Genomic DNA, 57671 nt, shown 5'->3' on the forward strand with positions numbered 1-57671 from the left:
CGTGGCGGCGCTGGCGCACGTGCTGGCCCGCCGCGTGACGAACGTCGATGCCGATACGGCGCTGTTCGCCGGCATCGTGCATGAGGTGGGCGGTTTTTACCTGTTGTCGCGTGCCGATGAATTTCCCGGCCTGCTCGACGACGATGCCGATCACTGGATGGAGTCCGCCGAAGAAATTATTTCCCGCGAAGTCATGAAGAAGCTGCTGATTCCGCGGGCCGTGAGCGAAGCCATCGAAGGCTTGCGCGATGGCTTGCTGTCCATTCCGCCCGACTCCCTGCTCGACACCTTGTTGTTGGCCAAGCAACTGTCGCCCGTGCCCTCGCCCTTGCAGGTGACGTACGTGGAAATGCTCACGCCCTCCGATTCCGTCATCGATTTCATTATCGACAACGAGACCCTGCAAAGCATCCTGGCCGAATCGGACGAGGAAGTACGCTCGATGAGTGCCGCGCTGCTCGTCTGAGGTCAGCGCATTGCTTGTCTGACCCGCCCACGCCGTCTGCCAGCATGCCTGCCGGGACCGGTCAGGGGCCGGGATGCAATACGACCTTGATGCATTGCTCCTGCTTCTTCTGGAAGATCTCGTAGCCGTGCGGTGCTTCGTCCAGGCTCAAGTGATGGGAAATGATGGCACCGGGATCGAGCTCGCCCCGTTGTATCCGTTCCAGCAGCGGCTGCATGTAGCGCTGCACGTGGGTTTGCCCCGTCTTGATGGTCAATGAACGGTTCATGATGGAGCCAAACGGGATCTTGTCGCTGAAGCCGCCATACGCGCCCGGCACCGAGACGACGCCGCCGTTGCGGCACGCCATCAGTGCTTCGCGCAGGGCTGTGGGGCGGTCCGATTCCAGTTTCATCGTCTGCTTGAGGCGGTCGTAGATATAGCTGACGCCGGAACCGTGCGCTTCCATGCCGACGGCATCGATGCAGGCATCGGGTCCCCGTCCTCCCGTCATTTCCCGCAGGGCGTCGGGCACGTCCACCGCATCGAAATGCAGGGTTTCGGCGCCGGACAGTTCGCGTGCCATGCGCAGGCGTTCCGGGTAATGGTCGATGGCGATGACGCGCTCGGCGCCGAGCAGGAAGGCGCTCTGGATGGCGAACTGCCCCACGGGGCCGCAACCCCACACGGCCACCACTTGGCCCGGCGTGATGGCGCAGGCTTCGGCCGCCATGTAGCCGGTCGGCAGTATGTCCGAGAGGAACAGTACCTGTTCATCCTTGAGCTCGTCCGGCACCTGGATGGGGCCGACGTCGGCAAACGGCACGCGCACGTATTCCGCCTGGCCGCCCGCGTAACCGCCCGTCAGGTGGGAATAGCCAAAGATGCCCGCCCCCGAGTGGCCCCACATCTTTTCCGCCATGTAGGCGTTGGGATTGGAGTTCTCGCACACCGAGTACAGCTGTTGTTCGCAAAAGAAGCAGCGTCCGCAGGCGATGGGAAACGGCACGACCACCCGTTCTCCTTCCTTGAGTTTGCGCACCGCGGAGCCCACCTCCACCACCTCGCCCATGAATTCATGGCCGAGGATGTCGCCTTGTTCCATGGTGGGCACGACGCCATTGTAGAGGTGCAAATCGGAACCGCAGATGGCCGTGGAACTGACCTTGATGATGGCGTCTCCGGGATTGAGGATGACGGGATCGGGTACTTGTTCGATCCGCACGTCGCGCTTGCCGTGCCAGCAATTGGCTTTCATGACACACCTCCGTTTGCTTGCGGTCGAGGGGCAGCGGCCGTGGCACCAGCCTTGTGCAGCAAGCGCGTCTTGAAGCTGCGCTTGCCCGACGGCTGGCCCTCGGTGGTGCTGACCTCGCCCGTTTCCATCCACTGCTTGAAGCGGCGCAAGGTGGTTTCGATCTGGTAGGCGGGCGCCTGGCTGAACAGGCCCGCCACGGCCGCGCCCACCTTGCCGGCCGGCGGCTGCATGTGCAGTTGCATGGTGACCACGGTGCCGCGCCCGCCGGGAGCGGGCGACAGTTCCAGCGCTCCCGTTTCGGCATGGTTCTGTGCCGCGCGCCAGCGCAAGCCCTGACCCGGACGCTCTTGCGTCAGTTCGCCTATCCACTCGCCCTCGACGCTGTGCCAGCGCGAGCGGCGCGCATCGATCACCTGCACCGACTGCAGGCCCGGCATGAAGCGGGGCAGGTTTTCCAGGTCGCGCCAGGCGCGGTAGCAATCGTCGGCGGAACGGTTGACGATGACGCTCTTTTGCAGCGCCAATCCCTCTTCGCCGGGCGCGGGTAATTCGCTCAGCTTGCGCGGCGCCAGTTGGGCGCTGGCGATGTAGTCGATGGCCGTCACGCCTGCCACCACGGCCGCCGTCGCCGCCAGGCGCGTGCGTGCATGGCGCCGGCTGGCCATGGCCACGCCCAGCAGCGACAGGTCCATGGCGTCGCCGGCGATGCGCGACCAGCGCCATGCCGGAGCGGTTTCGCCGCGCAGCAAGGCCACGCCGCACGCCATTTCGCGCAGGCCGATGGCGCGTATCCAGAAAGACGAGACGCCGCGCAAGCCGCTGGCCCGCGCCAGGCCGCGCGGCGCCACCAGCTGGGCCAGGCCCAGGCCGATGCTGAGCCAGCCAAGCGCCGTGATCATGGCAGGCTTGCCGCGTGCGGTATCGTCGGGAATGTGCCGCTGCGGCCGTCCATCGGCCTGGCCGCGTGCACTGGTGTAGTGAAGAATGGCGTCATGCCCGTGATAGGGCATCTCCGCTGATGTTTGCCATGCGGGCGGGCCAGCCGTGGCGGCGTCGTTCCTGTCTTCGCTTTGCATGCTGCCTCCCTTCTGTGTATGGGAATTAGGCAGCATTGTCTGGTACGCGTTCCGGCGGGCGTGCGCGACATACGCTGGATCTGTGCCAGATCAAATATCGGCACGAAAAAAAAACGGCAGCCCCAACTGGCGCTGCCGTTCTCGCAGGAGTGGGCTAGCTTACTTTTGCTGCGCGATCCACCGGTCGACCTTGGCTTCCAGCAGTTTCAGGGGCAGGGTGCCGTCGCCGAGCACCACTTCGTGGAACTTCGGCAGGCTGAACTTGTCGCCCAACGCCTGCTGGGCACGCTGGCGCAGTTCGACGATTTTCAGCGAACCGATCTTGTAGCCCAGCGCCTGGCCAGGCCAGGCCATGTAGCGTTCCGTTTCGCTCCTCGCCACGGCGTCGTAGCCGAGGGTGTCGCGCATGTACTTGATCGTCTGCTCGCGTGTCCAGCCCTTGGTGTGCAAGCCCGTGTCGACCACCAGGCGCACGGCGCGCAGCATCTCGTCGTTCAAATGGCCGAAGTACTGGGCAGGATCGTCGAACAGGCCCATTTCCTTGCCCAGGGTTTCCGCATACAGGGCCCAGCCTTCCGTGAAGGCATTGTTGCCGCCGAAGCGGCGGAAGTTCGGCAAGTCCATCTCTTGCACCAGCGCCAGGTGGAAATGGTGGCCAGGTTTGCCTTCGTGCAGGAACAGGGTGGTCATGCCCGTGTCGCCATACAGTTTCGGATCCGTGACGACGGACCAGAACACGCCCGGGCGCGAACCGTCGGCGGCCGGGGCCGTGTAGTGATCGGCGGCCGTATCGCGGCTCAGTTCAGGTTCCAGGCGCAAGTCCAGCGGCGCTTTCGGCACCAGGGTGAACAGGGCGGGCAATTTGCTGTCGAGCAGCACGTTCAGCTTGCGGTAGACGTCGAGCACTTCCTGCTCCGTCTTGAACGGGCGGTATTTCGCCTGTTCCGACACCCACACGGGCAAGCCGGCGGCCGGGCCGTTGTAGCCCATCTTCGGACCGACGATCGCGTATTGTTCCTGGATGCGCGCCACTTCCTTCAAGCCGATGGCGTGGATCTGCTCCGGTTTCAAATCCGTCGTGGTGCTGCTGGCCACGCGCGCCTGGTACCAGGCCGCGCCATCGGGCAGGGCGCTCCAGCCGCTGCTCGTGCGGCCGGCCGGCAGGTAATCGCGTTCCATGAAGGTGGCCAGGCGCTGCAGCGCAGGCATCAGCTTGGCCTCGATGATGACGGTGTAGGTTTGCGTCAGGCGTTCCCTGTCGGCGGCGGAAAAGCTGGCCGGCAAGTTCTTGATGGGCGTGTAATACACGCTGTCCTGCGGCGTGGCGCTGACGAGCTTCTTGAATTGCGGCAGGGTCGATTCCGTCAGCGCCTTCGGCAGCACGATGCCCATTTGCATGCCGACTTTCATGTTGGCGATGGCCTGGTCTATCCAGCCCGGCAACTGGCCGATACGGCTCAGGTAAGCATCGTATTCCTTGACCGCGGTCAGCGGTTGCGATGCCTCGCCGCCCGCATAATTGGCCAGGGTGACGGGCATGCTGTCCATCTGGTTCAAAGGCAGCAGGTATTCGGGGAAGCGCTCGAAGCTCAGCGCCGTGGCCAGTTCATAGTCGAGGATATCGTAGTTGATCTGGTCTTGGTGCGAAAGCTGCGCGCGGGCAATACCGCGCAGGGTCTTCTGATACTGGCGGTACAGGGCGAACTGCTTTGCGCGCGCGGCGGGCACGATGGCTGAACCGAGCTGGTCGTCAAAACGGTTGTCGCCGCTCTCTGTGGCATTGATCGGCTCGAAACGGGCCAACGCATCGTAGTACTGGTCGGCCAGCACTTGCAGCTGCTGCTTGGCTTTTGGCGCGCTGACGGCCGGCGCGACGGCCGCTTTGGCCGCGGGCTGGGCCGCTTGCGCCATGGGCGCGTAGGCGAGCAACAGGGAGATGGCCAGGGTGCCGAGGGTGCCGGCGGCAAAACGATGCTTCATGCGCGAAATCCTTTGTAAGGAGGGAATGAACGGAGGCGTAGCGAGGTCGGGGGTGGCCGTTCAAGAAGGAACAGCCGGGGCGTAAGCATACGCCATTGCCCAGTGCGTTTGGATAAATTGTGCGGAAGAAATGTTGCTATTTTTCTGTAGGCGGCAGGGCCGCTTTCATCGCTGGCCAGTGACGGCTGGTCAAGGGCAGGCAGGCCGGGCAGGGCGTGGCGTCGATCAGGCTTTGGATCTGCTGCGCGCGCGCCGCCGTTTGCGGGTGCGAGGAAATCCATCCCGGCACCTTGGCCTGATCCTTGCCATCGAGCCTCTGGAAAAAACGCAGCATGCCGTCGGGGCGGATCTGCGCGCGCTGCAAGGCCAGCAAACCGAGCCGGTCCGCTTCTTCCTCCATGTCGCGGCTGAAATACAGGGTGCCGGCCTGGTGCGCCAGCATGGCGGCCACGGCGCTGATGTCGCCGATGGTCAGGCCCACCAGGGCGCCCCAGCCCAGGCTGCTGATCATCTGCCGCAACGAATGGCGCTGTTCCACGTGCTGCACTTCATGCGCGAGCACGCCGGCCAGTTCGCCCGGGTCCCCCGCCTGGCGCAGCAAGCCCGTATGCACGACGATGATGCCGCCTGGCATGGCAAACGCGTTGACCGTGTCATCCTGCTTGACCAGCCAGCGGTACGGGTAGCGCGAACCGGCCGTCAGCGTGCGGCCGATGTCCTGCACCGTCTGCTGCGCCACGCCGCTCTCGACGATGCCGCCCTGCGCGCGCACTTGCGCCAGGGCCAGTTCGCCCAGCTGCTTTTCTGTCGACAGGGGAATCCATCCCGCCAGCACGCCGATGGCGTTGCTTCCTTGCCACCACAACAGGGCAGTGGCGACGACGGCCGCGCCCGTCAAACCGGCCAGCCAGCCCGACACCTGCCGCCGGTTGCGCTGGCGCTCGCCCCACAGGCGCTGCAGTTGCGGCTGCAGCGCGGCCGGCGCTTCTTTTAGCACGATGGCGATGTCGTCCGCTGTCAGCGGCTTGAGCGAGGCTTGCCGTCCTTGTTCTTCGAGCCAGTTCAGGAACAGTTCCGGTCCGTCGACACCGCCCACGCTGACGACCAGCTGCGCCACGTCGACATCATGGCCGGGCGCATCGATGGTCAGCTGGCTGCCGAAGAAATGCGCGCTGACGGCTGTGCCCGCCGGGCCGCCGTCGGGGCCGCTCAGCAGTGCCCGGAATGGCGTCATGCGGCGGCCTCGGCAAAGCGGCTTTCGTACAGGGCGGCCATCAGGTCGGACTGGCTGATGATGCCGGCCAGGCGTTCTTCCTCGTCGAGGATGGGAATATGGTGATAGCCGGCGTCGGCCATCAGGGGCACGAGATCGATGATGGGCGTGCCGAGGCGGGCCGTGTGCGGCGACGCCGTCATCAGCTGTCCCACCGCTTCCGGCTTGTCGCCGTGGGACAGGCCGCTGCGCTGCAGCAAGCCGCGCAGGCGCTGGCGCATGCCCTGGTAATCGTCGAGGCCGCCATGGCGCAGGAAATCCGTCTGCGTGATGATGCCGATGACGCGGCGCGCCCGGTTGACAACGGGCAGGGCGCCTATATCGTGCTCGCGCATGGTGCGCCATGCAACATCGAGCGGCGTGCCGAATTCCACGCTGAGCACGTCTTTCGACATGATGTCGGCGCAGGTGACGACGCCGAAGCGGCGCTGGTAGGCGCGCATTTCCGTTTGCAGGAAGATCGCCTGCAAATCGTCGCGGCTGATGTCGAGCACTTCACTGTGCTGGCGCAAGACGGCATCGAGGTCGTCCGGTGAAAAGCCCAGGCGGTTGCTGGGCACCTCATCCTTGGTGGCGTGCGGATGCGGCGCCACCAGTTGCTGGACGTGCGGGTAGCGGCGTCCCGTCAGGTTGTTGTACAGCACGGCGCAAGCGACCAGCACGGCGGAATTGAACAGTACGGTGATGAAGACGAATTCAAAGCCGGCCGCATGCACGCTGGCGCCGCCGACGACGGTGGTGAGCGCCACGGCGCCGCCAGGCGGATGCAAACAGCGTAGGGCAAACATGGCGCCGATGGCCAGGCAGGCGGCCAGCGCCGCCACGCCCACGCTGGATCCGAACCATTTGACGCAGGCCATGCCGACCAGGCCGGAGACGACGTTGCCGCCCACCACGGACCACGGTTGCGCCAGCGGGCTGGCCGGCAGGCAGAACAGCAGCACGGCCGAGGCGCCCATGGGCGCGATCAGGTAGACGCTGGCGCTGTCCGGGGCCAGCAGGAAATGGCAGATTAGGCCCGTCAGCAGCAAGCCGCAGATGGCGCCCGCGCAGGCGCGCAATTGTTCGCGGCGGCTGCCGTTGTTCGGTTGCGGCAGCCAGCGTGCCAGGAAAGAAGTCGTCATGGGGAGGGCGCGTTCGGGCCGCGTTGCTCAGTGTGAGCCCGATATTATCCCATGCGTTCCATTTCGCTGCCGGTGGGCATTAATCCTCGGCGCAGACGGCCTGCAAGCCGTGCCGTGCCAGCAGTTTCCTGGCGGCCGCGATGGCGGACGGCGCCGGCTCGCTGCTGGCGCAGGCATAGATGTCATTGAGGATCGTCGCCGCATCTTTGCCCGTGACGGCGGCCATCAGCTCGGTCAGGTTGCGGTCGGAAAAGTGTTCATACAGCAGGGCCAGCACGGCGAAATATGCCGTATCGGGCATGCCGCCGGGATAGGCGTCGCGCAACATGCGCGCGGCGCCGGACAATGTCGGGGGCAGGGTATCTGGCATGCTCAAGCGGCTTCTCCTGGGTGGTGCTCTGATACGTGCTTATATGTTTTCCGCATAAGCACAGTGCAATTAAATGGTGGATATTTCTTACAAGCAGGCATATTCTAGACAATCACGCCCGCTGGCAGCTGTTCAGCTGGCTTCACGATTTCTCTCAGGAGCCCTGCATGCGCCTTTCCCGTTTCGTCGCCCCATTCTTTGCCAGCCTGCTGCTTGCCGGTACCGCTATTGCCGCCGCCCCCACACCGGCCAACCCGGTCGCCACGCCGCATCTGCCGTACAACGCGGCGGCCGACGCCAAGGCCGACGTGGCCCGCGCGCTGGCCGAAGCCAAGGCGGCGCACGTGCCTGTCTTGCTGATCTTTGGCGCCAACTGGTGCGAGGATTGCCGCGCACTCGACAAGGCCTTGAAGGAAGGCAAGAACGCCGAGCTGATGCAACAGCAGTTCAAGGTCGTCAAGGTCGACGTGGGTAACTTCGACCATAACCTGGACGTGGCGCAAGCCTATGGCAATCCGCTCAAGAAAGGCATCCCCGCCGCCGTGCTGGTCTCGAGCGACAACAACCAGGTGCTGTACGCCACCAAGGGCGGCGAACTGGCGAATGCCCGCCGCATGAGCGAGAGCGGCATCTATGATTTCTTTAAACAAGCCGCCAGCGTGAAAGCGCCGGCGATTTAAGCGTTTTTCAAACTTCCTTAAAACTCTTCCCACGCATCGCTGGCCGGCGCTTTCGGGCGCGCTGGCGTGGGCAGCATGGGCTTGTGCGCTGGCTGCCGAGGCTGCTGCTGCTGCTGCTGCTGCTGCGCCGCATGCCCCGTTTCTTCCAGCTTGAAAACGCTGACCACCTGCGCCAGGCGTCCCGCCTGGTCCTGCAGGGATTGGGCCGCCGCCGCCGCTTCTTCCACCAGCGCTGCATTTTGCTGGGTCGCATCATCCATCTGCGTGACCGTGGCATTGACTTGCGCGATGCCCTGGCTTTGTTCCTGGCTGGCCGACGCGATCTCTCCCATCAGGTCTGCGACTCTCTGGACGGAGACGACGATGTCCTGCATGGTGGTGCCGGCCGAGTCGACCAGCTTGCTGCCCGCTTCCACCTTGCTGCCCGAGTCGACGATCAAGTCCTTGATTTCCCGGGCTGCTGCCGCTGAGCGTTGCGCCAGGCTGCGCACCTCGGTTGCCACCACGGCAAAGCCGCGGCCCTGTTCGCCCGCGCGGGCCGCCTCGACGGCAGCGTTCAGGGCGAGGATATTGGTTTGAAAGGCAATGCCGTCGATCACGCCGATAATATCCGCGATCTTGCGCGAACTTTCCGTAATCGCGCCCATCGTCTGCACGACTTGGCCGACCACTTCGCCGCCCTTGACGGCGTGGCCCGAGGCCGACACCACCAGCTGATTCGCCTGGCGCGCGTTGTCCGCATTCTGTTTCACCGTCGACGTCAGCTCTTCCATGGCCGCCGCTGTTTCTTCCAGGCTCGATGCCTGGGCTTCCGTGCGGGCAGACAGGTCCAGGTTGCCCGACGCGATCTGGCTCGATGCACTGGCAATGGCCCCGGTACTGTCGCGAACTTCGCGTATCGTCACGTTCAGCGACGCGACGAAGCGGTTGAAGGCAGCGGCCAGCGCGCCGACCTCGTCTTCCGATTCCACGGGCATGCGGCGGCTCAAGTCGCCATTCCCGCTGGCGATTTCACTGAGCATGTCCGCTGCCCGCGCGACGGGCGCGGCGATGGCGCGGCTGATGACATAAATGATGCACAGGGCGATACCGCCACCGACCAGGCCGGCAATCAGGGCGGCGATCAGGGCCGAGCGCGTGACATTGCCCAGCACTTCCGCTTCCGGCACTTCGGCCACCACATATAGATTGAGTTCCGGCACGAAGGACGCGGCGACGAACTGGCGTCCCGCAGGCGCGTCGTAGACGGCGTACGCGTATTTGTTGCCGGTCAGCAGGCTCTTGCTCAGGCTATCGCTAAATCCGGGTAAATCCTTGAGCAGGTGCTTGCCGTCGGACAGGGCCGTGTCGCGGTGCACCAGCAGCACGCCATTGGCGCGCGCCAGGTAGACATGGCCCGTCTGGCCGATCTTGTAGCTGCGGATGGTGTCGGCCAGCGCATTGATGGACAAGCCCAGGCCGGCCGCGATCTGCTTTCCGCCCGCCGTCTGGCCGCGCGCATTCAGATAGAGCATCAGGTCGCTGGAATTGTCCGCCTTGTCGATATCGAGCGTGTAGGCCTTGTCGCCGGCCAGCAAGCCATAAAACCACTGGTCGGCGGCCTGGTTCTTGTCCAGGGTGCGCAGCAAGCCTTCCGTGGTGAAGTATTTGCCCGTGCTGGCGGAAGCCCAGTTGATCGAGGCGGCCTTGTTCTTGTCCTTGACCACGGTAGCGTAGCGCTGGAAGGTGGCGATGCCGCTGTCGGGCAAGCCGGCGTCTTCCCAGTCTTGCAGATAGACATCGTTGGCCATGGTTTGCACCACCGACAGGGGTTGGCTGATCTGGCGCAGCACGTCGTTGCGGATCTCGCCCACCTGGGCCGGCAATTCCTGGCTGACGACGCGCTCGCGCACGTAATCGCTGCTCATGCGCACGCTGAGGAAAGACGAGATCGCCATGAAGAGCAGCAGGCACAAGCCCATGCTGAACAGGAGTTTTTTCTGGATGGAGAGGCGGCGGAGCAGAGACATGGAAGACCTTGGAGGATGGCCTGCACAATAGACAGAAAGCGGGCAGGCGAGCGGACAGTATACCGGCCGCGCTGCGCGTCCCGCCGCACGAATGCTGCTTTTTGTTTACTTATGTTGCGTTGCGGCAACGTACTTTCCCCATCTGCCCCGCATGGCCGGAAAACGCCTCAGGCAGGCAAGCCGTGGGCGATCAATTCCAGCGGCAATTCCGTGCTGCACTTGATTTGCTCCATGGAAAAGGCGGACGACACGCCCGTCAGTTGCGCGGCCTTGATGAGTTTTTTATAAAACGTGTCGTAGCCCTTGATGTCGGTGGTGACGACTTTCAGCAGGTAGTCGATGTCGCCGCTCATGCGGTGAAATTCCTGTACCTCGGGTAAGACGATGACGGCGGCGGCGAAGCGGCGCAGCCATTTTTCATCGTGCTGCCCCGTGCGCACGCTGACGAAGACGGTCACGGGCAAACCCACTTTTTGCCGGTTGACGATGGCCACGCGGCTCTCGATATAGCCGTCTTCCTCGAGGCGCTTGACCCGCTTCCAGCACGGCGTGCTGGACAGGCCGATCTTTTCGCTGAGGGCGGCGATCGACAGGGTGCCGTCCTGCTGCAGGGCGGCGAGGATGGCGCAGTCGAATTTGTCGAGCGAGGCGTTTGGTGAATTCATTTTAATATTCCGGTTTTTATGGCATGAACATGCTGCATAGTAGCGTAGTTGCAGTGTCTTTTGGCATATCTTCACGGGGACCGGCCGGTAGACTATCGAGATGGCCCAGCTGCCTGCGCTGCGCCTTTTTAACTGCGCCCTTTTTATAGAATATTCGGACTGCCATCATGAAAGACATCTACCTCGACAGCAATGCCACCACTTGCGTGCTGCCCGCCGCCGTTGCCGCCGCCCGGCAAGCGATGGAGCAGGGCTATGGCAACCCCAGCAGCACACATGCGACGGGTTTGCAGGCCAAGGCCATGATGGATGGCGTGCGCCAGCGTGCCAGCGGCTTGCTGGGCGTGGGCGACGGCCGATTGATGTTCAACAGCGGCGCCACCGAGGGCATCCAGACGGCCGTGCTGTCGGCCCTGTGTGCGCTGCGCGAACGGCGCGACGCGGGCAAGCGCATCGGCAGCCTGCTGCTGTATGGCGCGACCGAGCACAAGGCCGTGCCGGAGAGCCTGGCGCACTGGAACCGTTTACTGGGCCTGAAGCTGGAAGTGCGCAAGCTGCCCGTCGATGCGCAGGGGCGCCACGACCTGCAGGCGCTCGATGCGCTGATCGGCGAGGCGGCCATGCTGTGCACGATGGCGGCGAATAATGAAACCGGTGTCGTCAGCGATTTGTCCGCCATCGCCCAGCTGCTGCAGGAACGCGGTGCCGACGCCTACTGGATGGTCGATTGCGTGCAGGCGCTGGGCAAGCTGAAACTGAACCTGGCCGCCACGCGCATTGACTACGCGCCGTTTTCCGGCCACAAGCTGTATGCGCCCAAGGGCATCGGCATGCTGTATGTGCGCGCCGGCGCCCCGTTTACGCCCTTGATGATGGGCGGCGGCCAGGAAGCGGGCCTGCGTTCTGGCACGGAAAACATGGCCGGCATCGCCGCGCTGGGCGCCGTGCTCGCCGCGCTGGACGATGGCAAGACCTTCCGCAGCCACGCCGACCTGGCCGCGTTCCGCGAGCAGCTGGTGGCCAGCCTGGAACACGCTTTCCCCGGCATCGTGTTCAATATGCCGTTCGATCTGTCCTTGCCGACGACGCTCAATTTTTCCGTGCCGGGCCTGTCCTCGAAAGAGCTGCTGGACCTGTTCGACGCGGCGCGCGTGCGCGTCAGCTCTGGCAGCGCCTGTTCCGCCGCCAAGGCGCTGCCAAGTTATGTGCTGGAAGCGATGCACGTGCCGCAATGGCGCGCCAGTTCCGCCATCCGGCTGTCGTTCGGTCCCCTGATCGATGCGGCGACGGTCGCTTCCGCCTGCGCGCGCATCGAGCGCTGCGGCGAAGCGCTGCGCAGCAGCTGTCTGCTGCCGTCGGCGCTGGCGCCATCGCCGCAGGACGGCATAATCCAGCTGAGCGTCGACGGCCAGTGCACCTGGCTGCTCAGCGACGCCGCCAGCGCCAGTTGCGTCGTCATCGATCCCGCCGCCGCGCTCGTGCCGCGTCTGGCCGCTTTCATCCGCTGCCAGCACCTGGCCTTGCGCGCCATCGTGCACACGACGGCGCCAGCGGACCATGGCGCCGCGCGTCTGGCGCTGCTGCAGGAACTCGCTATCGAGCAGGTGGGCCGCGTCGATATCGATGGCGAGCTGGCGCTGGGCCGGCAGCGGCTGCGCCGCATCGAGTGCGGCGAAACCCATGTGTACCTGCTGGAGCAGCGCTTCGCCTTCATCGGCTCCCTGGCGCCCGAGGCGTTGACCCCCTTGCTGGATGCGGCGCTGCTGACGCAGGACACCGTGCTGTGCGCGTCCGGCGACGACGGCAGCATCTGCGGCACCGTGCGCACGGTGCAGAACGGTAGCGTGCCGGCCGCCGAACTGCAGCTCGACGCGGCCGCCTTGCCCGCCTTCCTGCGCCAGCATCCCGACGCCATCCTGATCGACGTGCGCGAAGCGTATGAACACGCGGCGTGCGCCGGCACCGTGTTCGAGGGCTGCGAAGTGCGCAGCGTACCGCTGAGCCGCTTGGCGGGGCAGGTGGCGGCCTGGCTGCAGCAGCCGCAGCGCCCGCTGGTGTTTTTCTGCCGCAGCGGCAACCGCAGCGCACGGGCCGCCGCCTGCCTGCGCCGCCTCGGTCACGGCGCGGCATGGCAACTCAACGGCGGCATGGCGATGGCGGAGGCGACGCGCCATCCGCTGGCGATTGCGGCCTGAACTGCTTGAACTTTCTTTCATGAAATATTGCACCGTGCCATCATCGGCACGGTGCATGTCGCGCCTTTTCTCCCGTTCATTTCCCACCGGCATTTTTCTGCCATTCAACACGCTGATTTCTTTGTTGAAACGTCCCTAAAACACGGAGTATGTACGCTAGCGCACGGTCTTGCCTGCGTCGCCCTCCTACGATGAAGTTCAGAAAATCTCCCTATACCCTGAGATTCGTCGCAACGCTCCGGCGCTTCGCTTTCCGTCTTCGCCAGTGTCCGATCGTGTTCTTCCAGACTGGGCCCGCATGACGGTGGCCGCTGGCTGCCTGCGCGCACCTAGCGAGGCTAAAGTTGAAAGAGTACACAGCAGTTGTCACGCAGCAGATCAAGGAACAGGTTTCCAAAGTCAAAGAAATCTTCCGCGACCATTCCCTTGCACCGGACACCTTCGACGCCGCGCGCGACGATGCCTTGCCCCTGCGTTCCGAGTTATTCAGCGCCATGCAGATGGCCGCCCACGGCAAGCACGTGGCCGCCGGCCATGCGGTGGGCAGGCATCATGGCCGCGACCGCCTGTTGGCGCGCCTGGCCGACAATGCGGCCCTCATCACGGCCACCGTCAACGAACTGACGGCGACTGTCAAAAGCGGGCGCCAGGTCACGCCCGCCTCGGAGTGGCTGCTCGATAATTTTTATCTGATCGAAGAGCAGATCCGCACCACGCGGCGCCACTTGCCGAAGAATTACAGCAAGGAGTTGCCACGGCTGAGTTCCGGCGTGGATGCGGGCTGCCCGCGCGTGTATAAAATCGCGCTGGAAATCATCTCGCACGGCGATGGCAGGGTCGACCTGGAAAACCTCTGCCACTTCGTCGAGGCTTACCAGGACGTGGCCACCTTGACCCTGGGTGAACTGTGGGCCGTGCCCATCATGCTGCGCCTGGCGCTGATCGAAAACCTGCGCCGCGTTGCCGCGCGCGTGGCCGACGACCGCATGCAGCGCGACCTGGCCAACACCTGGGCCGACCAGATGACGGAGATCGCCGAGCGCAATCCCAGCGGCTTGATCCTGCTCGTGGCGGACATGGCCCGTTCGAATCCCCCGATGACCAGCGCCTTCGTGGCCGAATTGTCGCGCCGCCTGCAGGGACAGAGTTCCTCGCTGACCCTGGCGCTGTCGTGGCTGACGCACAAGCTGGCCGAGTCGGGCCTCACCATCGAGCAGCAGATCCAGTCCGAGATCGGGCAGCAGGCGGCCGACCAGGTATCGATCGCCAACAGCATCGGCAGCCTGCGTTTTCTCGGCACCATGGATTGGCAGGAGTTCGTCGAGACCATGAGCGTGGTCGAGCAAACCTTGCGCCTGGACCCGGCCGGCACATATGGCTTGATGGATTTCGCCACGCGCGACAGCTACCGCCACGCCATCGAACGCATCGCCAAGCGCAGCGCGCGCAGCGAAGTGGAAGTGGCCGAGATGGCGGTGCAGCTGGCGCACACGCACGGCAATGGCAATGACGCGCGCCGCGGCCACATCGGCTTTTACCTGGTCGGGCGCGGCGTGCTGGTACTGGAAAAGCAGGCTGGCGCCAGACTGCCGTTCATCGAGGCGCTGCAGCATACGGCGCGCGCCGCGCCGCTGGCCAGCTATCTGGGCGCCATTGCGTTCCTGACCCTGGCGACGAGCGCCTTGCTGCTCGAGCGCGCCGTGCGCCATGGCGTGCAGGGCTGGCCCCTGGCGGCGCTGGGCGCGCTGGCGCTGCTGGGCAGCAGCCAGCTGGCCGTGGCCGTGGTGAACTGGCTGGCAACCCTGATGACGTCGCCGCATCCGCTGCCGCGCATGGATTACCGGTCCGGCATTCCGTCCGATGCGCGCGGCATCGTCGTGGTGCCGACCTTGATCTACAGCGCGGAAAACGTGGCGGCCCTGTGCGAGGCGCTGGAAGTGCGTTATCTCGCCAACCGCGACCCGAACCTGCGTTTCTGCCTGCTGACGGATTTTGTCGACGCGCAGGCGCAAACCCTGCCCGGCGACGAAGCCCTGCTGAACCAGGCGCAGGAGACCATCCGTGGCCTGAACGAGAAATACCGCGTGGAGGGAGCCGAGTTCAAGGACAACGGCGACCCGGCCGATCCGGAAGAGCTGGGCCATGCGGGGCCGTTCCTGCTGCTGCATCGTCCGCGCCTGTGGAATTCGCAGCAAAACGCGTGGATGGGGCAAGAGCGCAAGCGCGGCAAATTGTCCGACCTGCACGCGTTTTTGCGCGGCGGCGCGCGCGACAAATTCTCGCTGGTGGAAGGCGAGTTGCGCGGCCTGCGTACGATCAAGTACGTGATCACGCTCGACACCGATACGCAGCTGCCGCGCGACGCGGCGCGCGAATTCATCGCCACCATGATGCACCCGCTGAACCGTCCCGTGCTCGACGCGGCCGGCACGCGCGTGGTGGCCGGCTACGGCATCCTGCAGCCGCGCGTGGCCGTGGCCCTGCCCAGCGCGAACGCGTCGCGCTACGAGCTGCTGTGCGGCGGCGAACCGGGCATCGACCCGTACACGCGCACCGTGTCCGACCTGTACCAGGACGTGTTTTATGAAGGCTCGTTCATCGGCAAGGGCATCTATGACCTCGACATGTTCGAGCGCGTGCTGGGCCAGCGGCTGCCCGACAATAAAATCCTCAGCCACGATTTGCTGGAAGGCTGTTATTTGCGCGCCGGCCTGCTCAGCGACTCGCAGCTGTATGAAGAATATCCGGCCCGCTACGACGCCGACGTCAGCCGCCGCCAGCGCTGGATCCGCGGCGACTGGCAGCTGATCGGCTGGCTGCTGGGCCGGGTGCCGGGCCGCGCCGGCAAGCGCGAACGCAATCCTTTGTCGATGCTGTCGCGGTGGAAGCTGTTCGACAACCTGCGCCGCAGCGTCGTGGCGCCGGCCACCACCGTGTCCCTGTTGCTGGTGTGGGGCTTCCTGCCGCACGTGGCCTTCTGGAGCGCGGCCGTGCTGGCCATCATCTTCCTGCCGCCCGTGTTTTCGGCCCTGTACGATCTGCTGCGCAAACCGCGCGACACCCTGTGGCGCCAGCATCTGGCCGCGTTCGAACGGCGCTGCGGCGTGCAGTTTTCGCACGCCATGCTGACCCTCGTCTTCCTGCCGTATGAAGCGTGGATCAGCCTGGACGCCATCGCGCGCACGCTGTGGCGCCTCGGTGTGTCGCACAAGCATTTGCTCGATTGGCGCGCCTCGAACCTGCACAGCTCTTCCGGCAGTCAAGCCGACAGCTGGCGCGCCATGTGGTGCTCGCCCGCGCTGGCGCTGGCCACCTTCGGCGCCTTGCTCTACTGGCGCCCGGCCGCCTTGCCGGCCGCCGCCGTGGTACTGCTGCTGTGGCTGGCCGCGCCCGCCATCGCCTGGTGGATCAGTCGCCCCATCGAGCGGGCCGTGGCGCGCCTGTCGGCCGAGCAGGGGCGTTTCCTGCATGGCGTGGCGCGCAAGACCTGGGCGTATTTCGATACCTTCGTCGGGCCGGACGACCACTGGCTGCCGCCCGATAACATGCAGGAACACCCGAACCTCGTGGTGGCGCACCGCACTTCGCCGACGAATATCGGCCTGGCGCTGCTGGCCAACCTGACGGCCTACGATTTCGGCTACATCACCCTCGGCCAGTTGATCGAGCGCAGCCGCGCTACCCTGCACAGCATGGGCGAGCTGGAACGCTTCCAGGGCCATTTCTATAACTGGTACGACACGCAAACGCTTAAGGCGCTGCAGCCGATGTACATCTCGACGGTCGACAGCGGCAACCTGGCCGGCCATCTGCTGACCTTGCAGCCGGGACTGGTGGAACTGTACGACGCTCCCATCATCGGCGCGCAAGTGGTGCAGGGCATCCGCACGACGGCGCAGGTGCTGCAGGAATTCATCGCCGCCGAAGGCGAGGGCAAGGCCATGCGCGAGAGCATGAGCCTGTTGCAGGCGTCCGCCGCGCCCGCCACCCTGGCCGAATGGCATGCTTATCTCGCCGCCGCGAATGGCGCGGCCGATGCGCTGCTGTCGCTGACCCTGCACAGCGAGGATGGCGAGCTGTCCATGTGGACGGGCGCGCTGGCGCGCCAGTGCCGCGCGGCGCTGGCCGAATTGCTGCAACTGGCGCCGTGGGCGGCGCAGGCGGGTGTCGATCCTGCTTGGCTGCGCGTGCCGACCCTGCGCGAACTGGCCAACCTGGAGGTGCCCGAAGGCACGCCATCCGAGCTGGCCGCCCTGCTGGCGCAAGGCCGCGAACAGGCGGGCCGCCACATGCGCGACATCGCCCACGCGGCGGGCCAGGCGCGCGACTTCGCGCAGATCGAATACGGTTTCCTGTACAACCCGTCGACCAAGCTGCTGGCCATCGGCTACAACGTCAGCGAACGGCGCCTGGACCCCAGCTACTACGATTTATTGGCTTCCGAAGTGCGTCTGGCCAGCTTCATCGCCATCGCCCAAGGGCAGCTGCCGCAGGAGCACTGGTTCGCCCTGGGCCGCCAGTTGTGCATGGTGGCCGGCCAGCCCGTGCTGCTGTCGTGGAGCGGTTCGATGTTCGAGTACCTGATGCCGCTGCTCGTGATGCCGAACTACCCGAACACCCTGCTCGACCAGACCTACCATTCCGTCATCGAGGCGCAGATCGATTACGGGCGCCAGCGCGACGTGCCGTGGGGGATTTCCGAATCCGGCTACAACACGGTCGACGCCAGCCTGAATTACCAGTACCGCGCCTTTGGCGTGCCCGGCCTGGGCCTGAAGCGGGGCCTGGCCGACGACCTGGTGGTGGCGCCGTACGCCAGCATGATGGGCCTGATGGTGCAGCCGGAAGCGTCGTGCCAGAACCTGCAGCGCATGCAGGCGGCCGGCTACATGGGTCGCTACGGCTTTTTTGAAGCGATCGATTTCACCACCGCGCGCCTGCCGCGCGGGCAGGGCAGCGCCGTCATCCGGTCCTTCATGGTGCACCACCAGGGCATGGGCTTTCTGGCCCTCAGCTACCTGCTGCACGACCGGCCGATGCAGCGCCGTTTCGAGTCCGATCCGCTGCTGCAATCGGCCTTGCTGGTGCTGCAGGAACGCACGCCGCAGGCCGGCGCGTTTTACTCGAACACGGCCGAACTGGCAGTGCTGCGCAGCGGCGCGCCCGAGCAGGCCATGCCGATGCGCATCCTCACGCAGGCCAACAGCGCCGTGCCCGAAACGCAGCTGCTGTCAAACGGCCGCTACCACGTCATGGTGAGCAATGCGGGCGGCAGCTACAGCCGCTGGAAAGACCTGTCCGTGACGCGCTGGCGCGAAGACAGCACGCGCGACAACTGGGGCAATTTCTGCTACCTGCGCGACCTCGACGACGGTGAAGTCTGGTCCACCATGTACCAGCCGACCCTGGCCGAACCGAAGAAATACGAAGTGATTTTTTCGGAAGGGCGGGCCGAGTTCCGCCGTGCCGACCATGGCCTCGACCTGTACACGGAAATCGTCGTCTCGCCCGAGGACGACATCGAAATCCGCCGCACGCGCATCAGCAATAATTCGAACCGCCAGCGGCGCATCGAGATCACCAGTTTTGCCGAAGTGGTGATGGCGCCGGCGGCGGCCGATGCGGCCCATCCCGCATTCAGCAAGCTGTTCGTGCAGACGGAAATCCTCGCGCATGAAAAGGCGATTTTATGCACGCGCCGGCCCCGCTCGAAAGACGAGCAGATGCCGTGGCTGCTGCATGTGATGACGGTGCACGATATCGAGCGCTACGAAGTGTCGTTCGAGACGGACCGCGCGCGCTTCATCGGCCGCGGCAACACGGCGCAGCTGCCGCAGGCGCTGCAGGACGACGGGCCGCTCAGCGGCGGCCACGGCTCCGTGCTCGACCCCATCGTGGCCATCCGCTACGTCATCACGCTCGAACCCGACCAGGCCGTCACCGTCGACAGCGTCACCGGCATGGTGGAGCAGCGCGAGGCGGCGCTGCACCTGATCGACAAATACCAGGACCGCCATCTGGCCGACCGGGTCTTCGAACTGGCCTGGACGCACAGCCAGGTGGTGCTGCGCCAGTTGAACGCCAGCGAAGCGGACGCGCAGCTGTATGCGCGCCTGGCCAACGCAGTGATCTACCCGAATGCGGCCCTGCGCGCGGAAGCGAGCATCCTGATCAAGAACCAGCGCGGCCAGTCCGGCCTGTGGGCGTATGCGATTTCCGGCGACCTGCCCATCGTGCTGCTGCAGATACGCGACGCGGCCAATATCGAACTGGCGCGCCAGATGGTGCAGGCCCATGCCTATTGGCGCCTGAAAGGATTGATCGTCGACCTGGTGATCTGGTACGAAGAGCAGTCGGGCTACCGCCAGCTGCTGCACGACCAGATCATGGGCTTGATCGCCTCGGGCATCGATGCGCAGGCGATCGACCGCCCGGGCGGCATCTTCGTGCGCCTGGCCGAGCAGATCGCCAACGAAGACCGCATCTTGCTGCAATCGGTGGCGCGCGCCATCATCAGCGATTTGCGCGGCACCCTGGCCGAGCAGGTCAAGCGTCCGCCGAGCCCCGTGCTGCGCATGCCGCCGCTGCTGCAGGACCCGGCACGCGACCATGGCGGCGTGCCGCACCGGGCGCCGCAGCGCGAGCTGATCCTGGAAAATGGCCTCGGCGGTTTCACGCCCGATGGGCGCGAATACGTGATCACCACGGCAGAAGGCAAGCAGACGCCGGCGCCGTGGTCGAACGTGCTGGCCAATGCGCAGTTCGGCACGGTGGTGTCCGAAGCCGGCCAGGCGTACACGTGGAGCGAGAACGCGCATGAATTCCGCCTCACGCCATGGCAGAACGACCCCGTGTCGGACCTGTCGGGCGAAGCGTTTTATGTGCGCGACGAGCAGACCGGCCAGTTCTGGTCGCCCTCGTCCCTGCCCGCGCGCGGCAGCGGCGACTACGTGACGCGCCACGGTTTCGGCTACAGCATTTTTGAGCACAGCGAGGGCGGCATCGCCACCGAGTTGTGCACCTATGTGGCGCTCGATGCGGCCGTCAAATACTCGGTGATCAAGGTGCGCAACGACAGCGGCGTGCCGCGCCGTTTGTCCGTCACCGGCTACGTGGAATGGGTGATGGCCGACCTGCGCGCCAAGTCCGGCATGCATGTGGCCACCGAAGTTGATACGATCAGCGGCGCGCTGTTTGCGCGCAATAACTACAACACGGAGTTTTCCGGCCGCGTCGGCTTTTTCAATACGGACGCCAGCATCCGCTCCATCACCTGCGACCGTAATGAATTCATCGGCCGCAACGGCAGCCTGGCGCAGCCGGCGGCGCTGCGCCGCGTGCGCCTGTCCGGCAAGGCGGGCACGGGGCTGGACCAGTGTGCCGCCATCCAGGTGCCGTTCGAACTGCAGCCGGGACAGGAGCGCGAAATCGTCTTCCTGCTCGGCGTGGGCGGGCGCCGCAATGCCGACGCCAGCACCATGGTGCAGCGCCATGCGGGCAAGGAAGCGGCCCGCATGGCGCTCGACGCGGTACGCGCGCACTGGGAAAGCACGCTGGGGGCCGTGCGCATCGAGACGCCAGACCCGTCGCTCGACGTGATTGCCAATGGCTGGCTGATGTACCAGACCATCGCCTGCCGTTTGTGGGCGCGCAGCGGCTATTACCAGTCGGGCGGCGCCTACGGTTTCCGCGACCAGCTGCAGGACGCGATGGCGATGATCCACACGGCGCCGCAATTGCTGCGCAAGCACTTGCTGCTGTGTGCGGCGCACCAGTTTGTTGAAGGCGATGTGCAGCATTGGTGGCATCCGCCGTCGGACCGGGGCGTGCGCACGCACTGCTCCGACGATTACCTGTGGCTGCCGCTGGCCGCCTGCCGCTATGTGATCGCCACGGGCGACGTCAACGTGCTGTCGGAAGTGGCGCCCTTCATCGAGGGGCGGGCCGTCAAGCCGGAAGAGGATTCCTACTATGACTTGCCCATGCGTTCGGGCGAGTCGGCCGACCTGTACGAGCACTGCGTGCGCGCCATCCGCCATGGCTTGCGCATGGGCGTGCACGGCTTGCCGCTGATCGGTTCCTGCGACTGGAACGACGGCATGGACAAGGTGGGCGAACATGGCAAGGGCGAGAGCGTCTGGCTGGCCTTCTTCCTGTACGAAGTGCTGCAGCGTTTCGCCGAGGTGGCCATGCTGCGCGGCGACGCCGCATTCGCCCAGTTCTGCCGCGACGAAGCCGTGAAACTGGCGGCCAACGTCGAAGAACATGCTTGGGATGGCGAGTGGTACCGGCGCGCGTATTTCGACGATGGCACGCCATTGGGTTCGCACACGAACGAGGAATGCCAGATCGATTCGATTTCGCAAAGCTGGGGTGTGCTGTCGGGCGCCGCCAACAAGGAGCGGGTCGCCGGCGCCATGCGCCAGGTCGATGCGCGCCTCGTGCGCCGGGATTCCGGCGTGATCCAGCTGCTCGATCCGCCGTTCGACAAGGCCGACCTCAATCCCGGCTACATCCGCGGCTATGTGCCGGGCGTGCGCGAGAACGGCGGCCAGTACACGCATGCTGCCATCTGGACGGCGATGGCGTTTGCCCGCATGGGCGACGGCGAAAAGGCGTGGGAATTGCTGCGCATGATCAATCCCGTGCGCCATGGCGTCGACGCGCAGGCGGTGGCGCGCTACAAGGTGGAACCGTACGTGGTGACGGCCGACGTGTATGCCGTGGCGCCGCACGTAGGGCGCGGCGGCTGGAGCTGGTACACGGGATCGTCGGGCTGGCTGTACCGCCTGATCGTCGAATCCCTGCTCGGCTTGACGCGCGAAGCGAACGTGCTGCGTCTGGCGCCGTCCATGCCGGCCGAATGGGACAGCTTCAAGCTGCATTACCGTTTCGGCGCCAGCAGCTATGCCATCACGGTGGAGCAGGCGCAGGGGCGGCCCGTGGGGTTGTCGCTCGATGGCGTGGCACAGGGCGGCAACAGCATCGTCCTGCGCGACGAGGGCCGCGAGTATGCGGTGCTACTGCTGCTCTAGTTTTGCCACTTCTCGTGTTCGGGACGGCGCCGGCCAGCCAGCAGGATCAGGCCGGCGCCAAATAGCAGCAAATCGCGCGTGCGCACTTCGGGTGCGGATGGCGTCGCCGTCTGGTGGTGACGCAAGGGTGCCGCCATGGCGGCGGCAGGCTGGCTGGCGCAAGCGGCCAGGCACAGCGCCGCCACGTTTCTATTCAACTGCATACATTCCTCAAGAAAGCGCGCTGACCGTTCCCGATCGGCGCGCCGGTATTCATGCCGACGATATTGTAATTATGAGCATGAATATTGTAAATTGGAAATTATACAGGGTTGTCTCAAAATCCCAGGGCGGCGCCCGCGCCCAGCAGGGTGGCCACGCCCAGCACGGCAAAGACCAGGGCCGCGATACCATGCACGAGGCGCAGCGGGACGCGGTTGGCGATCCTGTCGCCCAGGTAGACGGCCGGCACGTTGGCCAGCATCATGCCGAAGGTGGTGCCCAGCACGACGGAAACGATATCGTGGTAGCGCGCCGCCAGCGCCACCGTCGCCACCTGCGTCTTGTCTCCCATTTCCGCCATGAAGAAGGCGATCAGGGTGGTCAGGAAGACGCCGTATTTGGCCAGCTTGGTCTCGTCTTCATCGAGCTTGTCGGGGATCAGGGTCCAGGCGGCCATGGCCAAAAAGGAGACGACCAGCACCCAGCGCAGCACGTCCGGGCCCAGCATGCTGGTGATCCAGGCGCCGACGGCGGCGGCGAACGCGTGGTTGGCGACGGTGGCGACGAAAATGGCCAGCACGATGGGCAAAGGCTTGCGGAATTTGGCGGCCAGCAGAAAGGCCAGCAGTTGGGTTTTGTCGCCGATTTCAGCGAGACCGACGATGCCGGTGGAGATGAGGAATGCTTCCATGAGATTGCAAGAGGTACGCGGGCCGGACGAATTAACCAATGATCCACGGGCGACTCCGGCCCATGCGGCCGCCCTGGATCAATGGTCTCGTCAAGTTTTGCAACCACCTGCACCATGGCCTGCGGGCCAATCATGTTGATACAGGTTCCCGCGGCAGGACCGCAGGACGACTACTCCCCAATGTTCGAGGCGCATCATACGCCTATGCGTGTTTCTGCGCCAGTGCCGCCGGCCCCGGGCGCCGTGCTGCGTGTGGGACTTCCACAACAATGATCGATTGCAAACAGACTCGACTTAGAATGCAGTTCTGTCCACGACTCCCAGATGGAATGCGCCATGCCGGTTCTTGTCCGCTTGCTTGCCCTGTGTTTGACCTTGTTTGCTCCCTTGCCTGGCCTGTGCGCCGCCGCGCCCTTCGACGACAAGTTCCGCCAGCTCGAAGAACTGCTGCCCACGCCGAACAGCTACCGCACGGCGTCCGGCGCGCCCGGTCACGCCTACTGGCAGCAGCGCGCCGATTACGTGATCCGCGCCACGCTGGATGAAGCGCGCCGCGCCATCACGGCCAGCGAACAGATCACCTATCACAACCGTTCGCCCGACAGCCTCGCGTATCTGTGGCTGCAGCTGGACCAGAACGGTTTGCGCCAGGATGCCGACCAGCGCCGCGTATTGAGCGCACCGTCGCGCCAGGCCTGGCTGAGCGGTAACGAAGACGAAGCGCTGAAATTCGAGGACTTGCGCGCCATCCATGCGGGGCGCGAATTTGACGGCGGCTTCAAGCTGACCGCCGTGAAAGCGGCCAGCGGCAAGCCGCTGCCGTATGTGGTCAACCAGACCATGCTGCGCATCGATCTGCCGGTGGCGCTGGCGCCCGGCCAGAGCGTCACGTTCAACATCGACTGGTCGTACCGGATCAATGACCAGAAGGTGCTCGTCGAGCGCTCCGGCTACGAGTATTTTGAAGACGACAAGAACACGATTTTCCAGATCGCGCAGTGGTTCCCCCGCATGGCCGCGTATTACGACGCCGTCGGCTGGCAGCACAAGCAGTTTCTCGGCTCCGGGGAATTCACGCTCGAGTTTGGCGACTACGAGCTGTACCTGACCGTGCCGGCCGACCATGTGGTGGCCGCCACGGGCGAGCTGCAAAACCCTGCCGCTGTATTGAGCGCGGCGCAGCGCGAGCGCCTGGCGCGGGCGAAAAACAGCGCTACGCCGCTGCTGGTGATCACGCCCGCCGAGGCGCTGGCGGCGGAAAAGGGCAAGCCGGCGGGCATGAAAACCTGGCACTTCAAGGCGGCCAATGTGCGCGACGTGGCGTGGGCCTCGAGCCGCAAGTTCATCTGGGATGCGCAGGGTTTGGATAGCGGCGGCAAGCGCGTGATGGCCATGTCCTACTATCCGAACGAGGGCAATCCGCTGTGGCAGCAGTACAGCACGCGCGCCGTCGTGCATGCGATCGAGCAGTACAACAAATACAGTTTCGAGTATCCGTATCCGAACGCGATTTCCGTCAATGGCGCCGTGGGCGGCATGGAGTATCCGATGATTGCGTTCAATGGCGGGCGCCCCGTGAAGGACAAGAAGACGGGGGAACTCACGTATTCGAAGACGGACAAATATGACCTGATCGGCGTGATCATCCATGAAGTGGGGCACAATTATTTCCCCATGATCGTCAATTCGGACGAGCGCCAGTGGACGTGGATGGACGAGGGCCTCAACTCCTTCCTGCAGTACCTGGCCGAGCAGGCGTGGGAAGAGCATTTCCCCTCCTGGAATGGCGAGCCGCGCAAGATCGTCGACTACATGCGCAGCCAGAACCAGGTGCCCATCATGACCAATTCCGAGTCCTTGCTGCAGTTCACGGCGAACGCCTACGACAAGCCGGCCACGGCGCTCAACATCCTGCGCGAAACCATCCTCGGGCGCGAGCTGTTCGACTTCGCCTTCAAGCAGTACGCCTTGCGCTGGAAGTTCAAGCGCCCGACGCCGGCCGACTTTTTCCGCACCATGGAAGACGCTTCCGGCACCGACCTGGACTGGTTCTGGCGCGGCTGGTTCTATACCACCGATGCGGTCGACATCAGCATCGACGGCATCAGCGAATACGGCGTGAGCACGAAGAATCCGGAAGTCGAGAAAGCGTGGAAGAAGGCGCAGAAGGACGCGCAGCCCATCTCGATCTCGGACCAGCGCAACAAGGCGCTGCCGAAGAAGGTCGATACCGATCCTGCGCTGAAGGATTTCTATAACCGGCACGACGACTTCACGGTCACCAACAAGGACCGCAACAGCTATGCGGAAGAGCAGGAAACGCTGGAGCCGTGGGAGAAAAAGCTGCTGGAACAGCGCAACATGGGCAAGCATCTGTACCTGGTCGATTTTTCGAATCTCGGCGGCCTGGTGATGCCGCTGATCCTGGAAATCGAACTGAAAAGCGGCAAGAAAATCATCGAGCGCGTGCCGGCCGAAGTGTGGCGCTACGCGCCGCACAAGATCAGCAAGGTGATCATCACGGACGAGCCGATGGTGGGCCTGGTGCAGGACCCGTACTGGGAGACGGCCGACATCGACACGAGCAACAATAGCTGGCCGCGAAAAATCACGCCGTCGCGCCTGGAGCTGTTCAAACAGGACCGCGACAAGCATAACCTGATGAAGGATTTGAATACGCCGCTGAAGGCGCCCGAGGCCAAGCCGCAAGCCAGGGCAGAAGCAAAATAGGAAAACAGCGCCGGCCGGTCCGGCGCTTTTTTCTGCCGGCCCGCGCCGGAAGTGCTATTCTGCGCGACGCCCCGGCGCACACGGACCGGGGCTTTCGCAAATCATTCAAAAGACGACCATGCAAACTTTGACCTTCCTGCGCGCGCTGGGCTGTGCGCTATTTTGCCAGCTAACGCTGGCTGCGCACGCCGATCCCCTCAGCTATGCGCGCTACGACCAGGTGCGCACGCGCGACCTGCAGCTGGACCTGAAAGCCGACTTCAAGCAAAAGACGCTCTCCGGCTATGCCGAGCTGTCCTTGAACTGGATCGATCCGGCGGCGCGCACGCTGGTGCTCGATACGCGCGATCTGTCGATCGCCAAGGTGCAGGTACAGGACAAGCGCGGCGCCTGGCAGATGGCGCCGTACCAGCTGGACAAGGCCGACCCGGAAAAGGGCCAGGCGCTGCGCATCACCACCACGGGCCAGCCGGGCAAGGTGCGCGTCTACTATCACACGGCGCCGAACGCCATCGCGCTGCAGTGGCTCACGCCGCAGCAGACGATGTCGGGCAAGCTGCCGTTCATGTTCAGCCAGTCGCAAAGCATCAACGCCCGCTCGTGGGTGCCTTCGCAGGATACGCCGGCCGTGCGCTTTACGTATAGCGCGCGCATCGAGGCACCAAGCGGCATGCGCGTCGTGATGAGCGCCGAGAACGACGAAAAGGCGACCGGCAAGGGCGGCTGGAAATTCAGGATGCCGCAGCCGATTCCCTCGTACCTGCTGGCCATCGCCATCGGCGAACTGGAAGTGCGCAAACTCGGCCCACGCTCCGCCGTGTATGCGGAACCGCCGCGCATCAAGGCGGCCGAGTACGAGCTGGCCGATACGGAAAAGATGATCCAGGCAGCCGAGGCGCTGTATGGCCCGTATGGCTGGGGGCGCTACGACATGATCGTGCTGCCGCCGTCGTTTCCCTACGGCGGCATGGAAAACCCGCGCCTGACCTTCCTCACGCCGACCATGATTGCGGGCGACCGCAGCCTGGTCGACCTGATCGCGCATGAACTGGCCCACTCCTGGTCGGGCAACCTGGTCACCAACGCCTCGTGGAAGCACATGTGGCTCAACGAAGGCTTCACCACCTACGTCACGACGCGCATCGTCGAGCAGCTGTATGGCAGCGACGTGGCGCAGATGGGCGTGCAGGTCGACCAGGAAGAACTGGCCGCGTCGATCAAGGAGTTGCCGGCGGCGAAAACGGCGCTGATCACGCGCGATGCGGATGTCAATCCCGCGGAAACGTACACGGACGACGGCATCATCTACCCGAAAGGCGCCTGGTTCCTGGCCACCATGGAGCGCCGCGCCGGCCGCGCCGTGTTCGACCCCTTCCTGCGCGGCTGGTTCGACCAGCATGCGTTCCAGAGCGTGACGACGGAGCAGTTCATCGCCTACCTGCGCAAGAACCTGCTGGCGCAGCATCCGGACGTGATGCCGGAAGCGGAACTCGAGGAATGGCTTTATGGCACGGGCGTGCCGGCCAGCGCGCAGCGCGTCGTCTCGCCGCGCCTGGCGCTGCTCGACCAGCACCGCGACGCCTGGCTGAAAGGCGAACTTGCCACCAAGGATCTGGGCATGGACAAGTGGATCGCCATCGAATCGATGCACTTCCTGAACGACATCAACAACAAGGCCAGCGCGGCGCAATTGCGTGAGCTGGACCAGGTCTACGGCGTGGGCAAGAGCGGCAACAATGAAGTGGCCTACCGCTTCTACCTGGCCTCCGTGAACGCCGGCTACGACGTGCGCCAGCCCTTGCAGGCATTCCTGCTGAGCGTGGGCCGCCAGAAGTTCGTCGTGCCCCTGTACAGCGCCTTGATGAAGACGCCGCAGGGCCATGCCTGGGCCAAGGACGTGTATGCGCAGGCGCGCGAACGCTACCACCCGGTGACGCAGGAAAGCGTCGATAAATTGATGGCCGCGCAAGCGCATTGAACCTTCTTTGGACAACCTGACCATGCATACCATGAATCGCCTCGCCGCCGCCATCGTGCTGGCGTTTTCCAGCATCGCCGTGCCGGCGCTGGCATTTGACGCAGCCCCCGTCGTTGCCGCAGCGCCGGTTCCTGCGCCTGCCTTCGATCTTGAGCGCGACGTCGCCACCGCCCTGAAAGTGTTCGACGTGCCCGGCATGGCGATCGCCATCGTCAAGGATGGCAAAGTCGTCACCGCCAAGGGTTTTGGCGTACGCAAGCTGGGCGAACCGGCCGCCGTCGATGCGCAGACCGTGTTCGAGGTGGCATCGAACTCGAAGGGTTTTACGGCCGCCGCGCTGGCCATGCTGGTCGACGAGGGCAAGCTGGCCTGGGACGATCCCGTCACCAAGCATCTGCCCGGCTTCCAGATGCACGATTCCTACGTGACGGGCGCCATGACCATCCGCGATTTGCTGACGCACCGCAGCGGCCTGGGGCTGGGTGCCGGCGACTTGCTGTGGTGGCCCACCACCACGTTCAGCACCGACGAGATCATCGAGAAGCTGCGCTACATCCGTCCGGCCACGAGTTTTCGCAACAGCTATGCCTACGATAACCTGCTGTACATCGTGGCCGGCAAGATCATCGCCGACAAGGCGGGGAAAAGCTGGGGCGAGGCCATGCATGAGCGCATCCTGGCGCCGCTGGGCATGACGGGCACCACGACCAGCCTGGCCGAGAATGCGGGCAATCCCGATGTCGCCAGCGCGCACAGCAAGATCGACGGCAAGATCGCCGCCGTCAAGTCGATGCCCGTGCCGAACGCCGTGGGCGCCGTGGGCATCAACACGAATGCGGAAGACATCGCCAAGTGGATGATGGTGCTGCTCGATGGCGGCAAGATCGCCGGCGTGCAGGACAAGGACGGCAAGGAAGCGCGTCTGTTCAGCGAAAAGCAGGGCCGCGAAATGTGGACGGCGCAAACGCCGATCAAGATCCCCGAGCCGAAACCGGCATTGGCCGCGACGAAACCGAACTTCAGCGCGTATGGCCTGGGCTTCCAGCTGCGCGACTACAAGGGCATGAAGGTCGCCATGCACGGCGGCGCGCTGCAGGGATTCTATTCGCGCGTGGTGATGGTGCCGGAAGCGAAATTGGGCGTGGCCATCCTCACCAATGCGGAAAATGGCGGTTCGATGACGGCGCTGCAATGGCGCATCCTCGACCATTACCTGCAGGCGGCGCCGTCGGACTGGCTGGCGCTGGTGGCCAAGGTGGAGCAGGACCAGCATGCGGAAGAAGTGAAAAAGCAGGGCAAGGCGTCGAGCGCGCGCGCGGCGAAATCGCAGCCATCGCTGCCGCTGGCGGCGTATGACGGCGAGTATGAAGACGCCTGGTACGGCAAGGTCGTGATCAAGCCGGAAGGGAAAAAACATATCCTCAGTTTTACGCGCACGCCGGACCTGACGGGCGAGCTGGAACACTGGCAGCACGACACCTTCATCGTGCGCTGGAAAGAGCGCAATTTCAACGCCGACGCCTACGTGACGTTCTCGCTCAATCCCGATGGCAGCATCGACCGGGTAAAGATGGCGCCCGTGTCGGCCGAGACGGATTTCAGCTACGACTTCCAGGACCTGAGCCTGGTGCCGGTGAAGCCGAAGGAAGCGAAGAAATAAAGGGTCGCTACCGAAACCGCAGCCTGGGCTGCGGTTTTTTTTCGCCCGTTGCCATGCAAATGCGCGGCGCAAGGGCGGCGGGCCGGTTTTTATTCCATGAAATGGGGCGAAAAATAAACGTTATCTTGATTTGTGGTTTGCGTATTTACTAACTTTTCAAGGTGCTACTATTTCCACGCGTCATAAGCCCGGAGATGGCTGAATGCGGGCGGCTGGCGCTTGTGCCATGGTTTTTATATCGACTCAACTCTTGGGAATGGGATAAAAATGATCAATGTGAAAAAAGCCGTATTTGTCTTTTGCGCCGCCGTCGGTTTTGCCGGCGCCGTCAGTTCTTCGGCGTATGCCCTGCCGTCGCGCGAAACCTGCGAGGAAGCCCGCGATTCCTGTCTCGCCGATGGCAATGAAAACGACTGCGCGCTGGTGCGTCGCCTGTGCGGCGTGTACGGCATCCACCTGTAGCCGGCAGGTAAATCCGCGCTCGGGCGGCGCGCCGGATTGGCACGCCGCCGTTGGATTGACTATGGCTTGACGAACTTCAAGGTCATGCGGTCGCTCTCGCCGATGGCCGTGTACTTGGCCCGGTCCACATCCTTGTTGGCGTAGGTGGGCGGCAGCGCCCAGACGCCGCCTTGATGGTCCGCCGTGTCTTTCGGATTGGCGTTGATGTCCGACTTGGCCGCCAGCTTGAAGCCCGCGTTCTCGGCCAGCTTGATCACATACGCTTCGTGCATGTAGCCGCTGCTGGCCGTGGCATCCTGCGTCTTGTGCGCCGGCAGGCGATGTTCAACGACGCCGAAGACGCCGCCCGGTTTCAGGCTGTCATACACTTCCTTGAACAGGGTCTGCATGCCCGCTTCGCCGATCGGTATCCAGTTGTGGATATTGCGGAAGGTGAGCACCATGTCGGCCGTGCCCTTGGGCGCGATGCGGTAGGTGGTGGGCGGTGCGAAGGCGCCGATTTCCACCTTGCCGAAGGCGGCCGGGTTGGCGTCGAGTTTTTGCTGGAAGCGCGCCGCGCCGCGGCGGGCACCTTCGCTGGCCGATTGCGGGTCGTTGCCGGCGGCGATCAGCTTGCCATTGTCGCGCAGGTAGGGCGCCAGGATCTCCGTGTACCAGCCGCCGCCGGGCGCCAGTTCCACCACCGTCATGGTCGGCTTGATGCCGAAGAACGTCAGCGTTTCATACGGGTGGCGGGCGCTGTCGCGCAGCGCGTTGGCTGGCGTGCGCGCACTGCCGGCGATGGCCGCTTTCGGGGCCGCGTCGCCCGTGTCTGCGGCCAGTGCCGCGCCGCTGCCGCCACAGGCCAGCATGACCGTCAGGGCCGCGGCCAGGGATACTCGCTTCATCATCATATGCTCCATGCGTGATTGGATCGGTTGGTGAATTGGTGGCGATCGCCATCAATGCCGATCATCGGGCAAGCACGCTGGCCGGTCAAGCGGATTCCGTCCCCCAGGCGGCGGCATACGGGGGCAACTCGCAGGTGTTGAGCGCATCGGCGATGGCCGTGCCACGGCCGTGCGTAAAGGGCAGTTCGCCCGTCCAGACGGCATGCGCCATGTCGTCCGCGTCGTCGAGTGGGCCGCCCTGGCGCTGCTTGACGGCATATTCGTCGAGCGCGATGCGCAGCACGGTGGTGGCCGCGTATTCCTTGGCGCTGCCGCCGCGCACGTGCGCCAGGCGTCCCGGCACCAGCTTTTCCATCAGCGCGTCCATGGCCGCATGCTGCCGGCCGATATCGCTTACTTTTTCAAACTGCCCGTACACCATCGCCGAACGGTAGTTCATCGTGTGATTGAAGGCGGAGCGCGCCAGCACCAGGCCGTCGAGATGGGTGATGGTCACGCAGACGTCGCTCTCTTGCAGGCGCTTGAGCATGCGGCTGCCGTTCGAACCATGGATGTACAGGTGGCCCTCGATGCGCCAGCAGGCGGTCGGGATGCAATGGCTGCCCTTGTCGTCGTGGAAGGCGATATGGCACAGGTAGGCGGCATCGACGATGGCGTACAGGGCGGCTTGCTCGTAGCTGGCCAGTTCGGCGACGCGGCGCACGCGGGTACGGGGGCTGGGAGGCAGGGCGGTAGCGGTCATGGCGGGAATCCGGTTGGTTGAAGAAGCAGGCCGCACTATAATCGGCATCTGGCCCTGAAAAAAGATCCAGAACTGCCAAATAATATAGAGCCACGATGAAAGGGGCGCATGGATTTCGCTTTGCTGCTGGGCGCGTTCGAGCGCACGCACCGCGAGCGGGGCTGGCCGCGCCAGCGCCTGCTGCATGAATGCCTGCGCGCGGCCATCCGCGGCGGCCAGCTGGCGCCGGGCACGCGGCTGGCCGCCACGCGCGTGCTGGCGGCCGAACTGGGCGTGGCGCGCAATACCGTGCTGTATGCCTACGAGCAGCTGGCCAGCGAAGGGTTTGTCTTGCCGGACCGGCGCGGCACCGTTGTCGCCGGCGGCGCCGGCATGCCGGTGACGTCGCCAGTGAGCGGTGGCCAGGATGGCTTGTCGCGCCGCGCCCGGCATTTGCGCGGCGTGTCAGGACAGGATGCCAGCGCGGCGCTGGTGTTTCCCGCCGACGCCATGGGCGCGTTCGCGCCTGGGGTACCGGCGCTCGACGCATTTCCGCTGGCGCAGTGGCGGCGCATGCTGGACCGCGCGTGGCGCGCGCTGACGCCGCGCCAGCTCAATTACGGCGACCCTGCCGGCGAGCCCCAGCTGCGCATGGCCATCGCCGACCATTTGCGCGCCGCGCGCGGCGTCGTCTGCGATGCGGGCCAGGTGTTCATCACGGATGGCACGCAGAGCAGTCTCGATGTCTGCCTGCGCGCCTTTGCCGACCAGGGCGACACCTTGTGGATCGAGCATCCCGGCTATGGCGGCGCGCTGGCGGCGGGCCGTGGCGCCGGCTTGCAGGTGACCGGTATCGCCGTCGACATCGATGGCATCGCGCCGACGGACGCCGACTGGCGCGATACGCCGCCGCGGCTGATCTATACGACGCCGTCGCACCAGTATCCGACGGGCAGCGTGCTCAGTCCCGCGCGCCGCATGGCGCTGCTCGAACGCGCGCGCGCGGCCAGAGCGCTGATCATCGAAGACGATTACGACAGCGAGTTTCGCCATGGCGGACCGCCCCTGGCGGCCATGCAGGGACTGGTGGCCGACGCGCCCGTCGTGTATCTGGGCACCTTCAGCAAGACCATGTTCCCCGCCTTGCGCATCGCCTTTATCGTCGTGCCGGCCGCGCTGGCCGGCGCCTTCGCGCAGATGCAGGCGCAGGGCGCCGCGCGCGGCCGCGTCGCCGAGCAGCTGGCGCTGGCCGAGTTCCTGCGCAGTGGCCTGTTTGCGCGCCACGTGCGCCGCATGCGCAGGCTGTACCGCCAGCGCCGCGACGCCTTGAGCGAGGCCTTGCGGCGCCATGCGTGTGCGGGCGCGGCCATCCATGGCGGCACGGCCGGCATGCACCTGGCGCTGCGTTTTCACGATAGCGCATGGGATGACCTGGCGCTGAGCCGCCGCGCCGCGCAGGACAGCATCGTGGCGCTGGCGCTGTCCGCGCATGGCACCGGCGAGGGACCAGGCTGGAACGGTTTCCTGCTCGGTTATGCGCAGGTGCCGGCCGAGAACATGGATGGCCTGGCGCGCCGCTTGGGCGCGCTGCTGCCGGCGTGATGCGGCGCTACCGCCTTACTGCTGATCCTGCATCCACTGCTTCAAGCCGTTGACCCAGTTCTTGGCGGGCAGGTTGAACTGTTTCTTGATGGTGGCGGCGCGTTCATATAGCTCGCTGAAGTCGAGCGATGGCGATTTTTTGAAGGCCAACACGACGATGTTTTCATCTTCCATTTCCGGCACCCAGACGACGGCGTCGAAGACCAGTTCCATCGCCTGCAAGTTCTTGTCGTAGTTGGGGAAGTCGCCGAAGACATTCGTGCACATGATGCCGTCGTCCGTCAGGCAGTCAAAGCAGGCCTGGTAGAACTCGGGCGTGTCGAGCACGGGGCCGCGAGCGTCTTCGTCGTACAGGTCCACTTGCAACGCGTCGACCGTGCCGTGGTTGGCCGGGTCGAGCACGAAGTCGAGCGCATTCATTTCGCGCACGTCGAGGCGAGCATCGTTCGGCGGCAGCGCGAACTGGGCGCCGCAGATGGCGATCACGTTCGGATTGAGTTCGATGGCCGTGACCGTGGCGTCGGGAAAGCGGCGGTAGCTGAACTTGGTCAGCGCGGCGCTGCCCAGACCCAGCTGCACGATGCGTTTGGGCTGCGTCTTGAACAGCATCCACATCATCATCATCTGCACGTACTCGAGCTCGATGGCGTCCGGTTTGTCCAGGCGCATGGCGCCCTGCACCCACTTGGTGCCCAGGTGCAGGTAGCGGATGCCGCGGTGTTCGGTGGTGGTGGCGGGCGGGTGGCCCGGGTGGCTGAAAGCGGTGTTGCTGGTGGAGATAAAGTCGGTCGTCATGGCGCCAGTTTAGCAGCCGCCAAAGAAAAAGACGCCGTGGCGTCTTTTGGTTAGAGCGCTCAAGATTGCTTGCGGCGTCGCGCCAGGAAGCCGAGTATGCCCAGGCCGGCCAGCAGCATGCCATAGGTTTCCGGTTCGGGAACGGGCGCCAGGTTCAGATTGAAGACGCCGCCATAGCTGCCGCCCTTGGTATTGCCGATGACGGTGAGGACCAGCGGGCCGTTGAACAGGAGGCTTGTAGGCGCCAGGACTTCGCCCTGGGCATAGCCAAAGGGGGTGGGGCTGCCAAACCCCGTCAGGCCGATGCCATTCAGGTTGGCGCTGGTGAAGCTGATGGAAGAGCTGTCCGAACCCGTGACGGACAGGTTGGCCAGGAAGGCTTGCGCGGTTGAACCGAAGGTCGCGTTGGGCGTGAACGTGAACGTATCGGTGAAGTCGCCGAGCGGGCTGGGAACGGCGCTGAAGCCGCTGGTCCACAGATTGCCCGTGGTATTGACGAGGTTGACTGTGTAGGCGGTGGCGCTGGCGCTGCCAATGGAAGCAGCGCTCAGGACTGCCGCTGCGATGAGTGATTTTAATTTCATATTGATCCCCGCGAAAAAACGATTAATGTTTCAAAAAAACCGTACCGCGTTGATAAATTATCGCCGAGACTAGTCATTGTCAATTAGTTATTTTGATATCATTATGCAAACTCAAATAGCTTATTTCTAACACACGGGCATGGGGCTCGCTCAGTTGCAATACTGGACATGATAATTGTCAGTGTTGCACTGAAAATTAATCGCGGATGATGTGATTTAAAAATCGTTACACAAGGAACTAATTTCTGTCGAGTAAGGGAAGAATCAAGGTCACCGCCAGGCCTCCGTCCTCGCGGTTGGCCAGGGTGATGCGCCCGCCATGGGCTTCGGCGATTTCGCGCGCCAGGGCCAGGCCCAGTCCCGTGCCGCTGCGCTTGGTGGAATAAAACGGCACCAGCGCGTTTTCCAGCACGGCGCCGCTCATGCCCGGCCCGCGGTCGCTCACTTCGATGCGCAGCTGCCCTTGCGCCTGGCTGACGTGCAGGCCGATATGCTGGAGCTTGGAGCCGGACTCCAGCGCATTCTTGAGCAGGTTCAGCAGCGCCTGCTGCATTTGCGCCGCATCGAACACGGCAGCCTGCGCGGGAGGCGGACCGTCCAGCGTGAAGGCCGCTTGCGAGGCCAGGCTGTCGAGGAAGGGTTGCCATTCGCACGGTGCCAGTCGCGGTGCGGGCAGCTTGGCAAAGCGCGCGTAGCCGAGGATGAAGGTTTCCAGATGGCGCGTGCGCTCCTCGATGGTGGCGAGGATTTGCGGCAGGCGCTCCGTGTGGCCACGGCGCACCAGCTCGGCGCCGGAATGGGCCAGCGAGGCCAGCGGCGCCAGCGAGTTGTTGAGCTCATGGCTGATGACGCGGATGACCTTTTTCCAGGTTTGCACTTCCTGGCGCCGCAGCTCCAGCGTCAGCTGGCGCAGCAGCAGCAGTTCGTGCTTGCGCCCGTTCAGGCTGAAGCTGCGCCGCGCCAGGTGATACACCTCTTCCTGCTCCCCTTCGCCGCTGGTAAACAAGCCGTCGTTGCGGCGCGCCAGCGCTTCGGCCAGGGCCGGCGCCGCCTGCTGCACGATGTCGGCCAGATGATGCCCTTCGAGCCGGCGTCCGTGGTGCAGCAGCTGGCGCGCGGCCAGGTTGGCGTAGACGATGGCGCTGCCCTCGGCCACCAGCAGCATGGCCACCGGCGTGTTTTGCACCATGGTGTCGAGCAGCAGTTCGCGCTGCACCAGGTCCAGGCGCTGCTTGCGCAGCACGTCGCCCAGCGCATTGTGGGCCGCCACCAGATCGGCCAGTTCATCGTTCTGCGGCCAGCGCAGGCTGAAGCCGAAGTCGCCGTCCTGGTAGCTGGCGACTGTGCCGCTCAAGGCGCGAAACAGCGACAGCATCGCCTGCAGTTGCGCGCGGATGGTAATGACGGCCACCGGCAGCACGCACAGCAGGGTACCGGCCAGCACCAGCAGCGGCTGGCCTGGCAAAAAATGCGCGAGCAGCAGGGCGATGACGATGCCCAGCACCAGCAAGGTGACGATCAGCGCCGTCCAGCGCGTGAGCAGGGAAAGACGCATGGGGCGGTCTGCCATCAGCCGCGCGCGATGCCCAGGCGTTCCATGCGCCGGTACAGGGCCTGGCGCGACAGTCCCAGTTCCTGCGCCGCCTGCGCCACCACGCCGTGTGCGCGCGCGAGCGCCGCGGTGACGCTGTCGCGGTCCGGTTCCGCCGCGCCGGCATCCTGCGGCGCGCGCGGCGATGTGGCACCGGCCAGCGGCAAGCCCGTTTCCAGCGCGCCGATCACCGGGCCGGCCGTCAGCAGGCTGGCGCGCTGCATGACGTTTTTCAGTTCGCGCACATTGCCCGGCCAGCCGTGGGCCAGCAAACTAGCCTGCGCCTGCGCGTCCAGCGTTTTTTCGCTGCCCAGGAAATGCCGCGCCAGCACGAGGATGTCCAGCGGACGCTGGGCCAGCGGCGGCAGGCGCAGTTCGATCACGTTCAGGCGGTAGAACAGGTCTTCGCGAAACGTGCCGGCCTTGATCATCGCCGGCAGGTCGGCGTTGCTGGCGCTGATGACGCGCACTTTCACCTGCCGCTCGCGGTTCGAGCCGAGGCGTTCGAAGCGTCCCGTTTCGAGCACGCGCAGCAGTTTCATTTGTCCGGCCAGCGGCAGGTTGCCGATCTCGTCGAGGAACAAGGTGCCGCCGTCGGCCGCGTCGAACTTGCCGTCGCGCGCGCGCGTGATGCCGGTATAGGCGCCGGCCTCGGCGCCGAACAGTTCCGCCTCGATCAGCTCCACGGGAACGGCGCCGCAATTGAGCACGACGAAGGGGCCGCCGGCGACCTGGGAATTGGCTTGCACGATGGCGGCGATGCGTTCCTTGCCGCTGCCGTTCGGCCCCGAAATGAGCACGGGCACGTCGGCGCGCGCCACCTGGCACGCCAGGTGCACGACTCTTTCGGTGGCCGGGTCTTGCCATACCATGCCGCGCAAGTCGAAGTCGTGTTCCAGAGCGTGGCGCTGGCGCTGCTCGGCCAGCACGCGCTGGCGCAGCGCGCGGTTGGCCTGTCCCAGTTCCAGCAGGTTCTGCACGCTGGCGATCAGGCGCCGGTCATCCCAGGGCTTGGCCAGGTAGTCGGCCGCGCCGGACTTGATCAGGTCGACGGCCGCGTCGAGCTGGGTCCATGCCGTCAGCAGGATCACGGGCAGGTCGGGGTAGCGCGCGCGGATGGCGTGGAACAGCGCGCTGCCTTCCTCGCCCGACGTGGTGTCGGCCGTGAAGTTCATGTCCTGCACCACCAGGTCGATGGCGTGGCGCTCGAGCAGGTGCAAGCCTTCCTCGGGCGAGGCGGCGCGCACGGCGTCGATCTCGTGCAGGGAAAACAGCACGTCGAGCGCGATGGCCACGGCGGCATTGTCGTCAATAATCAGTACGGTAGGCATGCGCGCAGCATATCACTCAGGTGCCGGCTCAGGTACTGCGGGTGGCGGTGGCCGGCGAAATGCTGGCCGCGCGCCATGCCGGGCCGTACACGGCGCCCAGGCCCAGCAGCCAGAACACGAGCGCGCCGGCCAGCAGGTAGCCGGGCGGCAGGCGCGCCATTTCCAGCTGGCTTACCAGCAGCTGGTTCAAGCCCAGGGCCAGCAGCACGCCGCACGCCACGCCGGCGCTGGTGATCATGAAATTCTCCGTCAGGAAGTAGCGCAGGATGTCGACGCGGCGGGCGCCCAATGCGCGCCGCACGCCGATCTGCTTCCTGCGCTGCGTCACCCACAGGCTGGCGATGCCGACGATGCCGCTGGCCGTCACCAGCAGCAGCAGGGTCGACACGGCGATCAGCATCCAGGACAAGCCCTGGTCGGCCCGGTAGCGTGACGTGCGGTGCTTTTCCAGTGTATCGGTGCGTACCAGCAGGCGCTCGCTGGTGGCGCTGCGGATGGCTTGCTCGGCCTCCTTCATCAGGCGGTCGCGCTGGCCAGGCTCGGCCCGCACGGCGTACAGCAGCGAGTCGCGCGAACCCGTCAGGCGCGCCGGCAGGATCAGCGAATGCTCGCCATGCGCGCTGACCTGGCCGACCTGTGTCTGCAACCGCTCCACCACGCCGATCACGCGCATTTCGTCGTCATCGTCGCCGGTGCCGTTGAACAGGGTCTTGCCGACAAAGCTGCTTTCGCCAGGCCAGATCTTTTGCGCTGCGGCGAGCGTCACGATGACCACCTTGGGAAAGGTCTCATCGACTTTTTCATCGATTTCCAGCACCTCGTCGGGATGGAAATCACGGCCTTCCACCAGCTTGAGTCCGTATGTCTTGACCAGCGAGTCAGGCGTGAAATACATCGACGTGGTGGCGCTGGCCGTGGGCTGTCCACGCTTGATGGAGACATTGGTGCTGCTGCCGGAACGCGACAGCACGGCCTGCGAGGTCTGCGCCACGGAGAGCACGCCGGGCAGGCTGCGCAGCAAGGCAGCCTGGCGTTTCTGGTCGGCCAGCTGGCGCTGGTGGCTGCCTTTGTCCATGCTTTGGATGTTGACATAAAAGATGTCGTTTTCAGCGGCCACGCCGGTGGGGCGGGCGGCGATCGCCTGGCGCAGGTTAACGATATGCAGGGCGTTGGCCAGGATGGCCAGGCTGATGGCGACCTGCACGGCGACGAGTACGGCACCGGTTTTGCTGCGCATCAGTGCCGACAGGATGGGGCGGATTTCCATGTTGAACCTCATTGCGGTACGGTGAATGTCATTGGGATTTGAGCTGTATCGCCGGCGTCACCTGGCAGGCGCGCCAGGTGGGCAGCAACCCCGCCAGCAGGGCGGCCAGCACGGAGACGGCAAACGTCAGCAGCAGCATCGGGATATCCATGTGCGCCACGGTGCCCAGTTCCTTCGATTGCGAACGCACGACGGCCAGCGCTGCATACGCCAGCAGCAGGCCCAGCACGCCGCCGGCCAGGCCGATGACGCCCGTCTCGATCAGGAACTGGCGAAAGATGTCGCGCCGCGTGGCGCCCAGCGCACGGCGGATCCCCACTTCACTGGCGCGCACGGAAAACTTCGCCAGCAGCAGGCCGATGGTATTGACCAGGCACAGCAGCAGAAAGCCAAAGGCCAGCCAGGCCGCCAGCTTGTTGTCGTTGTCGACCACGTTCAGGAACACCATCCATTCCTTGACGTTGTACAGCGCGTTGGGCGCGTGGCGCGGCATGCGGCCCAGCTTGCGCTGCTCGGCAGCATAGCTGTCGAGATATGCCTGCAGCTCGCCACGCTGGCCCGCGTTTTCCATCTCGAACCAGAACTGCAGCCAGGTACAGTCCGACGCCAGGGTGCCCTGGAAGCCGGGGCCGCGTTCGACGCCGCTGCAGGCCATGCCGCCGTCATGCCGCGTTTCATGGCGGATGGCGCTGGCAAACGGAATGAAGAATTCATCTTCCGTGCCAAAGGCGCCCTTGCTGCCGATGATGCGGTGTATGCGCGGCACGGGATCCCAGTGATCGAGCACGCCGCTGACCAGATAGGACTGTCCCAGTACCGTCACGCGCCGGCCCACGGGATTGACCGTACCCAGCAGTCTTTCCGCCAGCGAGCGGCTCAGCACGATGATGTCGGCGCCGCTGGCGTCATCGGTTTCGCTCCATGGCTGGCCATACAGGAAGGGGACTTCGAACATGGCGAAGAAATCGCGCGTGGGCGCCAGGCCCTGGGCCTGGAAGGCGCCGATATCCGTGCGTGCTGGCTCGACCGGGCCGGCCACGCCGTACATGACGGTGCGGCGCACGCCCATGTTGCTGGCCATGAAATTCTTCGCGTCGGTGTAAGCCAGCTGCGACTGGCCGAAGCTGGGCTTGGCGCCCGGCACATAACTTTTCAAGGGGACGACGTCGATCATCGGCACGAACAGGCGGTCGCTCTTGTGCGGCAGCGGGTCGCCCGACATGGCATGCAGGATGGTGACGGTCGACACGCTGGCGGCCACGCCGACGGCCAGGGTCAGCACCATCAGCGCGGTCAGGGCGCGGTTGCGGCGCAGGCTGCGCAGGCCCAGCGTGAAATAGTAGCGGAACATGGTCTCTCCTTACGCGGTCGCGGCGTGCTGCGGCCTGGCCGACAGCGAGGCGCCGTGCTGCACCAGGTCCGACACCTGGCCGTCGATGATGTGCACGTTGCGCTGGCTGCGCAGCGCCAGTTCCGGATCGTGCGTGACCATCAGGATGGTGGTGCCTTGCGCGTTGATGTCTTCCAGCAGCTCCATCACGCCGCGCGCCATCTGCGTGTCCAGGTTGCCCGTCGGTTCATCGGCCAGCAGCAGCTTGGGCGACCCGGCCAGCGCGCGCGCGATCGCCACGCGCTGCTGCTGGCCGCCCGACAGTTCGGCTGGATAGTGTTTCATGCGCGACGCCAGGCCCACCTTGGCCAGCGCGTCCTCGATGCGCTCCTTGCGCTCGGCGCGGTTGAAGCCCCGGTAGCGCAGCGGCACGTCGACATTGTCGAACAGCGACAGGTCGGGAATCAGATTAAAACCCTGGAAGATGAAGCCCAGCTTTTCATTGCGCAGGCGCGAACGGGCATTGTCGTCCATGCCCCTGACGTTGACGCCGTCAAGGATGTATTCGCCGTCGGTGAATTCCTCGAGCAGGCCGGCGATGTTCAGAAAGCTCGTCTTGCCCGAGCCGGACGGCCCTGTGACGGTGACGAATTCACCTTGTTGTACGTGGATGTCGAAGCCGCGCAGGGCGTGGGTTTCGATCATGTGGGTGCGGTAGACTTTGCTCAGGTTGTGCATGCGCAGCATGGCGGGGCCTCTTGTGGGGTGAGATGAGTGAGATTCAGTTGAGCGAGACGCGTGCCGCGTTCTCGAAGTTTTCCGTGCCGGCGACGACCACCTTGTCGCCCAGCTTCAAGCCGTCGAGGATTTCCACGGCCGCCACGCTGGTTGCGCCCAGTTTGATCGGCGTGCGCATCGCCACGCCGTCGCGCACGACGTAGGCGAAACGGCCGCCTTCGGCTTCGACGAAGGAGCCGCGCGCCAGCATCAGCACATCCGGTTTTTCATCGATCAGCAGGCGCGCCGCCACGCGCTGGTTCTGGCGCAGGCCGGCCGGCTGCGCGCCGTCGAAACGCACGCGCGCCAGCACCTGGTTTTTCACCACTTCGGGCGACAGCGCCGACAGCTTGCCGGTCGCCCGGACGACGCCCGTTTCGATCTCGGCGCGCATGCCCAGGCCCATGTCGGCCACATAGGTTTCCGGCACTTCGAGTTCGACTTCCAGCTGCGACAGGTCGACCAGCGTCATCAGCGCGGTATTGGCTTGCACCACGCTGCGGTTGGCCACCGACAGGGTGCCGATGAAGCCGTTGACGGGCGCGCGCACGGTCAGCTCGTCGACCCTGCGCTGGGCGTTGTCGCGGACGAGGCGCTGGCGTTCCAGTTCGTTGACCTTGGTCTTCAGCGCCAGGGTCACGTCTTCGCTTTCCAGGCCCGCCGCCTGCGACGCGTGCTTGCTGCGGATATCGGCGGAATTCAAGGCATCCTTCGCCTTCTGGTAATCGATCTTGGCGATGATGCCCACCTGCGCCACGCTCTCATAGCGTTCGAGCGTGCGCTGCGCGGACAGGCGCTCGATCTCGGCCGTGTCGGCTTCACGGCGCGCCAGCAGTTTCTGCTTCTTGGCCAGGATCTGCTGGCGCGCCACTTCCGCCTCCAGCTGCTGCACGCTCGACTGTTCGCGCTTGAGGGCGTCGGACAGGTCAGGCGACTCCAGCACGGCCAGGATGTCGCCCTTTTTCACCGTGTCGCCCGCCTTCGCTTTCAGCGTGACGGTGGCCACCGTGGTCGAATACAGGGTGGGGCTGATCGAGGCGACCACGCGGCCCGTGACGGCCGCGTCGCGGATCAGGGTGCCGCGCGTGACGTCGGCGATGCGCAGGCGGCTGCTGTTGACGGAATGCTCGCTGTTGCGCCAGCCGGCAACGACCGCGACGGCGGCGCCGATGACGATGACGGCGCCGGCCAGCAGCAGGGCGCGTTGCCTGCGGCGCTGGCCCGGCGGGGCGGACAGTACGGCGTCTTGAGAGGAGGTATCGCGGATCATGGTCATGTCTCGTGAAGGATGACTTTTCCAATGCACGATCCATGCCAATAATTAAGTCGTTGATTTGACTGGGAAAAATATCGGGCGTCCGGCTGTCCGCCGTGTCCGTGCCGTCCGGCGTGTCCGCAGGCGCAGGCGGCACTTGATAAATTGGCAATCGCCTGCATCTGCTGTGGCATTCCCTTCATCGACTCCTCCGCAGGCGCCATGCATCCGTTCCTCCAGCAACTTTTCCCTGCCAGCGCCTTCGCGCCGGCGCTCGATTATCCTTTCGCGCGCAGCGACGTGGCGATGCTGCAGCGGCTGACGGGCGAGGCGCCATCGCTCGATGGCCAGACCTGGGACGAGCTGCTGCTCGACCAGTATGCGGCGCAGCTGGCGCGCGAGACCGGCATCTTCGGCCAGCAGGAGCTGCACCGGCGTCTGAGCGGCGGCCAGGCCGATCCGGCCTCTGTCGCGCGCGTCCGGCGATTGCTGGACGACCCGGCACAAGTGGCCAGCCTGGAGCGCGTCTGCCTGCCCTTGCGCCAGGCCGATACAGAGGTGAGCGAGACCCTGTTCGGCGCGGCGCTGGCACCGGCGCCATGGTGGAGCGCCTGGCTATGGCTGGTGCCGCTGGCCCTGTTGCTGGCCATCGCCGCTGCCTGGCTGGTGGGCTGGCCGGCGCTGTTTGGCGTGCTGGCCGCCTGTGTCGCGCTGATGGCCGTACAGGTGCGTTTTTACGAAAGCGCCAAGCTATGGGAGCGCACGCTCGATACCTTGCGCCACCTGCTGAAAACCCGTGCCGCGCTGGCGCGGCTTGATGGACCGGCAGCCTTGCCATGGGCTGCCGGCGGCGCGCAGGCGGCCAGGCTGACGCGCGCCATCGAGCGCTCGCTGCTGCACTACGTGCCCTTCATCGATATGGTACTGGTCGAATATGGCGACTGGCTCCTGCTGAAAAACATCAAGCGCTATTTCCGCACGCGCCAGTTGGTGGCGCGGCAGCTGCCCTTTCTGCGCGACAGCTTCACCCAGGTGGCGCAGCTGGAAGCGGACCTGGCGCTGGCGCGGCACCTGCGCGCGCTTCCCGTGTTTTGCTGGGCGGGCACCGCGGCGCCGCGCTCCCTGGCCTTGCAGGGCATGCGGCATCCACTGCTGGCGAACGCCGCGCCGCTGTCGTTCGGCGTGCAGGGCAAGGGGGGCTTCATCTCAGGCCAGAACGGTATCGGCAAGAGCACCTTGCTGCGTTGCATAGGCTTGAACCTGGTCTGCGCGCGGGCCTTTGGCTTTTGTCATGCGCACAGCGCCGATGTGCCGCGCCTGGCCGTGTATGCGAGCATGCAGAACGAGGACTCGCTCGATGGCGGCGAAAGTCTGTACATCGCCGAATTGCGCCGCGCGCGCGAATTGCTGGCGTTGGCCGAGGAGGGGACGCCGGCGCTGTTCCTGATCGACGAGATTTTTCGCGGCACGAACCACCTCGAATCCGTGGCGGCGGCTGCCGCCGTGCTGCATACGCTGGCCGCGCGCCACCTGGTGATCGTCTCGTCGCACAACCTGGTGCTGGGGCCCTTGCTGGAAGACTGCCTGGCGCCGTGGTGCGTGCGCCGCGACGATGCGGGCGCGCTGCTGCTGGCGCCCGGCGTGCTGCAGGCCACGAACGGCATCGCCCTGCTGGCGCAGCGCGGTTTTGACGCCGGTATCGCGGACAAGGCCGGGCGCGTCTTCGACTGGCTCAGCACGCACATGGCGCAACCGGCCGATTGCGGCGGCGTGCTGGATCGGGCCTGAGGGCCGCGCTTATTTGTCCTGCTTTTCCGGCGTGCTCTTGTCGATCACTTCGCGGCAATCGCCACGGATGATGGCGTTGTCGTAATTGGTCCAGCCGTAGCTGTCGACGTAGCGCTTGTGCTGCTTGAAGCGGGGGCTGGCGATGCTCCATTCGGGCTGTTCCCCGGCAAAGCGGATGTCGCCGAGGTCAAGCAGCGTGTGGAACATGTTTTCCGTCGACAGACGCGCCTTCTGATGGCGCTGCAGCTGCGTCACCTTGTCCGGATAGTGCTGCTGGAATTGCGGCGAATACCAGACGAAGGCGGGCACGTGGAATTCGAACTGCGTGTTGTGCCCATGGAAGGCCAGGCGGCAGGTGCCGTCGTACAGGGTCTGGCCGTGATCGGCCACGTAGACGAGCGAGCTGCGCAGGGCAGTGCGCTGGCCGTCGTCCTTCAGCATGCCGATCACGTTCGACAGGAACCAGTCCGTGTACAGGATGGAGCTGTCGTAGCTGTTGTTCAGCTGCGGCTTGATCGCCGTGTCCGTGTAGACGGGCTTGTCGACGCCGAACAGCGACGGCTGCCACTTGTCGAACGATTTCGGATAGCGCTGGCTGTAGTTCCAGTGGCTGCCCAGGGTATGCAGCACGATGAGTTTTTTCGGCGCCGGGTCGGCTAGCGCATTCTTGAACGGATCGAACAGGATCTGGTCGAAGTTCGAGCTGTTGGTAAAGCCGCCCAGGTTCAGGAATTGCACCACGTCCGCTTCCTTGGCAAAGACGGAGACGGGTGTGTCGAACTGGCCGAACGAGATCTGGTTCGACAGCCAGTAGGTCTTGAAGCCCGCTTCCTTGTAGGCGGTGAGGAAGGATTTTTCCGAGAAGCCATCCTTGAGGCTTTGCGTGGCCGGCTTGCGCGAGATGATGACGGGCACGGACAGGCGCGTGGCGGAAACGGCCGTGATGACGTCGGCCAGCGGCACCAGATTGGCTTCCTGCTTCAGCAGGGGATTGGTGTCGCGTTCGTAGCCGTTCAGGCTCCAGCGGTCGTAGCGCGACGATTCGCCGATCACCATGACCACCACTTCCGGATGGGGATCGGGCTGTTGCTGGTGCGCGCCGAAACGGAAGCTGCTGCTCTTCTGTCCCAGCTCGGCCAGGTATCTGCGTTCCTTGTAGAAATCGAAGCCGCGCGCGGCCAGGCCGAAGGGCCAGGAATTGCTGACGGTGTCGAAGGCGTAGGGCAGGCGCGCCCAGTGGGGCAGGCTGGGCCAGCCCAGGCCCGTCTCGTCGGCGCCGGCGATGCTGGCGTTCTCGGGCTTGCTGCTCTCTTCGTCTTCCTCGGCCGTTTCGTCGTCGGCCGAACTGGCGTCGCCGAAACCGGAGGCGCCCGCCTTGCCGCTGGCCGCCGGATGGCTGGCCTTGGCGGATGCGGCGGCGCTGTGCAGCACCTTGGCCTCGAAACCGAATTCGTAGCCATACCACCAGAAGCCGCCCAGCAGGATCAGCAGTACGAAGGCGGCCGGGCGCGTCTTGCCGCGCCAGTCCAGGTCGCGCGTGCGCGTGGCCGCATACCAACTCAGGGCGCACCAGGCGATCACGCCCAGCATGACGGCGCCCATCAGCCATACTTTTTGCCCGAGAAATTCCATCGCTTCCTTGGGACTGGTTTCGAAGATGATGCCCAGGTGGTGCGTGGAAATGCCCTGGCCATAGAAGATGAACAGGTAGATTTCCGTCGGCAGGGCCAGGAAGGCGGGCACCAGCAGCCAGTGGAAGTAGGCGGGGCGCTGGAACACGCTCCAGACGGCCAGCCAGGCCAGCAGCTCGAAGGTGAGCATCTGCCACGGATGCTCGAGCGCGCGCCCCAGCAGCGTGGGGATGAAGGGCACGGCCGTCAGCAAGGCATACGTCAGGAGCAGGAACAGATTGGCGGGGCGAAGCAAGGAGCGCATAAAGGAGGGCGGGAGGGCAGCGAAAAATGTCCGCTATTATCAATCCTTTTGTTGTCTTGCGGTCATACAAGAATGTGCGTGCCAGATGCTTGGTCGCAGGGAAAGAGTGCCAAATCATCAAGCGTTTGCGCGTGGCGGCGTCCGCGCCTCGCTGCCGAAAATTAGTCAAAACACCACAAATGCCCGCGATTTTTGCCTTTTTTTATAGCAAAAAGCGGTAAACTGATTGACCCCCTGTAACACAAGGTCTAAACTAGCGAGTTCTCGATTTTATTCTGCTCATCGTTTACGCATTACTTGGCATTTCATGGCCGCTCCTTATCGAGTGGCTGCGGGCGCCTCCGGTGCGCAGTAGATGAAAGCGGGACGAGGTTTTAGTCGCCGGGCATCTTGCCCGGGTTATTAATCGTAGTTTTTTGTTGGATTTATAACGATGCCAACCATCAATCAATTGATTCGCAATCCACGCGTCGCTTTGACCGTGAAGAGCAAATCGCCGGCGCTGGAAAACAGCCCGCAAAAACGTGGCGTCTGCACACGTGTTTACACCACGACTCCAAAGAAGCCTAACTCGGCTCTGCGTAAAGTCGCTAAAGTTCGCCTGACCAATGGTTTCGAAGTCATTTCGTACATTGGCGGTGAAGGCCATAACCTGCAAGAGCATAGTGTTGTGCTGTTGCGCGGCGGCCGCGTCAAGGATTTGCCGGGTGTGCGTTACCACATGGTTCGCGGTGCCCTCGATACCCAAGGCGTCAAAGACCGTAAGCAATCGCGTTCGAAGTACGGTACCAAGCGCGCTAAAGCTGGCAAGAAGTAATAAGTTGTACGCAGCAAACCCAAGTTTCGCTCAGTGGCAACTAGCTAAGTGAATGTAGTCGACCGCATCTGGTCGAGTAAGTGGAAGACTATGATGGTCGTCCGCGAGTGTGCGAAGAACGCGCGCTCAACTGAAGATTGAAAGGAATTGATATGCCACGTCGTCGTGAAGTACCCAAGCGCGAAATTTTGCCAGATCCAAAATTCGGCAACACTGATGTCGCTAAATTTGTAAACGTGCTGATGCTGTCCGGTAAGAAATCGGTTGCAGAAAACATCATCTACGGTGCTTTCGAGCACATCGCAGCAAAATCGGGCAAAGATCCGCTCGAAGTTTTTGCTACCGCAATCAACAACGCCAAGCCGCTGGTTGAGGTGAAATCCCGTCGCGTCGGTGGTGCAAACTACCAGGTGCCGGTCGAAGTTCGCCCAGTCCGTCGTATGGCTCTGTCCATGCGTTGGTTGCGTGAAGCTGCTAACAAGCGCAGCGAAAAATCGATGCCACAACGCCTCGGCGGTGAGCTGATGGAAGCGGCTGAAAGCCGCGGCGGCGCGATGAAAAAACGCGACGAAGTCCATCGTATGGCTGAAGCGAACAAAGCGTTCTCGCATTTCCGCTTCTAATATAAAGCCAGCTACCGCAAGGCGGCTGTCAAGCATCTGTTGTTCGAGGCCGGGCTCATTTTTGCAAAAAAATGCTGCTCGGTTTTGTCCATTCATTTAGGATTAATTATGGCCCGCAAGACCCCCATTGAGCGCTACCGCAATATCGGTATTTCCGCTCACATCGATGCAGGTAAGACGACCACGACTGAGCGCGTCCTGTTCTACACAGGCGTGAACCATAAGCTGGGCGAAGTCCATGATGGCGCTGCCACCACCGACTGGATGGCACAGGAGCAAGAGCGCGGTATCACGATTACCTCGGCTGCTGTTACGTGCTTCTGGAAAGGCATGGCAAACAACTTCCCAGCGCACCACATCAACATCATCGACACCCCAGGCCACGTTGACTTCACCATTGAAGTGGAACGTTCGATGCGCGTGTTGGATGGCGCCTGCATGGTTTACTGTGCAGTCGGCGGCGTGCAGCCACAATCGGAAACGGTATGGCGTCAGGCTAACAAGTACAAAGTGCCACGTCTGGCCTTCGTGAACAAGATGGACCGTACCGGCGCCAACTTCTTCAAGGTCTACGATCAGATGCGTTCGCGTCTGAAAGCGAACCCAGTACCTATTCAGATGCCTATCGGCGCTGAAGACGTCTTCACCGGTGTGATCGATCTGGTCAAGATGAAAGCGGTTATCTGGGACGACGCTTCGCAAGGCATGAAGTTTGAATACGGCGACATTCCTGCACACCTGGCCGCCGATGCTGCCAAGTGGCGCGAAAACATGGTTGAAGCCGCTGCTGAAGCGTCGGAAGACCTGATGAACAAGTACCTGGAAGAAGGCGACCTGTCGGAAGCCGAGATCAAGGCTGCTCTGCGTCAGCGTACCATCGCCAGCGAAATCGTTCCAATGTTGTGCGGTACCGCCTTTAAAAACAAGGGCGTACAAGCCATGTTGGACGCGGTCATCGAGTACCTGCCATCGCCAATCGACATTCCGCCTGTCCCAGGTCTGGATGACGACGAGCAGCCAGTCGAGCGCGCAGCTGACGACAATGAGAAATTCTCGGCATTGGCGTTCAAGATCGCAACCGATCCGTTCGTCGGTCAGTTGTGCTTCATCCGTTGCTACTCGGGTACCCTGAATTCGGGCGACTCGGTGTTGAACTCCGTGAAGCAGAAGAAAGAGCGTATCGGCCGTATCGTGCAGATGCAAGCGAACGAACGCGAAGAAATCAAGGAAATGCGCGCTGGCGACATCGCCGCCGTTGTGGGTCTGAAAGACACCACCACGGGCGATACGCTTTGCGACGAAAAAGCCAGCGTGGTTCTGGAGCGCATGGTCTTCCCTGAGCCGGTGATTTCGCAGGCAGTCGAGCCAAAAACCAAGGCCGACCAGGAAAAAATGGGTCTGGCCCTGAACCGCCTGGCTGCAGAAGATCCATCGTTCCGCGTGCGTACCGATGAAGAATCGGGCCAGACCATCATCGCCGGTATGGGCGAGTTGCACCTGGACATCATCGTTGACCGCATGAAGCGCGAATTCAACGTTGAAGCGACCGTCGGCAAGCCACAAGTGGCTTACCGCGAAACGATCCGTAAAGTGTGCGAAGAGTCGGAAGGCAAATTCGTCAAGCAATCGGGTGGTCGTGGTCAATACGGTCACGTGGTTCTGAAGATCGAACCGCAAGAGCCGGGCAAGGGCTTCGAATTCGTTGACGCGATCAAGGGCGGTACCGTTCCTCGCGAATACATCCCTGCAGTTGAAAAAGGTGTGCGCGACACGCTGACTTCGGGCGTGATGGCTGGCTACCCAGTCGTTGACGTGAAAGTCACGCTGTTCTTCGGTTCGTACCATGATGTTGACTCGAACGAAAATGCATTCCGCATGGCCGCTTCGATGGCATTCAAAGATGGCTGCCGCAAAGCATCGCCAGTCATCCTGGAGCCGATGATGGCCGTGGAAGTGGAAACGCCGGAAGACTACGCCGGTACCGTGATGGGCGATCTGTCGTCGCGTCGCGGCATGGTGCAAGGTATGGATGAAATTGCTGGCGGTGGCGGCAAGATCATCAAGGCCGAAGTACCTCTGTCGGAAATGTTCGGTTACGCTACATCGTTGCGTTCGTCGACCCAAGGTCGTGCGACTTACACGATGGAATTCAAGCACTATGCTGAAGCACCTAAGCATGTGACTGAAGCAATCGTAAGCTCGAAAGCTAAGTAATAGAAGTTCCGGGCCGGCTTTCACGAGAATGCCGGTCCCTACATTTAAATCATTGTTCTAAGGAAGAATAAAATGGCAAAAGGTAAATTCGAACGGACCAAGCCGCACGTCAACGTCGGCACCATCGGCCACGTCGACCACGGTAAAACCACGCTGACCGCTGCAATCGCAACGGTTCTGTCGAAGAAATTCGGCGGCGAAGCTAAAGCATACGACCAGATCGATGCAGCACCAGAAGAAAAAGCGCGCGGTATCACGATTAACACCGCCCACGTCGAGTACGAAACGGAAACGCGTCACTACGCGCACGTTGACTGCCCAGGCCACGCCGATTACATCAAAAACATGATTACCGGTGCAGCCCAGATGGACGGCGCGATCCTGGTGTGCTCCGCAGCTGACGGCCCAATGCCACAGACCCGCGAACACATCCTGCTGGCCCGCCAAGTTGGCGTTCCATACATCATCGTGTTCCTGAACAAGTGCGACCTGGTCGACGACGCAGAGCTGCTGGAACTGGTTGAAATGGAAGTGCGCGAGCTGTTGTCGAAGTACGAATTCCCAGGCGACGACCTGCCAATCATCAAAGGTTCGGCACGTATGGCGCTGGAAGGCAAAGAAGGCGAAATGGGCGTTGACGCAGTGCTGCGTCTGGCCGATGCGCTGGATGCTTACATCCCAACGCCAGAGCGCGCTGTTGACGGTGCGTTCCTGATGCCAGTGGAAGACGTGTTCTCGATCTCGGGTCGCGGTACCGTTGTGACCGGTCGTATCGAGCGCGGCATTGTTAAAGTCGGCGAAGAGATCGAAATCGTCGGTATCACCGATACCGTCAAAACGACTTGCACCGGCGTGGAAATGTTCCGCAAGCTGCTGGACCAAGGTCAAGCTGGCGACAACGTTGGTCTGCTGCTGCGCGGCACCAAGCGTGAAGACGTGCAACGTGGTCAAGTGCTGGCCAAGCCAGGCTCGATCAAGCCGCATGCGCACTTCACCGGCGAGATCTATGTTCTGTCGAAAGACGAAGGCGGCCGTCATACGCCATTCTTCAACAACTATCGTCCACAGTTCTACTTCCGCACGACGGACGTAACCGGTTCGATCGAGTTGCCAGCAGACAAAGAAATGGTCATGCCAGGCGATAACGTGTCGATCACCGTCAAGCTGATCAACCCGATCGCGATGGAAGAAGGCCTGCGCTTCGCTATCCGCGAAGGCGGCCGTACCGTCGGCGCTGGTGTTGTTGCAAAAATCATCGCTTAATTATTAAGCGAATATAAAAGAAGACGCGTCGTCGCCCGGCGCCCTTCTTTTTATTCAACTGCCGGGGTTGGCAAGCATTTTGGTGCTATCATGTCGACCCTGACGGTTGTTGCGTCAGAAATTCCCGTATGACCTCATTGCCGTGCAATCCGCGCGGTTCGTTCTTTTAAGGAAATATCATGTCGGCACCAAACCAAAAAATCCGTATCCGCCTGAAGGCTTTCGATTACAAGCTGATCGACCAGTCCGCTCTGGAAATCGTTGAGACCGCGAAGCGCACCGGCGCTGTCGTCAAAGGCCCAGTACCACTGCCTACCCGTATTCAGCGTTTCGATGTGCTGCGTTCCCCGCACGTCAACAAAACTTCGCGCGATCAGTTCGAGATCCGTACGCACCAACGCCTGATGGACATCGTTGACCCAACGGACAAAACCGTTGACGCGCTGATGAAGCTGGACCTGCCAGCTGGTGTTGATGTCGAAATCAAACTGCAATAATCGTTTTTAAGAAGGCCGGCGGGGTATCCCGCCGCCTGAGATGGGGCCGGGCCTGCTCACGATCGTGAGTGCGCCCGGCCCCATTGCTTTTGTGCCGTGCAAAACCACTTTACAGTGCCGCGCCCGCCCGATAAAGTTGCCGCATGCTCAACGCCCTCGATACCCACCTGCTCAATGCAACTCCCCGTCAGCGCCTGCGCGGCTGGCCGCGCTTCCTGACCGAATTTTTGTATTTCGGCATCAAGGAGGCGAGGTCATGCCTGTTTGTGGGACTGTTTTTTGCTGCCGTGTTCCTGGTGCCGCGCGCCGGCCTGTTCGGCCTGCCGCGCTATGACGTGCTGCTGCTGGTAGCGCTGGCGATCCAGGGCGCGATGGTCTGGAGGGGGCTGGAAACGTGGGATGAATTGAAAGCCATCTGCCTGTTTCATGCGGTCGGCTTCGCGCTGGAGGTGTTTAAGGTGTCGGGGACGATACAGTCGTGGAGCTATCCCGACTTTGCCTACACCAAGGTGTTTGGCGTTCCCCTGTTTTCCGGCTTCATGTATGCGGCCGTGGGCAGCTACATCATCCAGACCTGGCGCCTGCTCGACATGCGGATCCGCCACCATCCGCCGTACTGGATGGCGGTGCTGATCGCGCTGCTGATCTACGCTAACTTCTTTACCCACCACTACATCGGCGACTATCGCTGGTACCTGGCCGCCTGTGCGCTGGGCTTGTATGCGCGCACCACCGTGGTGTTCCGCCCGCTCGACCGCGACCGCAGCATGCCCCTGCTGCTCGGTTTCGTGCTGGTCGGCTTCTTCATCTGGCTGGCCGAAAACATCAGCACCTTCTGGGGCGTGTGGCGCTATCCGAACCAGCTTGGCGCGTGGTCGGTGGTGCACGTCAGCAAATGGAGCTCATGGTCGCTGCTGGTGGTGATGACGTTCACGATCGTGGCCCACCTCAAGCACATCAAGGCCAGCATCCACGTGGCCCAGCCTTAGGCGCAGGCAGTCGCTTATTACAGGCTGGCCGCCACCGCCTCGAAGCGCGCGCCCAGCGCTGCTTGCGGGCCGCCTTGCAGCTGTTTGGCGTACTGGCGCAGCACTTCTGCCGAATACGTGCGCGAGCCGGGCGACAGCTTCGGCAGCAGCGGCAGCACGCGTTCCAGATAGCCCGTGCCTTCCTGCCATTTGCCTTGCGCGGCCAGGGCCGACGCCAGTTCCACCATGCGGCGGCCGACGCGCGCATCGCTGCGCGGCTGCGCCGTCTCCTCCGTGTCCAGGGCTTGCCGGTACAGTTGCTCCGCTTCGGCATTCTTGCCCTGCAAGCGCTTGATGCGGCCCAGGTTGGACTGGCGCTGCGAGACGATGTCCGCGCCGGCCCCGGCCTGCTCGGCGCTGCGCAGCGCCTGTACGCAAGCCAGTTCCGCTTCGCCAAACTGGCCCTTGCGTTCGGCCGCGTTACAGGCATCTTGTTGTGCGTTGGAGGTGGCGAGTGTCGCTGGCGCCGTGCAGGCGGCCAGCAGGCTGACAGCGCATAGCAGGCTGATGGTATGGGTCTTCATAGTCTCCTCGGACGGGTGTCAAACACGGTGTATCGGCGGAGTCATGCCGTAATAAATATACTCCAAGTTTTTTGGGGCGGGTGGCTTTTCGCCGGCCGCGCGATTGACGCCGCTTGCATGCTTCAGTGATACTCCGGGATTGTCCACTAATGCGTGCCGCCGCCATGTCCAAGACTGTCCTGATCGTGGAAGATGAACAGGCGATTGCCGACAGCATCGCCTATGCCCTGCGCACGGACGGCTTTACGCCGCGCCATGTGATGTTGGGCGAGCACGCCCTGGCCGCGCTGCGCCCCATGTCCGGCGAAGACGCTCAGACGCCTGTTCTCGTGGTGCTCGACGTGGGCTTGCCTGACATGAGCGGGCTGGAAGTATGCCGCCGGCTGCGCCAGTTTTCCGAGGTGCCGGTGATCTTCCTGACGGCCCGCAGCGACGAGATCGACCGTATCGTCGGCCTGGAAATCGGCGCCGACGATTACGTCACCAAACCGTTTTCGCCGCGCGAACTGGTGGCGCGCATCCGCGTCATCCTGCGCCGCGCAGGCGTCGCCCAGGCGCCGCGCGAGGCGGGCATGACGATAGCTGCGCCTGCCGTCGCGACCGCGCCGGCGCGCTTCGAGTTGCGCGCGCTCGAGGCGCGGGTACTGTTTCACGGCCAGCCGCTGGACCTGACCCGCTATGAATACCTGTTGCTGAAAACCCTGCTCGCGCATCCGGGCCACGTGCTGTCGCGCGCGCAGCTGATGGAGCGCGTGTGGAGCGGGGCGCCCGACACGCTCGAGCGCACGGTCGATGCGCATGTCAAATCGCTGCGCGCCAAGCTGCGCGCCGTCGACGCGCAGGCCGATCCCATCCACACCCACCGTGGCCTCGGCTACAGCCTGGCCGGCGCATGAAGATCGGCCTGCGCATCCTGCTCGGCTACTTCCTGATCGTCGGGCTGGCCGCGTGGTTCCTGCTGAATGTCTTCATGGAGCAGGTCAAGCCGGGCGTGCGCTCGACCCTGGAAGACACCCTGGTCGACACCTCGCAGCTGCTGGCCAGCCTGGTGGCGCCCGACGTGAAGGCGGGTACGCTGGCGCAGTCGCCCGTGGCCGCGCGCATGCAGGATTACGCGCGCCATGGCGTGGACGTCAATATCAATGGCGTGCGCAAGCGCACGCTCGATTACCGCATCACCATCACGGACCGGCACGGCATCGTGCTGTTCGACTCCGGCGGGCGCGACGTGGGGCGCGACTATTCGCGCTGGAATGACGTGTATCTGACCTTGCAGGGCAAGTATGGCGCGCGCAGCACGCGCAGCCGGCCCGACGACGAGATGTCGACCGTGATGCACGTGGCCGCGCCGATTCGCGACGGCAATGAGGTGATCGGCGTGCTGACGGTGGCCAAGCCGAACGCCAGCGTGCAAGCGTTTGTCGAGCGCAGCCAGCGCAAGATCCTGCAGCGCGGCGCCGTGCTGTTGCTGCTGTCGCTGCTGATCGGCCTGGCGTTCGCGTGGTGGCTGCACCATGCGCTGGGCAAGCTGATGACCTATATCGGCGATGTGGAAGCGGGGCGCAAGGTGGCGCTGCCGGCGCTGGGTACGAACGAGATCGGCACCCTGGGACGGCGCTGGAGGCGATGCGCACGCGTCTGGAAGGCAAGGAATACGTGGAGCAGCTGATGCATACGCTGACGCATGAATTGAAAAGCCCGATCGCCGCCATCCAGGCCTCGGCCGAGCTGCTGCAGGAAGACATGCCGCCGGCCGAGCGGCGCCAGTTCCTTGCCAGTATCCTCGAGCAGAACGCGCGCCAGCGGCAATTGATCGACAAGCTGCTGGCCCTCGTGCGTGTGGAGAAGCAGCAGCGCCTCGACCACCCCGAGCGCATCGCGCTGGGGCCCCTGCTCGCGCAAGTGGCGCAGGATGCGGCCGCCACGCTGGCGGCGCGCGGCGTGCGCCTGCAGCTTCAGGCGGACGAGGCGAGTGTGGCCGGGGACGCACTGCTGCTGCGCCAGGCGCTGGGCAATCTGCTCGACAACGCGGCCGGCTTTGCGCCGCCGGGCAGCTGCATCGACGTGACGGCGCATCGCCGGGGCGCGCACGTGGAAATCGCCGTGCGCGACCGCGGCGCAGGCATCCCCGCGTATGCGCTGGAGCGCGTCTTCGAGCGTTTTTACTCCCTGCCGCGCCCGAGCGCCGGCAAGAGCACGGGCCTGGGCCTGCCTTCGTGCGCGAGGTCGCCTCCCTGCATGGCGGCACGGTCGAGGTGCTCAATCATGCGGACGGTGGCGCCTGCGCGCACCTGTGCCTGCCGCTGGCTTAGCACACTCTTAGCGCACTTTATTTGCCCGCTTCACACGGACTGCATCGTCAGCGCATACAGCTTTTTTACACTGGCCGCCTTACTTCAAGGATGCGCCATGCAAAAACTCTGTTAGTCAAAGCGTTGATCGTGTTCGGCCTGATGCTGATAATCGGCCTGCCTTTGCTGATGATTCAGGAAACGATCAAGGAGCGGATGGAATTCCGCCAGGAAGCCGTCAACAGCATCGCCGCCGATTCGGTGCGCGAACAAACCATCATCGGCCCCATCCTGGTGATTCCCTACACGGAGCAGTATGAAGAGCGCGTGGAGGTGGCCAAGGGCGATGACAAGGAGGCGAAATCGGCGGTGCGCACGGAGTTGTTGCGCCGCACGGTGCAGCGCCGTCTGCTTGTCTACCCGAATAATTTACTGCTCAACGGTAACATCGACACGGACCGCCGCTACCGCGGCATCCACCAGGTGCTGGTCTACAGCGGCCAGCACGCGTTCAAGGGCGACTTCACGGTGCCGGCCGGCAGCCAGCTGCCGCGCAAGTCGCCGGATTCGCGCGTGACTCTGGGTGCGCCGTTCGTGGCCCTGTCCATCGAGGACGTGCGCGGTATCCGCAACATCCCGAAATCGACTGGGGCGGCCAGAAGATCGAGTTCGAGCAGGGTAGCGACCTGTTTGCCTTCCGCAGCGGCCTGCATGCGCCGCTGGGCGCCATGCCGCTGGCGGCGCCGCAGCAGGTGCATTTCAGCTTTGACCTGGGCCTCGATGGCATCGAACGCCAGCACTTCGTGCCGGTGGCGAAAAACAGTCAGATCAGCATCAAGTCGAACTGGCCCATCCGCAGTTTGGCGGCGCTTCCTGCCGTCGCCGAAATTCCGCCAGATCAACGCCGATGGCTTTCAGGTCGAGTGGAGCATCTCCTCGCTGGCCACCAATGCGCAAACGCAGCTGAGCACGATCGAGGGCGAGTTCAAGGTGCCCGACAGTGCGCCGCTGGGCCAGATCGACCGCTTCAGCGTGGGCTTCATCGAGCCGGTGAACGTGTATTCGCAATCGGACCGGGCCACCAAATATGGCTTGCTGTTCGTGGCACTGACCTTTGCCGCCTTCTTCATCTTTGAAATCCTGAAAAGCCTGCCGATCCACCGGTGCAGTACCTGCTGGTGGGCCTGTCGCTGGTGATCTTTTTCCTGCTGCTGGTGGGCCTGGCGGAACACATCGCCTTCCTGACCGCCTATCTGATCGCCAGCGCCGCCTGTATCGTGCTGACCAGCTTTTATCTGGTGCACGTGCTGCACAACGCCTGGCGCGGGATCGGCTTCGGCGTGGGGCTGACCATGCTGTATGGCGCCCTGTATGGCTTGCTGAGCTCGGAAAACAATGCGCTGGTGATGGGCAGCATCCTGCTGTTTGCCGTGCTGGCCGCCATCATGGTGGCGACGCGCAAGGTGGACTGGTATCAGATTGGCAAAGGAGCGCCCAAGAGTAAGACTTACCTTGGCGCCATGCGCCACCTTGCAGCCAGCCCGGACAGTGATATGCCGGGCTGGCTTTTGCATTTTGCGCGGGGAAAGAACTGCAGCATTAATTGGTAGTTGGTTGGTATTGTTTACGGTATGCTATTGGCATTGCTTTTTAGGTAATGGCGGGCCCGTGGCGTCTGCCCGGGCGGTGCGAGGATGGCGTGGCGTCCTGGTTGTTTGTCCATCCGATAAAACGGAGATGCAATATGATCAAGAAGACGATGGTTTTTCTGTTTGCGTTGGGCCTGAGCGCCTCGTACGCGTTTGCCGCTGGCGACGTCACGCAGTGCTATAGCGAGTGCGGGCAAAAAGTGGCGAATTGCCGGGCGCACTCGGCGGCAGCCCGATCTGCGAGGACCTGTACGAACATTGCCTGATCAACTGCCAGCAATAAGCTTTTCCGGGCGCCACGCCCAGGATGAGTGGAGCAGGGCGCGCATGCCATGGCGAGCCCTGTGTGTTTGTGCCATCGCCCGCAAGGGCGCATGCCGCCGTGCTTTGCGCCTGTTAAATTGCCTTGTGGCAGCGTTTTTCAGGGGCGCCGACAACTCCCGCAGGGCGTCGCGCAACACTTTGACATACCTCGTGTTAACTTGTTGCGTCAAGGTTTTTGTGCTATATACTAGCGGCTTCGGTATGGATTCGTCTTTTTTGAGTCCTACGTTACTTTGTAGTTAAACAAGCCCCGCCAATCGCAGGTGGGAATGGAGAAAAAATGAGCCTAGGCCTTCTCGGTCGCAAGGTTGGTATGATGCGCATTTTCACGGATGAAGGGGATTCGATCCCGGTCACCGTGTTGGACGTATCGAACAACCGTGTTGCGCAAATCAAAACCCCTGAAACAGATGGCTACTCCGCTGTTCAGGTCGCATTCGGTCAACGTCGCGCTTCCCGCGTGACCAAAGCTGTTGCTGGTCATCACGCTAAAGCTGGCGTTGAAGCCGGTACTCTGTTGAAAGAGTTCCGTGTCGACGCTGCCAAAGCCGCTGAACTGAAAGCTGGCGATGTTGTCGCTGCTTCCCTGTTCGAAGTCGGTCAAAAGATCGACGTGCAAGGCGTTACCATCGGTAAAGGCTATGCAGGCGTTATCAAACGTTACCACTTCGCTTCTGGCCGTGCAACGCACGTAACTCGCGTTCGCACAACGTCCAGGTTCCATCGGTATGGCACAAGATCCA

General features: G+C 63.7%; 39 protein-coding genes, 4 pseudogenes and 1 riboswitch (2 of these 44 only partly in view). Of the genes and pseudogenes, 21 read left to right on the forward strand and 22 right to left on the reverse strand.

Annotated features, from left to right (window positions below):
• Positions 1 to 466, forward strand: partial view of an HDOD domain-containing protein gene (locus D9M09_RS28425; RefSeq protein ID WP_070223450.1) — the 3' portion only. The gene continues 374 nt to the left of window position 1, outside the view; the window shows 466 of its 840 coding nt (coding positions 375-840); its start codon lies off the left edge, out of view; it ends in the stop codon at positions 464 to 466.
• A 61-nt stretch (positions 467 to 527) separates the two neighbouring features.
• Here D9M09_RS28425 and D9M09_RS28430 read toward each other — a convergent pair whose 3' ends face one another.
• From D9M09_RS28430 to D9M09_RS28455, 6 genes are all read right to left on the reverse strand, one after another.
• Positions 528 to 1703: a zinc-dependent alcohol dehydrogenase gene (locus tag D9M09_RS28430; protein ID WP_121670893.1), complete on the reverse strand. Its 1176-nt coding sequence runs from the start codon at positions 1701 to 1703 to the stop codon at positions 528 to 530.
• Entirely contained in the window at positions 1700 to 2779 is a 1080-nt protein-coding gene (locus tag D9M09_RS28435; RefSeq protein WP_162995807.1) for an SRPBCC family protein, read from the reverse strand. Before D9M09_RS28435 ends, D9M09_RS28430 begins: the two co-directional genes overlap by 4 nt.
• Before the next feature lie 159 nt (positions 2780 to 2938).
• Entirely contained in the window at positions 2939 to 4759 is a 1821-nt protein-coding gene (locus tag D9M09_RS28440) for a DUF885 domain-containing protein (RefSeq protein ID WP_121670895.1), read from the reverse strand.
• 136 nt (positions 4760 to 4895) lie between these two features.
• Positions 4896 to 5993, reverse strand: coding sequence for a M48 family metallopeptidase (locus D9M09_RS28445; protein WP_121670896.1), 1098 nt, complete (start codon positions 5991 to 5993; stop codon positions 4896 to 4898).
• On the reverse strand, positions 5990 to 7156 hold the full coding sequence (locus tag D9M09_RS28450; protein ID WP_121670897.1) for an HPP family protein: 1167 nt from the start codon (positions 7154 to 7156) through the stop codon (positions 5990 to 5992). Before D9M09_RS28450 ends, D9M09_RS28445 begins: the two co-directional genes overlap by 4 nt.
• A gap of 79 nt (positions 7157 to 7235) precedes the next feature.
• Positions 7236 to 7526 (reverse strand): DUF3349 domain-containing protein, encoded by a 291-nt coding sequence (locus D9M09_RS28455; RefSeq protein ID WP_240453684.1) that lies wholly within the window; start codon positions 7524 to 7526, stop codon positions 7236 to 7238.
• Between the two features lie 167 nt (positions 7527 to 7693).
• On the opposite strand from D9M09_RS28455, the gene D9M09_RS28460 reads away from it, so the two are divergent.
• Positions 7694 to 8206, forward strand: coding sequence for a thioredoxin family protein (locus D9M09_RS28460; RefSeq protein ID WP_205602315.1), 513 nt, complete (start codon positions 7694 to 7696; stop codon positions 8204 to 8206).
• A gap of 17 nt (positions 8207 to 8223) precedes the next feature.
• Here D9M09_RS28460 and D9M09_RS28465 read toward each other — a convergent pair whose 3' ends face one another.
• Together D9M09_RS28465 and D9M09_RS28470 are read right to left on the reverse strand one after the other, a co-directional pair.
• A complete protein-coding gene (locus D9M09_RS28465) occupies positions 8224 to 10215 on the reverse strand; it encodes a methyl-accepting chemotaxis protein (protein ID WP_121670899.1) in 1992 nt (663 codons plus the stop codon).
• 167 nt (positions 10216 to 10382) lie between these two features.
• Positions 10383 to 10880, reverse strand: coding sequence for an Lrp/AsnC family transcriptional regulator (locus tag D9M09_RS28470; RefSeq protein WP_070223410.1), 498 nt, complete (start codon positions 10878 to 10880; stop codon positions 10383 to 10385).
• 167 nt (positions 10881 to 11047) lie between these two features.
• Between D9M09_RS28470 and D9M09_RS28475 the strand changes: the two genes are divergently transcribed.
• Both D9M09_RS28475 and D9M09_RS28480 read left to right on the forward strand, forming a co-directional pair.
• Positions 11048 to 13075 carry an aminotransferase class V-fold PLP-dependent enzyme gene (locus tag D9M09_RS28475; protein ID WP_070310045.1) on the forward strand — a complete coding sequence of 676 codons (2028 nt, stop codon included), beginning with the start codon at positions 11048 to 11050 and terminating at the stop codon, positions 13073 to 13075.
• A 407-nt stretch (positions 13076 to 13482) separates the two neighbouring features.
• Positions 13483 to 22110: a GH36-type glycosyl hydrolase domain-containing protein gene (locus D9M09_RS28480; protein WP_162995853.1), complete on the forward strand. Its 8628-nt coding sequence runs from the start codon at positions 13483 to 13485 to the stop codon at positions 22108 to 22110.
• On the opposite strand, the gene D9M09_RS28485 is transcribed toward D9M09_RS28480, so the two are convergent.
• Complete coding sequence (locus D9M09_RS28485; RefSeq protein WP_070223414.1) at positions 22107 to 22313, reverse strand: hypothetical protein; 207 nt, start codon at positions 22311 to 22313, stop codon at positions 22107 to 22109. The genes D9M09_RS28480 and D9M09_RS28485 overlap by 4 nt on opposite strands.
• 113 nt (positions 22314 to 22426) lie before the next feature.
• Positions 22427 to 23002 carry a TMEM165/GDT1 family protein gene (locus tag D9M09_RS28490; protein ID WP_121670900.1) on the reverse strand — a complete coding sequence of 192 codons (576 nt, stop codon included), beginning with the start codon at positions 23000 to 23002 and terminating at the stop codon, positions 22427 to 22429.
• A 21-nt stretch (positions 23003 to 23023) separates the two neighbouring features.
• Positions 23024 to 23193: riboswitch (yybP-ykoY riboswitch) on the reverse strand.
• Between the two features lie 145 nt (positions 23194 to 23338).
• Between D9M09_RS28490 and D9M09_RS28495 the strand changes: the two genes are divergently transcribed.
• The 4 genes from D9M09_RS28495 to D9M09_RS28510 all read left to right on the forward strand — a co-directional run bounded on the left by D9M09_RS28495 (position 23339) and on the right by D9M09_RS28510 (position 29832).
• Positions 23339 to 25732 carry a M1 family aminopeptidase gene (locus D9M09_RS28495; protein ID WP_121671269.1) on the forward strand — a complete coding sequence of 798 codons (2394 nt, stop codon included), beginning with the start codon at positions 23339 to 23341 and terminating at the stop codon, positions 25730 to 25732.
• Positions 25733 to 25850: 118 nt separating this feature from the next.
• Complete coding sequence (locus tag D9M09_RS28500) at positions 25851 to 27710, forward strand: M1 family metallopeptidase (protein ID WP_070310042.1); 1860 nt, start codon at positions 25851 to 25853, stop codon at positions 27708 to 27710.
• Positions 27711 to 27732: 22 nt separating this feature from the next.
• Positions 27733 to 29370 (forward strand): serine hydrolase, encoded by a 1638-nt coding sequence (locus tag D9M09_RS28505; RefSeq protein ID WP_121671270.1) that lies wholly within the window; start codon positions 27733 to 27735, stop codon positions 29368 to 29370.
• A 267-nt stretch (positions 29371 to 29637) separates the two neighbouring features.
• Positions 29638 to 29832: a hypothetical protein gene (locus D9M09_RS28510; RefSeq protein WP_070310041.1), complete on the forward strand. Its 195-nt coding sequence runs from the start codon at positions 29638 to 29640 to the stop codon at positions 29830 to 29832.
• Between the two features lie 59 nt (positions 29833 to 29891).
• Here D9M09_RS28510 and D9M09_RS28515 read toward each other — a convergent pair whose 3' ends face one another.
• Positions 29892 to 30722, reverse strand: coding sequence for a class I SAM-dependent methyltransferase (locus D9M09_RS28515; protein WP_121670901.1), 831 nt, complete (start codon positions 30720 to 30722; stop codon positions 29892 to 29894).
• An 85-nt stretch (positions 30723 to 30807) separates the two neighbouring features.
• Positions 30808 to 31464: a pyridoxamine 5'-phosphate oxidase family protein gene (locus D9M09_RS28520; RefSeq protein ID WP_070291743.1), complete on the reverse strand. Its 657-nt coding sequence runs from the start codon at positions 31462 to 31464 to the stop codon at positions 30808 to 30810.
• Positions 31465 to 31572: 108 nt separating this feature from the next.
• Here D9M09_RS28520 and D9M09_RS28525 point away from each other — a divergent pair, with 108 nt between their 5' ends.
• Positions 31573 to 33045: a PLP-dependent aminotransferase family protein gene (locus tag D9M09_RS28525; RefSeq protein ID WP_121670902.1), complete on the forward strand. Its 1473-nt coding sequence runs from the start codon at positions 31573 to 31575 to the stop codon at positions 33043 to 33045.
• 15 nt (positions 33046 to 33060) lie between these two features.
• Here the strand turns inward: D9M09_RS28525 and D9M09_RS28530 are convergent, their stop codons facing one another.
• From D9M09_RS28530 to D9M09_RS28565, 8 genes are all read right to left on the reverse strand, one after another.
• A complete protein-coding gene (locus tag D9M09_RS28530; RefSeq protein WP_070223429.1) occupies positions 33061 to 33840 on the reverse strand; it encodes a spermidine synthase in 780 nt (259 codons plus the stop codon).
• Between the two features lie 59 nt (positions 33841 to 33899).
• Positions 33900 to 34424 carry an FxDxF family PEP-CTERM protein gene (locus D9M09_RS28535; RefSeq protein WP_070291741.1) on the reverse strand — a complete coding sequence of 175 codons (525 nt, stop codon included), beginning with the start codon at positions 34422 to 34424 and terminating at the stop codon, positions 33900 to 33902.
• Positions 34425 to 34662: 238 nt separating this feature from the next.
• Entirely contained in the window at positions 34663 to 35979 is a 1317-nt protein-coding gene (locus D9M09_RS28540; RefSeq protein WP_240453503.1) for a sensor histidine kinase, read from the reverse strand.
• Between the two features lie 14 nt (positions 35980 to 35993).
• A complete protein-coding gene (locus D9M09_RS28545) occupies positions 35994 to 37346 on the reverse strand; it encodes a sigma-54-dependent transcriptional regulator (RefSeq protein ID WP_121670904.1) in 1353 nt (450 codons plus the stop codon).
• Between the two features lie 28 nt (positions 37347 to 37374).
• The gene (locus D9M09_RS28550) at positions 37375 to 38613 is read right to left on the reverse strand and encodes an ABC transporter permease (RefSeq protein WP_121670905.1); all 1239 of its coding nucleotides are present in this window, start codon (positions 38611 to 38613) and stop codon (positions 37375 to 37377) included.
• A 28-nt stretch (positions 38614 to 38641) separates the two neighbouring features.
• Complete coding sequence (locus D9M09_RS28555) at positions 38642 to 39964, reverse strand: ABC transporter permease (RefSeq protein ID WP_121670906.1); 1323 nt, start codon at positions 39962 to 39964, stop codon at positions 38642 to 38644.
• Positions 39965 to 39973: 9 nt separating this feature from the next.
• Positions 39974 to 40690 carry an ABC transporter ATP-binding protein gene (locus D9M09_RS28560; protein WP_070223441.1) on the reverse strand — a complete coding sequence of 239 codons (717 nt, stop codon included), beginning with the start codon at positions 40688 to 40690 and terminating at the stop codon, positions 39974 to 39976.
• Positions 40691 to 40724: 34 nt separating this feature from the next.
• Positions 40725 to 41990 (reverse strand): efflux RND transporter periplasmic adaptor subunit, encoded by a 1266-nt coding sequence (locus tag D9M09_RS28565; protein ID WP_121671271.1) that lies wholly within the window; start codon positions 41988 to 41990, stop codon positions 40725 to 40727.
• A 207-nt stretch (positions 41991 to 42197) separates the two neighbouring features.
• On the opposite strand from D9M09_RS28565, the gene D9M09_RS28570 reads away from it, so the two are divergent.
• On the forward strand, positions 42198 to 43763 hold the full coding sequence (locus D9M09_RS28570; RefSeq protein WP_121670907.1) for a MutS-related protein: 1566 nt from the start codon (positions 42198 to 42200) through the stop codon (positions 43761 to 43763).
• A 9-nt stretch (positions 43764 to 43772) separates the two neighbouring features.
• Here D9M09_RS28570 and D9M09_RS28575 read toward each other — a convergent pair whose 3' ends face one another.
• Positions 43773 to 45698: a phosphoethanolamine transferase gene (locus tag D9M09_RS28575; RefSeq protein WP_121670908.1), complete on the reverse strand. Its 1926-nt coding sequence runs from the start codon at positions 45696 to 45698 to the stop codon at positions 43773 to 43775.
• A 433-nt stretch (positions 45699 to 46131) separates the two neighbouring features.
• On the opposite strand from D9M09_RS28575, the gene rpsL reads away from it, so the two are divergent.
• From rpsL to D9M09_RS28605, 6 genes are all read left to right on the forward strand, one after another.
• On the forward strand, positions 46132 to 46515 hold the full coding sequence (gene rpsL / locus D9M09_RS28580) for a 30S ribosomal protein S12 (protein WP_010394376.1): 384 nt from the start codon (positions 46132 to 46134) through the stop codon (positions 46513 to 46515).
• Between the two features lie 152 nt (positions 46516 to 46667).
• A complete protein-coding gene (rpsG, locus tag D9M09_RS28585; protein ID WP_010394377.1) occupies positions 46668 to 47138 on the forward strand; it encodes a 30S ribosomal protein S7 in 471 nt (156 codons plus the stop codon).
• A gap of 108 nt (positions 47139 to 47246) precedes the next feature.
• Positions 47247 to 49352 carry an elongation factor G gene (fusA, locus tag D9M09_RS28590; RefSeq protein WP_070223447.1) on the forward strand — a complete coding sequence of 702 codons (2106 nt, stop codon included), beginning with the start codon at positions 47247 to 47249 and terminating at the stop codon, positions 49350 to 49352.
• A 72-nt stretch (positions 49353 to 49424) separates the two neighbouring features.
• Positions 49425 to 50615, forward strand: a complete 1191-nt coding sequence (gene tuf / locus D9M09_RS28595) for an elongation factor Tu (RefSeq protein ID WP_077398776.1) — start codon at positions 49425 to 49427, stop codon at positions 50613 to 50615.
• Positions 50616 to 50794: 179 nt separating this feature from the next.
• Positions 50795 to 51112, forward strand: coding sequence for a 30S ribosomal protein S10 (gene rpsJ, locus D9M09_RS28600; RefSeq protein ID WP_010394389.1), 318 nt, complete (start codon positions 50795 to 50797; stop codon positions 51110 to 51112).
• Positions 51113 to 51255: 143 nt separating this feature from the next.
• Positions 51256 to 52101 carry a DUF817 domain-containing protein gene (locus D9M09_RS28605; RefSeq protein WP_121668323.1) on the forward strand — a complete coding sequence of 282 codons (846 nt, stop codon included), beginning with the start codon at positions 51256 to 51258 and terminating at the stop codon, positions 52099 to 52101.
• 17 nt (positions 52102 to 52118) lie between these two features.
• Here the strand turns inward: D9M09_RS28605 and D9M09_RS28610 are convergent, their stop codons facing one another.
• Positions 52119 to 52664 carry a tetratricopeptide repeat protein gene (locus D9M09_RS28610; protein ID WP_070221708.1) on the reverse strand — a complete coding sequence of 182 codons (546 nt, stop codon included), beginning with the start codon at positions 52662 to 52664 and terminating at the stop codon, positions 52119 to 52121.
• Between the two features lie 164 nt (positions 52665 to 52828).
• Between D9M09_RS28610 and creB the strand changes: the two genes are divergently transcribed.
• The 5 genes and pseudogenes from creB to rplC all read left to right on the forward strand — a co-directional run.
• Entirely contained in the window at positions 52829 to 53560 is a 732-nt protein-coding gene (gene creB / locus D9M09_RS28615; protein ID WP_121670911.1) for a two-component system response regulator CreB, read from the forward strand.
• Positions 53557 to 54976: pseudogene (creC, locus tag D9M09_RS28620) on the forward strand (two-component system sensor histidine kinase CreC). Before creB ends, creC begins: the two are co-directional and overlap by 4 nt.
• Before the next feature lie 168 nt (positions 54977 to 55144).
• Positions 55145 to 55749 (forward strand): annotated as a pseudogene (locus D9M09_RS30125) (inner membrane CreD family protein); the annotation flags it as partial.
• Positions 55736 to 56565 (forward strand): annotated as a pseudogene (locus D9M09_RS30025) (inner membrane CreD family protein). The pseudogenes D9M09_RS30125 and D9M09_RS30025, both read left to right, overlap by 14 nt.
• Positions 56566 to 57208: 643 nt before the next feature.
• Positions 57209 to 57671: pseudogene (rplC, locus tag D9M09_RS28635) on the forward strand (50S ribosomal protein L3); it runs 188 nt beyond the window's last position.

This window comes from Janthinobacterium agaricidamnosum (genome assembly GCF_003667705.1).
Classification (GTDB): Bacteria; Pseudomonadota; Gammaproteobacteria; order Burkholderiales; family Burkholderiaceae_D; genus Janthinobacterium.

What these genes read in the sequence shown, in the direction of transcription:
- D9M09_RS28430 (WP_121670893.1), bottom strand. Translation starts at nt 1,703, where the DNA reads ATGAAAGCCAATTGCTGGCACGGCAAGCGCGACGTGCGGATCGAACAA.
- D9M09_RS28435 (WP_162995807.1), bottom strand. Translation starts at nt 2,779, where the DNA reads ATGCAAAGCGAAGACAGGAACGACGCCGCCACGGCTGGCCCGCCCGCA.
- D9M09_RS28440 (WP_121670895.1), bottom strand. Translation starts at nt 4,759, where the DNA reads ATGAAGCATCGTTTTGCCGCCGGCACCCTCGGCACCCTGGCCATCTCC.
- D9M09_RS28445 (WP_121670896.1), bottom strand. Translation starts at nt 5,993, where the DNA reads ATGACGCCATTCCGGGCACTGCTGAGCGGCCCCGACGGCGGCCCGGCG.
- D9M09_RS28450 (WP_121670897.1), bottom strand. Translation starts at nt 7,156, where the DNA reads ATGACGACTTCTTTCCTGGCACGCTGGCTGCCGCAACCGAACAACGGC.
- D9M09_RS28455 (WP_240453684.1), bottom strand. Translation starts at nt 7,526, where the DNA reads ATGCCAGATACCCTGCCCCCGACATTGTCCGGCGCCGCGCGCATGTTG.
- D9M09_RS28460 (WP_205602315.1), top strand. Translation starts at nt 7,694, where the DNA reads ATGCGCCTTTCCCGTTTCGTCGCCCCATTCTTTGCCAGCCTGCTGCTT.
- D9M09_RS28465 (WP_121670899.1), bottom strand. Translation starts at nt 10,215, where the DNA reads ATGTCTCTGCTCCGCCGCCTCTCCATCCAGAAAAAACTCCTGTTCAGC.
- D9M09_RS28470 (WP_070223410.1), bottom strand. Translation starts at nt 10,880, where the DNA reads ATGAATTCACCAAACGCCTCGCTCGACAAATTCGACTGCGCCATCCTC.
- D9M09_RS28475 (WP_070310045.1), top strand. Translation starts at nt 11,048, where the DNA reads ATGAAAGACATCTACCTCGACAGCAATGCCACCACTTGCGTGCTGCCC.
- D9M09_RS28485 (WP_070223414.1), bottom strand. Translation starts at nt 22,313, where the DNA reads ATGCAGTTGAATAGAAACGTGGCGGCGCTGTGCCTGGCCGCTTGCGCC.
- D9M09_RS28490 (WP_121670900.1), bottom strand. Translation starts at nt 23,002, where the DNA reads ATGGAAGCATTCCTCATCTCCACCGGCATCGTCGGTCTCGCTGAAATC.
- D9M09_RS28495 (WP_121671269.1), top strand. Translation starts at nt 23,339, where the DNA reads ATGCCGGTTCTTGTCCGCTTGCTTGCCCTGTGTTTGACCTTGTTTGCT.
- D9M09_RS28500 (WP_070310042.1), top strand. Translation starts at nt 25,851, where the DNA reads ATGCAAACTTTGACCTTCCTGCGCGCGCTGGGCTGTGCGCTATTTTGC.
- D9M09_RS28505 (WP_121671270.1), top strand. Translation starts at nt 27,733, where the DNA reads ATGCATACCATGAATCGCCTCGCCGCCGCCATCGTGCTGGCGTTTTCC.
- D9M09_RS28510 (WP_070310041.1), top strand. Translation starts at nt 29,638, where the DNA reads ATGATCAATGTGAAAAAAGCCGTATTTGTCTTTTGCGCCGCCGTCGGT.
- D9M09_RS28515 (WP_121670901.1), bottom strand. Translation starts at nt 30,722, where the DNA reads ATGATGAAGCGAGTATCCCTGGCCGCGGCCCTGACGGTCATGCTGGCC.
- D9M09_RS28520 (WP_070291743.1), bottom strand. Translation starts at nt 31,464, where the DNA reads ATGACCGCTACCGCCCTGCCTCCCAGCCCCCGTACCCGCGTGCGCCGC.
- D9M09_RS28525 (WP_121670902.1), top strand. Translation starts at nt 31,573, where the DNA reads ATGGATTTCGCTTTGCTGCTGGGCGCGTTCGAGCGCACGCACCGCGAG.
- D9M09_RS28530 (WP_070223429.1), bottom strand. Translation starts at nt 33,840, where the DNA reads ATGACGACCGACTTTATCTCCACCAGCAACACCGCTTTCAGCCACCCG.
- D9M09_RS28535 (WP_070291741.1), bottom strand. Translation starts at nt 34,424, where the DNA reads ATGAAATTAAAATCACTCATCGCAGCGGCAGTCCTGAGCGCTGCTTCC.
- D9M09_RS28540 (WP_240453503.1), bottom strand. Translation starts at nt 35,979, where the DNA reads ATGCGTCTTTCCCTGCTCACGCGCTGGACGGCGCTGATCGTCACCTTG.
- D9M09_RS28545 (WP_121670904.1), bottom strand. Translation starts at nt 37,346, where the DNA reads ATGCCTACCGTACTGATTATTGACGACAATGCCGCCGTGGCCATCGCG.
- D9M09_RS28550 (WP_121670905.1), bottom strand. Translation starts at nt 38,613, where the DNA reads ATGGAAATCCGCCCCATCCTGTCGGCACTGATGCGCAGCAAAACCGGT.
- D9M09_RS28555 (WP_121670906.1), bottom strand. Translation starts at nt 39,964, where the DNA reads ATGTTCCGCTACTATTTCACGCTGGGCCTGCGCAGCCTGCGCCGCAAC.
- D9M09_RS28560 (WP_070223441.1), bottom strand. Translation starts at nt 40,690, where the DNA reads ATGCTGCGCATGCACAACCTGAGCAAAGTCTACCGCACCCACATGATC.
- D9M09_RS28565 (WP_121671271.1), bottom strand. Translation starts at nt 41,990, where the DNA reads ATGATCCGCGATACCTCCTCTCAAGACGCCGTACTGTCCGCCCCGCCG.
- D9M09_RS28570 (WP_121670907.1), top strand. Translation starts at nt 42,198, where the DNA reads ATGCATCCGTTCCTCCAGCAACTTTTCCCTGCCAGCGCCTTCGCGCCG.
- D9M09_RS28575 (WP_121670908.1), bottom strand. Translation starts at nt 45,698, where the DNA reads ATGCGCTCCTTGCTTCGCCCCGCCAATCTGTTCCTGCTCCTGACGTAT.
- rpsL (WP_010394376.1), top strand. Translation starts at nt 46,132, where the DNA reads ATGCCAACCATCAATCAATTGATTCGCAATCCACGCGTCGCTTTGACC.
- rpsG (WP_010394377.1), top strand. Translation starts at nt 46,668, where the DNA reads ATGCCACGTCGTCGTGAAGTACCCAAGCGCGAAATTTTGCCAGATCCA.
- fusA (WP_070223447.1), top strand. Translation starts at nt 47,247, where the DNA reads ATGGCCCGCAAGACCCCCATTGAGCGCTACCGCAATATCGGTATTTCC.
- tuf (WP_077398776.1), top strand. Translation starts at nt 49,425, where the DNA reads ATGGCAAAAGGTAAATTCGAACGGACCAAGCCGCACGTCAACGTCGGC.
- rpsJ (WP_010394389.1), top strand. Translation starts at nt 50,795, where the DNA reads ATGTCGGCACCAAACCAAAAAATCCGTATCCGCCTGAAGGCTTTCGAT.
- D9M09_RS28605 (WP_121668323.1), top strand. Translation starts at nt 51,256, where the DNA reads ATGCTCAACGCCCTCGATACCCACCTGCTCAATGCAACTCCCCGTCAG.
- D9M09_RS28610 (WP_070221708.1), bottom strand. Translation starts at nt 52,664, where the DNA reads ATGAAGACCCATACCATCAGCCTGCTATGCGCTGTCAGCCTGCTGGCC.
- creB (WP_121670911.1), top strand. Translation starts at nt 52,829, where the DNA reads ATGTCCAAGACTGTCCTGATCGTGGAAGATGAACAGGCGATTGCCGAC.